The sequence below is a fragment of the Xanthomonas maliensis genome (genome assembly GCF_009192945.1).
GTDB classification, from domain to species: domain Bacteria; phylum Pseudomonadota; class Gammaproteobacteria; order Xanthomonadales; family Xanthomonadaceae; genus Xanthomonas; species Xanthomonas maliensis.
Map to the genome: position 1 here is coordinate 1 of NZ_NSET01000033.1, position 51,535 is coordinate 51,535.

Below are 51,535 nucleotides of genomic sequence, written 5' to 3' on the forward strand. Positions count from 1 at the left end.
GACAGCGGCAGCGGCGCGCCCTGCGCATAGTGGCCGTCCTTGCAGGCGGCCAGCAGCAACCGACTGGGGCCGTCGCGCTGGCCACGCGCCCACACCAGTCCACGGCCGTCGCCCAGCCAGGCCGCGTCCAGTTCGTCGTCGGCGCTGTTGACCCCAGGCAGTGGCTGCGGATCGACGAAGCCGCGGCCATCCCAGCGTGCCACCAGCACATCCAGCCCACCGGCACCGCCATGGCCGTCGCTGGCGAACAGCAGGCGGGTGCCATCCAGCGACAGCGTGGGCGCACGCTCCTCGCCACGGCTGTTGACCGCATCTCCCAACGATTGCGCTACGCCCACCTCACCGCTGGCCGAGACCGGTGCCCGGTACAGATCCAGGCCACCACGTCCGCCCGGCCGATCGGAGGCGAACAGCAGCCAGCGCCCGTCGGCGCTGAAGAACGGCGTCGTCTCGGTGGCGGCCGTATTCAACGCCAAGGGTTGCGCGTGCTGCCAGCGGCCCTGCTCCAGGCGGGCCTGCCACAGGTCCCAGCCGCCGGCGCCACCGGCGCGGTCGCTGGCCCAGACGATTCGTTGCCCATCCGGGCTGAGGCTGGCGCGCAGCTCGTTGGCCACGGTGGAGACCACCCCCATGCCTTCGATACCGAATTCGGCCAGACCCGATGCTGACGGGACGAAGAGTAAACTCGCCGCCAGCGCGAGCAGCGGCCATCGGAATGCCATGGGGTGTTCCTGCTTGGGTCGCCCACAGTCTAGTCAACCAGAGAGCGTTTCATGCCCGTATCCCGTTATGCCGTGTTTGGCCATCCCGTCGCCCATTCGCTGTCGCCAACGATCCATGCCGCATTCGGGAAGCAGACCGGCATCGCGCTGGACTACACCGCCATCGATGCGCCGCCGGAGGCCTTCGCCGCCAGCCTGGAGCGCTTTGCCGCCGAGGGCGGCAAGGGTGCCAACGTCACCCTGCCGTTGAAGGAGGCCGCCTGCGCGCTGGCGGCCGAGTTGAGCGACCGCGCCCGTTTGGCCGGTGCAGTGAATACCTTGATCCGCAACGACGGTCGCTGGCAGGGCGACAACACCGACGGGCTCGGTCTGGTGCGCGATCTCACCGATCGCCACGGGCTGGATCTGCGCGGCCGCCGCATGCTGTTGCTGGGCGCCGGCGGCGCCGCCCGCGGCGTGGCGCCGGCCTTGTTGGATGCTGGCATCACCGAAATGGTGGTGGTCAATCGCACGTCCGAGCGTGCCGATGCGCTCTGCGATGCGCTGGGCGAACCTGGCCGGGTGGTGTCGCGCTATATCGAGGACCTGCGCGAGCTGGGCGACTTCGAACTGATCGTCAACGCCACCGCGGCCGGACGCGATCGCGACGCCGGCGCCTTCGCGCTGCCGCTGGGCCTGGTCAACAGCCTGACCGCCGCGGTGGATCTGAACTACGGTCCCACCGCGATCGCCTTCCTGGCCTGGGCGCGCGCGGCCAGCTGTCGGCATGCGCTGGACGGACTGGGCATGTTGGTGGAACAGGCGGCCGAAAGTTTCGCTCTGTGGCATGGCGTGCGTCCGCAAACCGATGCGGTGTACGCCGAGCTGCGCGCGCGCGAGGCCGTGCTGGTCAGTGCCGATTGAAGGCGCGCCGATGCTGACGCCCGCGCTGCTGTTGAGTCTGGTGGTCGGCCTGCTGTCGCGCGTGCCGATGTTGATCGCGGTGATCCTGGGGCTGGTGCTGGTCTGGCGCGCCCCGCGCGGCAGCCCGCGGCGCAGCAGCCTGATCGCGCTGTGGCTGCTGTTCGGCTGCGTGCTGGGCGAAGTCGTCCTGCAGGTGATCCCGTTGATGCTGATGGAGCACGGCGACCTGCGCCACCTCGCGGCGGTGGTCGGCGTCTTGCGGCTGGTGCTGACCAGCATCCAGGCGATCGGCGTGGGCATGCTCGCCTGGACGCTGGCGCTCTGCCTGCGGCGCCTGCCACCACAAGCGGATGTGCCGACCGCGCCGGATGAGCGGCGATGATCCCGCTCAAGCCGATCTTCATGGCCGTGCTCGGGGTGGTGTGTACGGTGCAGGGGGGCTGGACCCTGTTGCATCCGCAGCAGCTGGCCACGGTCAATCGCGCCGGACTGCTGTATGCGCGCTTCGGCCCTGCCGGTGTCGGCGTGGGCATGCTCGCGGTGGGCCTGGTCATGCTGGTGATCGGCATCGCCTGGGCGCGTTGGGCCTGGCCGCGGGCACGCACGCGCCGCTGATCGCGGTCACCGCCACCGCGTCGGTTCAGTTGCGGCCCTGCGGTCGTCGCAGCGGCTGCGCCGATGCGTGCGAAAATAGGGGGATGAGTGACGTCACCCCTCCGGCCGTGCCCTCGGCGACGGCTTCGCCCCAGCGCCTGCTGACCGAAACGACCAAGGCCGCCATCCGCGACGCCTACGCCAAGTTGCAGGCCAACACGCCGGGCTTCACCACCCGGCGTGCGCAGAGCCAGATGATCGGCGTGGTCTCGCGTGCATTGGCCACCTCCGGTGGCATAGGCGTGGCCGAAGCGCCGACCGGGGTGGGCAAGAGCCTGGGCTATCTCACCGCTGGCGTGCCGATCGCCCTGGCCAGCAAAAAGAAGCTGGTGATCAGCACCGGCACCGTGGCCTTGCAGTCGCAGCTGGTCGAGCGCGATATCCCTGCCTTCCTCAAGGCCACCGGCCTGGAGGCCACGGTCGCCCTGGCCAAGGGCCGCACCCGCTACCTGTGCACGCGCAATGCCGCCGAACTGCAGGGCGAGGCCAGCCAGGACAGCATGTTCGACGACGAGCAGGTACTGTACGACCGCCCGCTGAGCCCGGCCGATGCCGACATCGCCAAGCGCTTGGCCACCGCCTACACCGAGCGCCGCTGGAACGGCGATCTGGACGATGCCCCCGAGCAGGTATCGGTGCCGCTGCGCCTGCGCATCACCACCCCCGCCTCCGGCTGCGCAGGGCGGCGCTGCAGCTACGCCGCCCAGTGTCCGGTGCTGAAGGCGCGCACCGATGTGCGCGAAGCGCAGATCGTGGTGACCAACCATGCTTTGCTGCTGTCCACGCTGTCGCTGGGCGATGCCGAGAACGGCCAGCCCCTGATCGCCCCGCCGGGCGATATGTTGCTGGTGCTCGACGAGGGCCATCACATCGCTGGCGTGGCGATCGACCAGGGCGCGGCCACCCTGCCGTTGGACGAGATGGCCAAGCGCACCGGCCGTCTGCAGATGTTGATCGCCGCCGCCTACCGCGCCGCCGACAAGGACAAGATCGGCATGTTGTTGCCGAACGAAGCGATCGAGTTGGCCGCACGCGTGTCCAAGCTCCTCAAGGCGTTTCATGCCGAGGTCGAACGCATGTGGACGCCGGAGCCGGGCGAGCGCGATCCGCTGTGGCGCGCGCCCAACGGCAAGTTGCCGCCGCAATGGGCGCCGGCGATCGAAGAACTGGGCGAGGAGACGCGCGCGCTGTTCAACTGGGTGCATGCAGCGCACGGCGTGGTCGCCAAGGGCAAGCAGGAAGACCCGGCGCGTGAGCGCCTGCAGCGCAGCCTCGGGCTGGCGCTGGAGATGACCGAACAGCAGCACAATCTGTGGAGCGGCTGGCGCCGCGAAGACAAGGACGGCCAGCCGCCGATGGCGCGCTGGATCACGCTCTCGCGCGATGGCGACCTGATCTGTCACTGCTCGCCGGTATCGGCGGCGCAGGTCCTGCGTACGATGGTATGGAACGAAGTGGATTCGGTGGTGATGACCTCGGCCACCTTGACCGGTGGCGGGGATTTTCAGTCGTTCGCCATCGACAACGGCCTGCCCGATCATGCCGAGATGGTGTCGCTGTCGTCGCCGTTTGACCTGCCCAACCAGGCCGAGCTGATCGTGCCCAATTTCCCGGTGACCCCGGACGATCGCGACGGTCATCCCAAGGAAGTCGCCAGGTATCTGGTGCGCGAACTGGATTGGACGGCCAAGGGCAGCATCGTGCTGTTCACCTCGCGCTGGAAGATGGAGAAGGTGGCCGACCTGCTGCCGCTGGCGCAGCGCAATCGCGTGTTGGTGCAGGGCGAGGGCAACAAGTCGCAACTGATCACCGAGCACCTGCGTCGCATCGCCGCCGGCGAAGGCTCGGTGCTGTTCGGACTCAATTCGTTCGGCGAGGGCCTGGACCTGCCGGGCGAGGCCTGCACGACGGTGGTGATCACCCAGGTGCCATTTGCCGTGCCGACCGATCCGCAGACCTCGACCCTGAGCGAGTGGTTGGAAAGCCGCGGACACAACGCCTTCAACCTGATCGCCATTCCGCACGCCCTGCGGACCTTGACCCAGTTCGCCGGTCGGTTGATCCGTAGTTCCAACGACCACGGCCGGGTGATCATTCTCGACTCGCGCCTGCTCACCCGTCGCTACGGCAAGCGCATCATCGACGCGTTGCCGCCGTTCAAGCGGGTGATCGGGCGCTGATCGCAGCGTGCAGTGTCGGTGCGTCGCATGCGCTGCGCTGCGGGATCGGGCAGCGTCGACGTGCAGGCGGCATCGACGTTGCGACACCGTCGTTCGATGCCTGGTGGACGAGATGCAACGGAAGTGCAGTGCAGCGCATGCTGCTTCGGCGACTCCAATCACGCAACTCGCGATCATCGCGCTTGCCTATCGCTGCGATCGTAATTAACAACTTCCCTGCGTGATAGTCGCTGGTGATGATTCAGCTCCCTCAACACGAGCTGACGCCATGCGCCCCGGATCCTTCATGGTGCTAGCCCTGCTAGCCCCGACCCTGTTCGCTCCCCCAGCCTTCGCCCAGGCCGCGCTGACCCGCGACAACGGTGCCAAGGTCGGCGATAACCAGAACTCGCAGACGGCCGGTGCAACCGGGCCGACCTTGCTGCAGGACGTCCAGTTGATCCAGAAGCTGCAACGCTTCGATCGCGAGCGCATTCCCGAACGCGTGGTACATGCGCGCGGTACCGGGGCCAAAGGCGAGTTCACGGCCACTGCCGACATCTCCAGCCTGAGCAAGGCGGCGGTGTTCCGGCCCGGCGAGAAAACGCCGGTGTTCGTGCGCTTCTCCTCGGTGGTGCACGGCAACCATTCGCCCGAAACGCTGCGCGACCCGCACGGTTTCGCGACCAAGTTCTATACCAGCGAAGGTAATTGGGATCTGGTCGGCAACAACTTCCCGACCTTCTTCATCCGCGATGCGATCAAGTTCCCCGACATGGTCCACGCCTTCAAGCCGGACCCACGGACCAATCTCGACGACGATTCGCGACGCTTCGATTTCTTCTCGCACGTGCCCGAAAGCACCCGCACGCTGACGCTGCTGTATTCCAACGAAGGCACACCGGCTGGCTACCGCTTCATGGACGGCAATGGCGTGCACGCCTACAAGCTGGTCAATGCCCAGGGCGAGGTGCATTACGTCAAGTTCCACTGGAAGAGTCTGCAGGGCATCAAGAACCTCGATCCCAAGCAGGTCGCCATGGTTCAGGGCAAGGACTACAGCCATCTGACCAACGACCTGGTCGGTGCGATCAAGCAGGGCGACTATCCGAAGTGGGATCTGTACATCCAGGTGCTCAAGCCGGAGGAACTGGCCAAGTTCGACTTCGATCCGCTCGACGCCACCAAGATCTGGCCGGACGTACCCGAGCAGAAGATCGGCCAGCTGGTGCTCAACAAGAACGTGGACAACTTCTTCCAGGAAACCGAGCAGGTGGCGATGGCGCCGGCCAATCTGGTGCCGGGCATCGAACCGTCGGAGGACCGACTGCTGCAGGGGCGCATCTTCTCCTACGCCGACACCCAGCTCTATCGCGTCGGCACCAACGGCCTGAGCCTGCCGGTCAACCGTCCGCGCGTGGCCGTCAACAACGGCAATCAGGACGGTGAAGCCAATAGCGGGCACACCACCAGCGGCGTGAACTATGAGCCGAGCCGGTTGGAGCTCCGTCCGCAGGACAGCAGTGCGCGCTACAGCCAGTTACCGCTGTCCGGGACCACCCAGCAGGCCAAGATCACCCGTGAGCAGAACTTCAAACAGGCCGGCGATCTATATCGCTCCTACAGCAAGAAAGACCGCGCCGACCTGGTGCAGAGCTTCGGCGAGTCGCTGGCCAACACCGATACCGAGAGCAAGCACCTGATGCTGTCGTTCCTGTACAAGGCCGATCCGGAGTACGGCACCGGCGTGACCCGGGTCGCCAAGGGCGATCTGGCGCGCGTCAAGCAGCTGGCTTCCACCCTGCAGGACTGATCGCACCACGGCACCGCAGCCACGGGCTGCGGTGCCGTCCGTATCGCGAGGGAGAACATCATGCGCCTTCTTTCCCTGTTGTTACTCGTTCTGCTGTCGGTCTCGGCCTCTGCCGCCACGCCGCCACCGACAGCGCACGCCAGCAATGCGACCGCGCCGGCGACCGCTGACCCGGTGCAGATCAAGCAGCAACTGCAGCAATACTTCTTCGATGCCGCACGTGAGGGCCGCCAGGACATGCTGGCGGAATTCATCCGCGCCCACTACGACCTCAACACGCGCGACGACAAGGGCTATACCGCGCTGATCCTGGCCGCCTATCACGGCCAGGCTCCGGCGGTGGAGCAGTTGCTCGCGGCGGGCGCCGACCCCTGCGCGCAGGACAAGCGCGGCAACACCGCTTTGATGGGCGCGATCTTCAAGGGCGAGCTGGCGATCGCCAAGCGGCTGATGCAGGCCGATTGCGCGCCCGACCAACGTAACAACGCTGGCCAGACCGCGGCGATGTACGCGGCATTGTTCCAGCGCACCGAGGTGCTCAAGGCACTGGCATCCAAGGGCGCCGACCTCAGCCTCAAGGACGCTCAGGGCAATGAAGTGAGCCGGCTGCAACGGGGCGAGTTCGCCAGCGCACCGGCTCAGTAAGTGGGGCAGCCTGACCGCCGGGCCTGTGCGCAACGATCGTACAGGTGGCGATGCCTGGGCCGCCGTGGTGCCGCAGCGCGCCGTCGACACCGTGCCAGCGCATCGCGCCGCCCACCAACCTGCGTTGCCCCTGGCGCCCATCCGAAGGCGAACAGTGCTGTCGATTTTCCGCCGCGTCGCGCGCTGGATTTCCGTCGGCAGACGGTGCTGCAAGGGCTCGGCGCCGGCATTTTTTCGCGCGCGAATCGTCTGCGCGCCAAGGCTTTGACAGATAACTGAGCAGACGCTGACTTGCCAAAAAGGCCGCTAAAAAAAGCCCCATCAAACCATTCAAGAAGTCGCCGGAACCGCCGATGCTGCGTCTATCGCACATTGGAACCCCCGGACCATGAAGCTCGATCCCGCCATCCCGTTCCTGGTCTCGTTGCTGGCGATGGTGCTCTGCACCGCGGCGGCGGGGGTTGCCCTGGTCTTCGGCCAGTTGCATGTCTTGGCCATGTCTTGGAGCTTCTACACGGTGATGGGCACGGCCCTGATCACCCTGGTGGCGTCCTACCATGCGCTCGGCAAGCCGCTGACCGCCGAAGAGCGCGTCGCCAGCCGCAGCCACTGAGCTCGCGAGAGCGCTGAAGCACCAGGCGCCTTGCCATGTTCCACCTGCCGCTCGATCTTCTCGGGCGGCAGACCCGCCTGCCGGATCGGCCGACGCGCCAGTCGCGCAGTCGCGTGCGCGCCGTCGCCAGCCAACCGCCTGTCGCGGTCCAGCCCGAGCGTCCAGCGCCGCAGCCAGCGCCCAAGCCCTCTGCAACAGCCTTCCTGCGGTATGACGCCGCCGCACCGCCAGTCGCATTCAGTGCCTGCCGTGTAAGCTACTGATCCTGCTCTGCATTCCTCAGGCCGCCACTGCGGCCGTCCGAGTCGATGACCGTTTCCGCCGATCGCTACGCTGCCTCCCTGCGCCTGTCCGTCGCCCCGATGATGGATTGGACGGATAGCTATCGAAATCAATGATTTGGCGCCTAACTGGTACAGGGCAGGTGCAAATTAGTTGGTTCGACCGCTTTTTGTCTCGCACCCCATGAGACAGGGTTGTGTAATAGTCTCACCCGCTCAGATCCTCGCCATAGCGACCCTCTTGGTCAGAGCCTAATTTCATGCCATATTCGTCTGCCAGCGTTGCGAACTACTTTTTAGAGCGTGCCTCTCATGAGGGACGGGCTCTCACGCCTATGCAGCTCCTGAAGCTGGTGTACATAGCCCACGGTTGGCATTTGGGCTACACCGGGCAAGCGCTCATAGCTGAGGAAGTTCAGGCGTGGCGGCACGGCCCTGTGATCAAGGAGCTTTACGATCGAATCCGCCATTACGGTAGTAGTGCCGTACGCGGACTTGTTGCTCCCAATGCGTTCGGGGGAATGCCTCAGGCTGTGGGAGGTGAAGTCGTACCGCTGTTGGATGGCGTATGGAAGAGCTATTCCCGCTTTAGTGGAATTGAGCTTTCGGAGATGACTCATCGGCCAGATACGCCTTGGTCTGTGGCTTGGCATCTGCTTGGTGGTAAGGGAACGAAGTTTGCTCCGATCAGTAACGATCTCATTCGCGACCACTACCAAGGTAAGATCCGAGAAGCCCAGCAGAGAGGCTAAGGCTCAATGAGCGGAGCGAAAGGAGGCACCGGAGAGTTTCCAGAGATGGAGGCGTCGGCTCAAGAAGCTGCCGATGATTTTAGGGTAAATCCTCCGGTGACGCCTGAAAGTGCTGGCGGATCCTCCCCTGCTGGGGCGCTAGCGGAAGAGTATGAGAAGCAGATAGATCTGAATCATAAAGCGCATCGACAGATGCGCTGGACTGCTTTTATTTGCTTAGGCGGATTGATCGCTCTTTTCCTCTTTGTTTTGCTTCTTACTCTTGTTGAACTGCTTGATAGAACCTTTCTGCTAAAGCTAGTTGAGCAGGGGAAAGAGCTTAACTGGCATATTCTCGTATTTGGTGGGGTTGTTGTTGCTGTTTTTGCCGTAGTGCCATTATCTCTGGCAATGGCGCTGGTAAAGATGATCAGTCTAAGTCAGCACTCCGATGCTGGCGGCGATTATAAAACCCCCACGACGGAGCTAGGGAAAATAGTCTTGGAGCTCATCAAGTCGGTAGCTAAGGCTGCGAAAAGCAGTTAAGCTAATATCCTGTGGCATGCAATGCTCTCTTAGTTATTTTCTCTGTTGATCCCACCACTGCGCCACGTCTCGCACATCTAGTACCCCATTCACTGGCCGCGGCGCGTCACCGCGCGCGATCCAGTTCTGCAGCGTCTTCATGGTCAGCTTGGGCATGAACTCGGTCCGAAATTGCTCGACGTTCATTGTCGGCCCGTAGTGGCCATACAGCAGCCAGAACGTTGAGTGTTCAGCGGCTCCCATTGCAGGCCTCCATCTTCTTAAAGTCGATGGCCCACAAGTGGGGGCCGTTCCAATCGCCGCCGGTGCAGAATGAATGGTGTACGGTATGAGGTTCGGCAGGCGTGAGGTCACGCATGGGATTGCTCCTTGTCGATCGCCGCGAAGCGCTGCGGCATCTGGGTGAGGTCTGGGCGCTGGCCGTTGCGCCAGGCGGTCTGGTAGTTGCGGCCGAATTGCTCACGCAGCTGGTCGTTCTCGCGCGCTTCCGGTGAGAGCTGTGCGCGGCGCAGTCCGCGGACACACTCGTAGCGTTGCAGGCGCGCGACGTCGGTGATCCGGAGCGGCATGTTGACGAGGTCCTGCTGCAGGATGGTGTCTAGGGCGCGGCCAAGGAAGGCGATTGTCATGACAGAATCGCATCCTGACTCAGGGAAACGACATGGACTGGTGGAACGGCTTCTCTCAGTGCGCGCTGCCCAACGCGAACTGCATCGTCAATTGGTCGGCATGGGCCACCATAGCCAGCGTTGGCATCGGCGTGCTGGCTTGGGTGACATCCCGCAACGCCGTAAAAATCGCGAGGCAGCAATACGTCTCCGCACTCCAGCTGCGTGAGGACACTGCCCGCATTCTGGTTCGCCTCCTCATGAACGAGGTGAGTTCGCTGCCCGCCCGAGTGGCGATGACGACTAGATACTTGAACAGCGCAGTTTGGTGGGCAGCAGAACGGAGGCCTCACCATGTCATCGTGCAGGCGCGAGCCTTCGAGGCGCTGATCGCCGAATGCCAGATGCCGATGCTTCCGACTGCAGAGCAGGTGCAAGAGCGCATCCACAATTTGCCCGACCACTTCGGTGCGGACCTGGCCACCATCGTGGGCATGAGCCGCACGCTGAATGATTCTGCTCGGCGGATATCCGGAAGACTGGCGCCAATTGCGCCGATCCCTGGTAACTTTGCATCCGGAATGGCATACAACGGCAACTCGAAAGATTTCGAGGTTCTTCGCGACCATCTCGCGTTGCTCTTCGATATGAGCAAGCAGTACGCAAATGAATTCCGAGCACTGGTCAACGAAGGGCCGCTCGACTTTTCGACGGAAGTATTTCGTACTGACGCCCAAGCTGTCGGTACGCAACAAACCTAGCTTCCCGGGATGTTTCGAGGTCTGCGGGGTGCTCATGCGGCCGCCTGCAGCGGCAGCGGCTTCGTGTCGAGGTTGGCCCGCGCCAGCGCGAACAGCGGCGGCGGGCTGACGCTGTTGCCGACCATGCGGATCGCCTGGGTGCGTGTGATGCGGCGGCCGTCGGCGGTGCGGTCGATGATGTAGCGGGGTGGGAACCCCTGCGCATTGAACAGTTCGCGCTCGAACAGCATCCGATACAGGATATCGATGCGATAGCCGATCACCACCGGCTCGCCGAGCGCCATATCGCCGCCGCGCGCCGTCGTGATGGTTCGCAGCTGGTCGTCGCTGAGGCGTACGCCGGCGGCACTGCTATTGCACGTGCTCACGACGACCGGTTCGACCAGCCCAAATCGGGCCTTCGTCGTGACGGTCGGCAAAGGGTGGCTACTGGGCTTGCCGGTCAAGCCGCTGCCGCCGCCGTAGTACGGCGCGATGATGGGCTCGAACAGCTGCGGCCGAGCGCAGCCGGGGCGGGCTTGGTTACCGGCTCCGCCAGTGGTGATCGTCGCCATGGGGGCGCACACCGGCTTCGCCTTGGACGAGCCTTGCGTCCCCATCAGCACGGGCTGCAGAGCCGGTTCGATCAGGTTGCCGGCGCCGCCAGTCAAGATCGTCGGCAGCGGCTCGTCGACTGGACGTGCACTGCGGCCTCCCTCGCTTGCGTTGCGGTGCAGGATCATCGGGCGGATGAAGTGGGGCGCCGCGTCGTTACCACCAGTGGTGATCGTCGGGACCTGGGCGGAGAACGGCTTAGCCGCGCCGCCGCTGCCGGTGGCCATCACCAGCCCTGCGCGATGACCCATGCGCTGCGCGATGTCCTCGGCCTCTTCCAGCGTGATGTCTAGGCGCGGCTCGCGGCCTTCGCGTAGGGCCGCCAGCGCGTCCAGATACGGCTGCGGCCAGTGGCCGCGCTTTGCACCGTCCAGAAGCCGCCGAATGGTGTTGGGGCGCAGAGGACGGCGGCGGTTGAAGATGCTGGTCCCTAGGACGTTCCAGTCGATGGCGTCTGCCGCAGCCCGCTTCGCGGTTGCCGCGCCGTTGCGATGGCTCGGCACCGGCCACTGAAGCGGAAGGCCGTCGCGTCGCGCCAGCAGGAATAGCCGCTCACGGTCGGTGCCTGCGCCGAAATCGCTGGCGTCCAGCTTCCGCCAGTCCACGAAGTAGCCATGCCCGCGCAACGCCGCCACGAACTGTCGCCAGGTGCGGCCGGCGTGGCGCTTGTCCGGGACCAGCAACTGCTGCTCTACGGGGACGCGCTCGCCCTTGGCGGCGACGGTGCCGTCCATCTTCAGCACGCGGCCGGTCACCTTGTCGCGCTTTGCGATCAGAGGTCCCCAGGTGAGGATCTGCCAGACGTTCTCCAGCGACAGGATGCGCGGGGCGGTGTGCGTGCCGTTACGCTCGTCTGCGCGGCGCAGCTGGCCGACCCACTTCAGCACCACCCACGAGAGCGCGCGCGTCTTGCGGCTGCGGGGCTGGCCGCCTTTGGCCTGGCTGAAGTGCGTGCAGTCCGGGCTGGCATGGAACCAGCCGATCGGCCGGCCGGCGACGTCCTTGCGCGGATCGGCGTGCCAGATGTCCTCGCGGTGGTGAATCGTCAGCGGATGGTTGGCCGCGTGCATGCCGATCGCCCACTCGTCGTGGTTGTAGGCCAATGCAGGGTCGACGCCCAGCGCCTGCTTGAGCGCTTCACTTGCACCGCCGCCGCCGGCGAACAGATCGACCACGATCTCGCCTGGGCGCAGGCACGATACCTGCGGAGCGGGGAAGTTGAAGGAGTGCGAGCCGTCAGCCATGGGGGCGTGTGTCCTGGGGATGGTGTGAAAAGCGCTTGCGTGCGCGGAGCCACTCAAACCTGAGCAATGCCGCTCATGGATTGGCGGTAACCAGCAGCGCGGCGAACCGGGGTGTTGCCAAGCACCTTGATGCGGCCGCCATTGGCTTCGAATTCGGCAATTTCTTGCGAAATGCGTGCGCTCTCGTTCGCTTTCTTCTGCGCAGGACTCAAGGCAACTACCGCATGCGCAGGCACGGTGTGGGACGCGGTGACCGTGGGCGTAGTGCGGCGCGCCGTGTTTTCGGCCGCGGATGTCATGGTCTTGGCCACCTTGATGCGTGTGGCCGGTGTCAGATGCCAGCGTGTGCCGTTTGTATCCGGCGTACGGCTAACCAGGCCTGTGCCGCGCATAGCATTCAATGCACGGGTGATCTGTGAGCGGCTGCATTCGGGGGCTGCGCTCGCCTGCAGATCGGCACTGGTCGCGCCGCCCTTGGCATCGAATAGCCCAGTGCGCAGCCGTGCGGCCAGCCCTTTCGTTTGCATGCCGCTGCTCATGCCGCACCTGCCTGCGCCAGCGGTGCGATGAGCTGCTGCGCCTGAGCAATGCCGCGCGGATTGAGCGTGATGGTGCTGGGGAAGTCGCGCTGATCGAAGTCCGCTAGATTGCTCTCCTCCAGCCAGTTGATGGCGCGGCGTGTGAAAGCGCGGCCGGCGGCCCCGCGGAATCCTTCGCTGGTGCGGCGAAGGGTGTGGTCTGGTGTTTGGTAAGCGGCGAGCAGCGCTTCGCGCACGATGGGCTTGAGGGGCATACGGAGTCCTAGGCGGCGCGGGCCGCGGTGGTGATGGTGGCCATGGCCTCTTCGCGGGCACGGCCGATGAGCGAGAGCGGCACGCGGTGCAAGCCCGCCGGGTCGGTCCAGCGGTTCTCCACAAGCGAGCGCAGATGGGTGGGGCGGGTGGCCACGCCACAGCGGGCACATTGGATGTGGAACATCACGCGCACCGGCGTGCCTAGCCGCGTGTGCAGGCGCAGGGGCGCGCCATGCGTTTCCACCCACTGGGGGTGGTGACCGACTTGGCAGCCGGGGATGCTTGGATGCAGCGGGGTGGAAATCTGGCGCATGGTCAGGCCTCCTGCGGGTGCAAGTCGGTGTTGCCGGTGAGCAAGCCGGGGATGGGGTGCGGCGCGTCTTCCACGCCGGAGTGAAGCGCGGTAAGGCAGTCGTCAGCCTCGGCATTGCAGGCATGGGCGATGCCGGACCAGAACGCTGCGAGCTGTGCCTCGCCGCGCAGCCGGGCCTGCGCTGCCTGGGTATAGGCGTGGCGATGCGCAGCGAATGCGACGCTGATCCGGAGGGCCAGGGGCACGTCAGCGTCCATCTGCAATGACTTCCGCGTACTCGGTGTGTGCTTGCGCAAGCTCAAGAATGCGGTGGGGCACTGCGTAGCAGAAAAGCAGCGCCACGAGCCACCACGCAATGCGCATACGGCGGCTCATGGCTGCACCTGACGCACGCGGCGGCCGGCTAGATCCAGCCACCGAACGGCGGCGCGCAGCGCGGTGGCGGACATGCGGTAGCGGCCCGCGCCAATCTGCAGCTCCGTAGGGCGTGCCACCAGCTGGCTGGAGAACCCCACAGAGACCTCCTGCGCGGTGCGGCTGTACTCGCTGGCGTACAGGCCGGCCCATACGTGGCCACGGCCGAACTGAGCGCTTTCAGGACTCACCTGCAGGCACAGCAGCTGCCCCCGGTGACCGGTGGCGAAGTCGGCGCACTGCAGCGCCGTTGCACGTGGTGAGTTAGTGCCCATCTCAGCACACCTCGCGCACGGCGGTGTCGTGCGCCAGCAGCCACGCGGTGATGGCCGGGCGCGTGTCATCCCCCACGGGGATGGCGGTGTTGCCGAACACCATGCAGTTCGCCGGCACGTTGCTGACCTGGTCGCGATCGCATCGCTTGAGACTGTAGTGCCCGTTGTCGTTGTTGGCGATCGCGGGGCAGAGCACCGCAAGCACGGTTTCGCCCACGACGGGGATTTGCAGGCGAACACCACGGCCGACACGAAACCGGGCTGTCGAGTGTTTGGAGTCGGTGGCCAAGCTCATGCGGATCGCTCTGCCACAAGGCTATGGCTGGCAGGCTCTTGGTCCGCGCCGGTTGCCCATGTTTTCAGTCGATTCCACGACGTAGGCGGCAGCTCAATGCAGCTATGCATCAACCACAAGATGTGGCGCACCTCATCAAGGCTCGATGTGACCTCGAAGCGAGGCGGCGCATCGTCACTACCGACGATCACAACCAGCTGGATTGGCGCGTTGCGCGGCGCTTGGCAGTAGATTTCTGCCATCCAGTACCGCGACCCTGTCGCCGAGTTGCGCCGAGTGGACAGGACAGCTGTGGTTTTTCCGTAACAGGGCACTTCCAGGCGCAGATCGCTCATGCCCGCAGCTCCTGCGCGAGGTCACGGCTGGCTGCCTCTTCGTGCTTCCCGGCCACGGCAATTCGATCATGCCGCGCCAGGTGATAGCGGCGGGGGCGCGAGTGGCCCCGCCGGCGCAGGTCTTCGGCGTGCGCGTGGTCTGCGGCACTGCAGGCCGTCAGGCAGCGGCGCGCTGCCGGCGCACTGCACAGCGTCTCGCCATGCGGCTCGGTGGTGAGGTGGTCTGCGGTGTGAGACATGGCGCTCTCTCCGGGAAGGGAGGGCGCCAGCGGGTCAGTCAGGCCAGGGGAGGGGCCTGCTACCGGGCAGAGGGGAAGACTGGCCGGCAGGAACGACCCGCCGGTCGCCCGTCAGCTGTTGAGCTGACGAGGACATTTATGCACAAACGAATAGGAAGATCAATACCAAAACGAATTGGTTAGCGCATCGGTTACGTCATTGCGCGCACGACTCCCGCCACCTCGTCGCGAATTCTCGTCGGGCTTCCTCTCTGCTGGAGCCGTCGAATGTAGCGCTACCTGTGGTCCCGCGTGTACGAAACGTGACAATCACCCGCTCGTTAACAACAGAGCGGGATCCGTCATGTTGAAGTGCACCCAAGGTTGCGTTGCCGCAGACGTGTGTAAATTCACCAGCGACGCGTGACTGTATTGAAGAGGGATCAAGTGCCAAGTCAGCTTCGGCAGGCACCTGTCTGTTAAGTATGTCCAAAGCGATCTTTGTGGGATTGTCGCGTGTGTTATCGGGCGAACCACTTGCCGCTAGGACTGCAAGAATCACGCCCATGATGAGCATGGCGATAATGATTGCCCATTGCCCTCGTGTATCAATCTTCTGTGGTGCAGGCGTTGTAACTGTAGGGGGCAGTGACGTCGCAGGCTGGGGTGCAAGTGCTGGGTCGCAGCAGTGAGGGCATGAGATAGCTTTATCGCTGACAAATTTTCCGCAGTCCATGCACGAGTGCAGACTCATATCGATCTCCTGTCGCCGTAAAGGATCAGAGTCCGCCCCGTCCGCTTCTGTCGATCACCCTCCCAACTAAGTAGACGTTGGACACGTCGTCAGCGCTCAAAATCTCATCGGGGTATAACGCTTTGTCGGGGTTGTCACTGACCACGCGAAGACGGCCATCGGAGGTTTTGAAAAGGCGCTTTATCTTCACGTCTGGCTCTACTCCACCCGTCGTGAAGACGTAAACCTTGCCATCAACAATGGCCCTGTTATCCGCGAGGTTGACCGCAATTCGATCGCCATCAAAAAGCGTTCTTTCCATGCTATCTCCTGTTACGCGCATCACTCTCACGTTTTCTGGTTTTGCTCCAACGTGTTGGAACCAGGAGAGCTGATACGACATTCGATAGCGGGTTTCTACGAATTCTGGGGCGCGTAGCCCGGTGCCAGCAGATACGAGAACATCAACCTCGGCGACTAGCACTTCGCGGTCAGGGTCCAGGCCGTCTTCGCCGTCTACAGCTTTGACTCGGTAAGCGGCCATTGGCTCGCGGGCACTATTGTTCTGAGCGGGGGTGCCGGTGCGCAGTTCTTCTACGGAGGTGCCGAAATAGTCGGCCAACGGCCGCAACGTGCCGTCGCGCGGATCCGCGACCCGCCCGCTGAGGACGCGATGGATGGTGGGCTGGGGCACGCCTGTGTTCCGCGAGAGCTGATTCTCGCTGAGCTTCTCGACGTCCATCAGCCGGCGGATGTTTTCTGCCAGTCGATTCATATCCGAATTGTCCGGGGAGATAAGTCGGCGGCATAGATCGGTTCCGTATTGCATGACCTATTCGTTTGTGTATAGGATGGCGCCATGAACGAATCCAACCCCACTCAGGCAGTTCTCCAACTCGTCCGGGCAGGCTGGTCCGAATCGCGGATCGCCAAGGAGGTCGGCACCTCTCAACCGACCATCCACCGGGTAAAGCACGGTCAAAAATCGGTCGCATTCGATATTGGCGTGGCACTCATTCGCTTAGCTGAGTCACACGGTGGCCCCGCTGTCGGCACGCAGGAGGTGGCCTGATGTCCCGCCATGTCACGCCGTTGGATGACGCCCTGGGCGCGGGCGAGCTCGCCACGTTGGTAGGCCTGCCGCTTTACAACAACGGCGACATCGCCGACCTGTGCCTGACCTCCGACGAATGGGCAGCGCTCACGGAGCGCCGCCGACGGGTGGGCTGGCCGCTCAATTTTCCTGAGCCGGCTGAGGGTGCCATTTCGAATGCAGGGGCTTGCAGCCATGCGTAAGCCAAGCCAGGAACTGGTGCTAGATCTTGTGCGGCGGCGTTGGGATCGTGGCGTCCGGTCGTCTTTGTCTTCAGCCATTCCGGGATTGATCCGCGCCGCCGCAGCCACGGTCTTGACATTGGTTGGCTTGGTCGCATTTTGCGCTGGGTTGCTCGGCAAGAAAGAACACAGCGACAACATCACCGATGCCCGTATGGACGTCGTAGCGCCGCAAGGCAGTAAAGCGCAGGAGTGGGGTGGTGGTGTACATGACGCACATGGTGCGTCTGCCGGCCAGGCCGCCACCACGATGAAATGCTCAGCGTTTCAGGGTGGCGCGCAATGACGTGCCAACGGTCAGACATCTACTGGCGCGACGCTCTGTACAACGCGGTATCGCAGATGCCGGGGAACGTGCGCGCAGCCGCCGCATATCTGACAGGGCGGCGTGGCAAGACCATCACTGCGGAATCGCTGCGCAAGAAGTTGCGAGGCTTAGAGGGCGAATCACTGTCGATGGAGATGGCAGAGATGCTCACCGAGTGGATGCAGGAGCTAAGCGCCGGGCGGGCTCAGGCCACATGCTGGATTCAATCGTTGGGTGCTCAATTCGAACTGGCGATGGACTTCGTGCCACCTGCACCGGACAACGGCTGGCCGGATGAGGTGGCCGCAATGCAAGCCAAACTGCTGCATGTTGCCAAGCACGCGGGGCGGTTGTCTGGCGTTGCGCTTGAAGCGCTGGACGATGCGCACCTGTCGCTGCAGGAAGCCGACCTGATGGTCGATGAGCTGCAGGCGATCCGCACGATGTGCCACCGCCTGGAGCGCAACGTGCGCCGGGCTGCAGCCAAGGGCTGCAAGGGTGCATGACATGACGACCGACGGTGCATCACGCATCCGCCGCACCTTGAGCCCAGCCGCGCAGCAGCACGTGGCCGAAGCGTTGCGCCTGCTCTACAGCGATGCACCTGGCTTGGCCGGCGATGACGTACTTGCCGAGCGCGAGCGGTTGCGCGCGCAAGACGAGGGGCATAGCAATCCGCAGGCGACCTTGCCGCTGGAAGCCCGGTCATGAGCGTGAGCCGTTGCATCACCAAAGCACTGGACATTGCCAAGGCACCGCGTCAGCAGTGGAAAGCGTCGGTCGATGCGCTGCCCGAGCAGTGCCAGCACACGAGCATTTGCACAGGCGGCATCGGCTGCCGTGCGCGCATTGCTGATTACCTGCGCGTGCAGTACCGAGCGCAGGCCCGGCGCGAGCAGTTGAAAGGGAGAGGGGCACGATGACGCAGACCAAGATCGATGTGGAGCAGTTGAAGGCCACAGTGGACCTGGTGGCCGTGGTGGAGCGCTATGTGCAATTGCGCCGCACCGGCAAGGAGTTTACCGGCCTGTGCCCGTTCCATAACGAGTCTTCCCCATCGTTCACCGTGATCCCCGCCAAGGGCTTCGTGCACTGCTTCGGCTGCGGCGCGCACCATGACGTGATCGGCTTTTTGATGGCGATTACCGGTTGCGACTTTCATGAGGCGTGCGTGCAGCTGGGCGCGCAAGACTTTCGCCAGGCATGCGACGACGTGCGAGTGGAGATCGAGTCGCCGCTGGATGTGGCATGGGTGCCGTTGATGCCGGTACCGGACGATGCGCCGGACCTGATGGCGAGCAGTGGGTGGACAGTGCCGATCTGGAATCCCAAGCGCGGACGGTTGCGGCGTATGCGCGTAGTGCGCGCCGATGCATACCGCGACAGCGAAGGCAGGCTGCTGGGGTATGTGTTGCGCGCCGAATTCGCAGACCGCCAGACGCGCAAGGTGAAGAAGTGGACGCCGCAGGTGACGTGGTGCGTTGGACCGGACGGCAAGCGGCAGTGGTGCATCCAGCACTTCCCGACACCGCGCCCGATCTGCGGACTGGACGCGCTGGCGGCCAAGCCGCACGCCGATGTTTTGTTGGTCGAGGGCGAAAAATGCCGCGCGGCTGGCGCTGGCGCGTGGGAGCGGTATGCGGTCGCATCGTGGCCGGGCGGCAGCAATGCTGTGCCCAAGACCGACTGGCGCCCGTTGGCAGGACGCAATGTGGTGCTATGGCCAGATGCCGACGCCGCTGGCCGCAAGGCGATGCTGGGCTGGCGTAACGATGCCGGGCACTACATTCCTGGCCTTGCGCAGCTGGCCATACGCGCGGGCGCACACAGCGTGCGGCTGATCGATACCGATGGCATGCCCGATGGTTGGGACATCGCCGATGCATTGGAGCGCGATGGCTGGACGCCACGGCAGCTGTCGGCCTGGGCGGCAGGGCGAGTGATCGAAGTCAACGTGGTGCCGGGCCGTGCGCAATGACACCAAGCAGTGCGACTTGTGGCGCGATCGGCAGCCCACCGCCGCCGATTGGCGCGCGTCGGCTGAGGCAGCGCTGCGCAACCCATACGAAACGCCGGCGCGCTGCCAACGCCGGCACGACTACTGCCTGCAGCAGGCACAACGCTGCGAAGAGGGCGAGCGGGGATGACATTGACCAAGCGTAAGGCGCTCACCGTCGTGGACGGTGGGCTGGGCACTGCGCCACCGGGCGGCGGGGATCACAACCCGGATGCGTGGAAGGCGCAGCTAACGTACAACCGCGACCGCAACGTTGAAGGCACGCTGCACAACCTGATCTTGATCATGGAGCACGACGAGCGCCTGGCTGGGCTCTGGTGGCTGAATGATTCGAGCAACCAAGTAAAGCTGGAGCGCGACCCGCCGTGGCGTGGTGGTAGCCGCGAGGAATTCATCGACTCCGATGCGTATGAGCTTGCGGCGTGGCTGCAGCACCCGGACCGGTATGCAATGAAGTGCAGCGACGAGCTGGTGCTCAAGTCGGTGATTGCGGTCGCTCGGCGTTACCGGCGCCATCCCATCCGCGAGTTCTTGACCGGCCTGCAATGGGACGGCGAAGAGCGCGTGGAAAGCATGCTGGTGAACCTGTTCGGCGCGGCCGATTCGGCCTACAGCCGGCGCGCAGCGCAATGTTTCATGGTGAGCGCCGTGGCGCGTGTGCTGTGGTTCGACACCAAGCAGCCCTCAGTCGGCGCGCAGGTGGACTTCATGCTGGTGCTGGAGGGCGAGCAAGGCAAGCGTAAATCGAGCGCACTGCGCGCAATCTTCGGTAGCCAGTGGTTTGTGGAGACCAGCGAATCGCCCAGCGGTAAGGATTTCTACCAGGTCATCCAGGGCGCGTGGGGCGTGGAGATCGGCGAGATGGACAGCTTCTCCAAAGCCGATGTCACCAGCGTCAAGACCGCGATCACCCGGCGCGTGGACAAGTTCAGAGCGCCCTACGAGCGCGTACCACGCTCCTATCGGCGTGAGTGCGTGTTTGCCGGCACAACCAACGAGCACCAGTACCTGCGCGACCCCACCGGTGGCCGGCGCTTCTTGCCGGTGCGCACCGATGGCGAGGTGCGCATCGATGCGATCAGCGCGCAGCGCGAGCAGCTGTGGGCCGAGGCTGTGCACATGTTCGACGCCGGGTTCGAGTGGTGGCAGCTGCCGGCCGAGGCAGCTGAGGAGCAGGCGGCGCGCTACGTGGGCGACAGCTGGGAGGGACGGGTGGAGAAGTGGCTGGATGGCCGCATGGCCGAGGACCGCTACCCGGCGCGCTTGAAGTTCTCGGCCGCCAAGGTGGATTGGGCCACCACCGACGAGATCCTGGTCCACGCCATTGGGCTAGACCCTGGCAAGCACGGCAAACCTGAGCAAATGCGCGTGGCCGCGATTCTCAAGACGTTGGGCTGGGAGAACCATCGACGGCGATGGCCAGACGGCGGACGTGAGCCACGATGGTTTCGTGCTGGCCTGACGGTGGACGAGTGGCTGGCCGGCGCCAGCCGAGAGCAGGCGAGCCAGGAGGCGGCAGATGCACCGGACTTCTGACCAGACCTCGCCACCAACGTCCACACCTGTCCACAGCTGTGTCCAGACCTCCCGCCTACTGCGGCAAGGCCGTCCACACCGTCCACACCTTTCGCGCGCGCCTACGTACATGACCTATTTTCACCATCAATCAAAAACTCTCAACAGGTATGGACAGTGTGGACAGTCTGGACACCTCAATGATTCCAAGGGCTGCGGCCGTCCAAACCTTGCGACCGAGGTGCGGACGGTGTGGACGTGCCCGCGTGGCTCCGTGTTCCACGGGAATCGCCGGGCAGACTGGCAGGAGCAGCTATCAGCAACCGCGACCGTAGCGGCCGACGTGGCGGGCGCGACCGTGGCGCGGGTCCTCCCGGGCCTTGGCCGTCTGCGGGTAATTCGGACCCCACATTTCGCGCATCTTCCGTTCCGGACTTTGGTTCCGTTCGGAACACAGGTGGTCGTATGAGTTCCGAAACCATGACTGCCACCGAGTACGCCAGCCACCGCGGCTGCAGCGATTCGTACATTCGTCGCATGCGCCGGTCCGGCAAGCTGGTGATGCATGCCGATGGCAAGCGGATCGTGGTGGCGGCAAGCGATGCGCTGCTGGATGACATTACCGACCCGCTGCGTGGCGGCGATCGCACCGCTGGCGCCAACAGCCGGCTGGACGTGCCCACCGCCCGTGCGCTGCCGAGCGATGTGCCCAGCGTGCAGGAAGCGGTGCGCCGCGAAAGGCTGGCGCGGGCACGGTTGGCAGAACTGGAGCTTGGCGAAGAGGCGCGCGAGCTGACGCGCACGAAGGGGGTGGAGCGTGCGGTGTTCACCTTGGTGCGCCAAGCGCTCAACAGCATGATGAATCTGCCGGGCCGCCTGCGCGCCAAGTTGGCGGCCGAGAGCGATCCGCGTGCGATCGAGGCGATGCTTGACGCAGAGGTGCGCCGGATCGCCCAGACGATGCAGAAGGAAGCACGGCAGCTGCTGGCACCGCCTGCGCCATCCAATGACGCCGCCGAGGACGACGCATGACGCTGGATCTCAATGCGTTTGATGTGGAGCTGGCGGACCCTGCAGAGATCGTCTGCGACGCCTGGGAGCGCGCCTGGGAGTTGCCGCCGATCCAGACGGTGAGCGAGTGGGCCGATGCCAACCGCATCATCGCCAAGGGTTCCGGTGCCGAGCCCGGCCCATGGCGCACCAGCCGCAACCCGATCCTGCGCGAGATCATGGATTGCCTGAGCGACCACTCGCCGGTGCGGCTGGTGGACTTCATGAAGTCCGCACAGATCGGCGCTACCGAGATCGGCATCAACTGGACCGGTTATGTGATCGACCGCGGTGCCGATTCGATGATCGTGGCGCAACCCGTGAAGGACCTGGCGCGCAGCTGGGCCGCGTCGAAGTTCGACCCGGCGGTGATGGAAATGCCCGAGCTGCTATCCAAGCTCAACACCGACAACATGCTGGAGAAGCATTTCCCCGGCGGTACCTTGTGGGTGATCTGGAGCAACTCGGCCAAGCAGCTGCGCCAGCGCACCGCGCGCTACATCTTCATGGACGAGGTGGACGAATACCCAAAAGACATCGGCGGACAGGGACCGGCCGACCAGCAGCTGGAAGCGCGCGCCATGTCGTATGGCGACCGTGCGAAGATCTACCGTGCCTGCACCCCGACGATTGCCGGCGCCAGCGCAATCGAGGCCGGCCACCTGGCCGGCGACCAGCGCGTCTACATGGTGCAGTGCCCGCATTGCGGCAGCGAGCAGACGCTGGACGTTGAACGGCTGCAGCCGGATGGCACCTTCGCCTGCGTGGCGAGCGGTTGCGTGATCGAGGAGCACCACAAGGACCTGATGTTCGCCGAGCGCGGGCATGGCGGCACGGCGTACTGGAATCCAACCAATCCCGATGCCGACCCTTACCACCGCAGCTACCACGCGTGGGCAGCGTACGCGCCGCTGGGCCTTGGGCCGTCTTGGAAGGACCTGGCCGATGCTAAGGCTGAGGCCGACCGCGACCCGAACAAGGCGGCGGGCTTCCACAACTTAAAGCTCGGTTTGCCTTACGCCGGGGAGCGGCAGGAGCAGGATGCCGACGAGGTAGCCAAGCTGGGCGAGCCTGGCGTGCACCGTGGCATCGTGCCGTTGGGCGGCTTGATACTGACGGCGGGCGTGGACTTCCAGCATGACCGCGCCGAGATCCAGGTAATCGCCACTGGCCGCGGCCAGCGCCGCTGGGTGGTGGATTACGCGGTCATCGAACTCGATCCCACCATCCTCGACACCTACACCCAACTCGACGAGTACCTGGTCGGCACCTGGAAGACCGCGCGTGGAATGGATATGCCGATCACAGCCGTTGCGCTGGATGGCGGCAACTGGACTGAGAGCGTCGCGCAGTTCGTGAAGTCGCTGGTCAACCAGTCCGGCCAGGCGCGCATCATCCAGACGCCGCGTGGCTACATCAAACAGACGGTCTACCTGATCCGTGGCCGAAATGAGCGCAAAAACGAACGCGCCGTCTACCGTCCGCTGAAGACAGAGGTCAACGCGAGGGACAAGACCATCGCGCGCACTGTGGGTGTGTGGGGTGTAGGCACGTCGGTGCTCAAGCACATGGTGTATGGGTGGCTGAGCGCGGAAGTGACCGCCAAGGAGAAGGCAGAGGCGGAAGGCCAGGCCGAAGACATCGCCGCCCGCATGCTGCGCTTTCCTGGCGGACGCGGTGACGAGATTTCGGACCCGATCAATCCAGATCCCGGTGCGCTGCTACCCGCCTACTACAAGGGCCTCACCGTCGAGTTCTACGACAAGGAATCCGGTTACTGGATCAAGCCCAAGGGTGCCCGCAATGAGCCGCTCGACACGCTGGTGTACGCCGTCTGGTCGTCGCTCGCGCCGGCGGTGAAGGCCGACGTGGTGCGCGACTCGCAGTGGGAGGCGCTGGAGCAGCAGTATCAGCCAGCAGCGCCGGGGCTATTCAACATGCCTACGGATGATTCTCGTGAAACATCTGCAATGGTGGCGCCTGCGCCTACTCCGGCGGATTCCCGTGAAACATTCCCTGTCCAAGTTCCGCGCTTCCGTCGTGGTCTGCGCAGCTCGGGGGTGCGCTGAGTGCGGGCAGATACCCCCCTCAACCAGCAGCTGCGTAGCTGGGCCATCGCCGTGGCGGGCGACCAGGTGCTACGCACCACAGCCACGGGCACCGAGCGCGTTGATGTATTTAGCGACATCGCCCAGCTCGCGGCAGACGCAATGCGTGTTGAGTCCATCGTGCAGTGCATGGAACAAACCGGCCGCTGGAAGGAAGCCCGTGTGTTGCGCACCGAATACTGCATGGCGAGCCTGAGCGAGGCTGACCGGCTCGCGCGCATGGCCCGCCTCGGGCTCAAGATCAGCCGTGCGAGCTACTACGCCTATCTGGCGTCGGCGCATGCGTTCGTGGCTGGGGCGCTTTCGTTTGCAGCGTCGAGCGAGGTTGCCTGATGACTCCGCTCACCGCCCGCGTGCATGCCCCGGTTTCGTGCACAGTCGCGCCGGCACCTACGGCCTGGAGGGCGCCAAGCCGGCCGAGCCGCCGGTGCCCACAATGCCGCCGGCCCCGCAGCACCGCGCCGACGTGCTGGTATGCAGTAGCTTCGCGGCGCTGGTGCGTTGCGGCCACGCCCTGCGCATGAGTCGCGCCCGCGCAGTCACTGCGGCCAACGCCGCCACGCTGCGGGCCACCGACGTGAACCTGGTGCACGAGCTGGCTGCGGAGGATCTCGCGGTTGAGGTCGGGATGCCGGCGCTGTTGGGCGGCGAGGCAAAGGAATTTCGCGGATACAGCGACATGATCGCCTGGTTGCAAGGCCGCGAGAAAGTCAACACTGTGCCAAGCGCTTGCCGAGCTCGGCGTCCACGCCACCGATCGTGGCATCCGAGTCCGCGTCGACCTTCTCCTGCCCCGCCGCGGCTGGCAACTCGTTGAGCGGCGGCGCAACGGCGTCAAGCAACGCTTCTACCAGTGCGCCGGCTGGCTGCCAGACTACATGACGGGCCAGCGCTGCGGTGTGTGCAGTTGACGCGCGCGCATGGCAATATCGCCAGCATGCGCGGGCGATATTGCCCGCCGGTGACGCCGGGGGATCGGAAAATGGCGGGTACGCCGAGATGGACCTACATGCTGCGCATTCCGGGCGCCAGCCCGGCCACGCTGCCAATGGACAAGCTGGCCGACTACCTCAAAGAGTTCGCTGAGCTGCTGGGCTTGGAGAACAAGCCGGTGTTCGTGGGCATCAAGAATGCCAGCATCGGCTTGAAGGGCAAGGTTTCGGCGCGCCGGAGGGAAAGCGTGTGGAGACGCGTTCAGGAAGCAAAGTACAGGCCCACCAGCCGGCCAGCGCGGCACCTGAAAGCTCTCCAAACTTACATGGGTCGGGACGGCTTCCGTGAGGCCGAACTTAAGGATAATGAGGGCAAGGTGCTCTGCCTGTTCCGCTCGGAGGAGCAGATTCCCATGCAAGCCATGACCGTCAAAAAGCACGGCGCCGTTGACGGCATCGTGACCGGCCTCAAGGGGGCTGATGACACCATGCACCTCTACGTGCGCGACCAGATGAGCCGTGATCACAACCTTGTGGTGCGCGATGAAGCGCTCGCGCGTGAACTGTTGCGGCATTTCCGTAGTGGCATGGTGCGGCTGCGCGTCCATGGCAGCTGGCAACGCACTGAAGATGGCTGGGTGCCGGAGAGCGGCAAGTGCGTGGTGGATAGCTATGACCAGCTCGATGAAACGCCGCTGGTCGAAGTGATGGCAGGCCTTGCCGCCATTCCTGGCAATGGGTGGGCTGAGGCGGATGACCCAATGGCGGTGTGGCGCGAGCTCCGGGGGATCCATTGAGCATGGATGAGCTGCCCGCGTTCGTCGCCTTTGATTGCAATGCGTTGATCTGTCTGACCGGACCTGATTGCGATGACAAGATCAGGCTGGTTCACCTGTTTTCTTCCATCGACAAGCGCAAGGGCCAGGCGATCATCCCCACGCCTGCGTTGGCGGAGTATCTGATTCTGGCTGACCAGGCAGGTCTTGAGTTCGTCCAGGCGTTCGACAAGCGTGCGGCCGTCAAGGTGGCGGAGTTCGACATCGCAGCGGCCTTTGAGGCGGCACAGATGCACGCTGCTGCGATCGGACGCGGCGACAAGAGAGACGGCTCTTCCGAGGCCTGGCAGAAGGTGAAATACGACACGCAGATCGTGGCGATCGCCAAGGCCAACGGCGCACGGCTCATGGTCTCCAATGATGCTGGCGTGCGTGCCTGCGCCGCGCGCATCAATCTCAAGGTGATGAGGTCTGACGAGTTGCCGTTTCCCGATGCTGCCCGGCAGCACGCGCTGCAGATGGAGGGCGGCGAGGTGGCCGAGTAGGATGCGGCTCTTGGGAATATCTTCGGTTATATTTCGAGGCCGTTTTAGCGGCGCCAGTCCGGCGCGCGCTCGCGCTGAAAATTCTGCACAAACCAGTTGCGTCTAGACATTGCATGCCAAGAATAGGTCAGCGGCGAGGTGCCGCGACCAGCGAAGCCCCGCCATCGTGCGGGGCTTCGTCGTTTCGGGCCCCGGTGACCAAGCCGATGGATGCCCATGCCCACACCACCGCAGCAACATCTCGATGAGGCGCTCGCCGTCCGCCACCAGCTGCTGCTGGGTAAGGCGACGGCGTCGCTGTCGTTCGGTGAGCGCCGGGTGGAGTACACCAAAGCCGAGCTGCCCGCGCTGGAGGCATACATCGCCGAGCTGCGCCGCACCATCACCGGCAGGGCGCCGCGCCGCGGCCGCATCGCCTACGTGGTGCCGCGCTGATGGGCACGGCCATGCTTGCCGCCGACCGCCTGCGTGGCACCGTCGCTCTGGATCGCGCCGTGCGTGCCGCCCTGGGAGCGCAGACGCCGCGGGCGGCTGCGAGCGCTGATGAGGTGCAAGGAACCCGCTGGCGGGGTGCCTCACGCACGCTGCGCAGCCTGCAGAGCTGGATCGCTCCCAGCGGAAGCGCCACCGCAGACCTGCAGCACTACGAACTGACCACGCTGCGTGCACGCAGCCGCGATGCCATGCGTAACGCGCCCATCGCGCGCAGCGCGTTACTGCGTTGCCGGACCAGCATCGTCGGCACCGGCCTGGTGTGTCGCCCGGCGGTGGACCATGAGGCGCTGGGCATCACCGGCGATGAGGCCGAGCGCATCAGCACCACACTGCGCGCCAGCTGGGAGCGCTGGGCCGAAGAGCCTGCCGAATGCGATGCTGAGGCCGCGCTCGACTTCTACGGGCTGCAAGCCCTGGCGCTGCTGTCAGCCATGGCCAGCGGTGACGTGTTCGTGCTCACTCCACATGAGCAGCGCCTCGGCGGCGTGTCCGAATTGAAGGTACAGCTGGTGGAGGCCGACCGCGTCAGCAACCCCAACGAGGCCGGCGACACGCCCAATTGTATCGACGGCATCGTCATCTCCGGCGCCACGCCGGTGGGCTGCTGGATTCGCAACACCCATCCAGGCGACCGCGTGGATATGCGGATGGCGGCCTGGCAGTACTACCCGTACTTCGGCGGCGACACCGGGCGCCGCCGCGTGCTGCACATCTGGAACGACAAAGAGCGCCCCGGTCAGGTGCGCGGCGCGCCGTATCTGGCGCCGGTGCTGGAGCCGCTCAAGCAGCTGGAGCGGTACGGCGATGCCGAGCTGATGGCCGCGGTGATCAGCGCAATGTTTACCGTCTTCATCGAGCGCGACAAGGAACTGGCCGACAGCGAGGGCAACGCGCTTGGGCTGTTCGGCACAACCGACGACCAGCCTTCCATCGCACTGGGCAACGGCGCGGTGGTCGATCTGGCGCCGGGCGAAAAAGCCAGTAGCCAGGCGCTCAACCGTCCTAACGTCAATTTCGATCCGTTCTTCACCGCAGTGGTGAAGCAGATCGGCGCCTGCCTGGAGCTGCCGCTCGACGTGCTGATGCTGCAGTTCGACCGCAGCTATTCCGCTGCTCGCGCCGCCATGCTCGAAGCCTGGCGCTTCTTCAACCTGCGGCGTTGGTATCTGGTGCAGCAGTTCTGCCAGCCGCTGTACGCGCTGCACATCGACGAGGAGGTTGCTGCCGGGCGCCTGGTGCTGCCTGGCTATGGCGATCCGATTCGCCGCCGTGCCTGGACGCGCGCTCTGTGGATCGGCCCGGCCCGCGGCTCGATGGACGAGCAGAAGGAAGCCGGCGCCGCCAAGACCCGTATCGAGATCGGCGTCAGCAACGAGGCCATGGAAACCGCGGCCATGAACGGTGAGGACTGGAACGCCGTGTACGCCCAGCGCGTGCGCGAGGTGAACCGTCGCCGCGCCGACGGCCTGTATGCGCCCGTTCCGCCCACGCAGCCTGCAGCGGCGATCGCCGACGTCCAGCCGCCGGCAGACGAGGCGGTGCCTACCCCGGAGGAGGCGGCATGACCGACGCCTATCATCTGGCTGCCAGCCGCCCTTGGCTGATTCAGCGCGAATCGCTGGAAACTATTCTCAGCGTTGCCGAGCGCGCTGGCGACCCGCAGGCGCTGCAGACGCGTCTTGGCCGCCCGCTCGACAATGCACGCAGCGTCACCATGCGCGATGGCGTGGCGGTGATTCCGGTCACCGGCCCGGTGTTCCGCTACGCCAACCTGTTCACCGCCATCTCCGGCGCTACCAGCACGCAGGTGCTGGCCACCGACCTGCAGGCCGCGCTCGACAACCCCTACGTCAAGGCTGTGGTGCTGGAGTTCAACACGCCTGGTGGCGAAGCCAGCGGCATCGGCGAGTTGTCCGACGCCATCCATGCCGCGCGTGGTCGCAAGCCCATCATTGCCTACGTCGGCGACTTGGCCGCCTCGGCCGGTTACTGGCTAGCCAGCGCCTGCGATGAGGTGGTGATCGCCGAGACCGGCATGGTCGGCTCCGTTGGCGTGGTGATGTCCTACCTGGACACCAGCGAGCGCGACGCCAAGGCTGGCGTGCGTACGTTGGAGATCGTCTCCAGCCAATCGCCGGACAAGCGGCTGGATCCCAAGACCGACGAGGGCCGCGCGAAGGTGCAGTCCATCGTCGATGCGCTGGCCGAGGTCTTCGTGACCGCGGTAGCGCGCAACCGTGATGTGCCCACGGACACCGTGCTGAGCGACTTCGGCCGCGGCGGTGTGCTGCTGGGTGCTGACGCGGTCAAGGCCGGTATGGCCGATCGCATCGGATCACTCGAAGCCGTGATCACCGAGCTGGCCGGTTCCGCCAGCACTCCCAAGAGGAAGACGCCCATGAGCAACACCAACGGGCAGGTCACGGTTTCCACCACCGCAGATCTGCGCAACGCGCTGGCGGCCGGCTACACGGCCGAGCAACTCACCATCGCCGGCAACGAGACCGTCATCGCTGCAGCACGCGCTGAGGGCGAAGCCGCTGGCCGCGCTGCCGCCACCGATGCGGCCGTGACCGCAGAGCGTGGTCGCATCGCTGGCATCCAGGCGCTGGCTCGCGCCGGTTTCGACGCGGAGCTGCAGGCGGCCGTCGATTCCGGCGCCACGCCGGAGGCCTTCGCGCTGACCTTGCTGCAGGCCGCGCAGGAGCGGGGCATCACGCTGGATGCCGTGCGACGCGACGCGCCACCGGCCGCTGCACACGCCCGTCCGGGTCAGGAGGGCGGCGACGCCAAGGTGACCAGCCTGTCCACCTCTGCCATCTACGCCCGCCGCCAGGCCGGCGCCGTCTCGGCCAAGTAAGGAGCCGCCGCCATGAGCACCATCACCGAACTTAACCGCACCGGGGACTTCCTGCTGTCCGAGGCCCCCGGCACCTACTCGCGCGAGAACGAGATTCTCGCATCGGGCCAGTCCTGCATCGCCGGCGAAGTACTGGGCGCTGCCACCGCATCCGGCAAGTACGGCGCGCTGGACCCGTCGCTCACCACAGGTGTCGAAGAAGCCGCCGGCATCCTCTGGGCCACTACCGACGCCACCGATGCCGACGTGGCCATCGTCGTCATCAAGCGCAACGCCGAAGTCAAGGCCGACGCGCTGATCTGGCCGGACGGCATTACCACCGAACAGAAGTCCACCGCGATCGCGCAGCTCGCCGAGCTGGGCATCGTCCTGCGCTGATCACGAGGAAACATTCCCATGCCCGCACCCCTGATGTCCGATGTTTTCGCTGGTGACGCCTTCAGCGTCATCTCCCTCACCGACGCCATCAACAACGTCCCGTTCGTCCCCGGCCGCGCTGGCCAAGTAGCCGGCTGGGAGGAGGAGGGTGTCCCCACGACGACGATCCTCGTCGAGGAAGACGGCGGAGAACTGCGCCTGGTCGATCCCACCCCACGCGGCGGACCCGGGCAGGCGTTTGCGACCGACAAGCGCAAGGCGCGCGGCCTCGTGGTGCCGCACTACCAGGTGGACGACTTCGTCGCTGCCGACAGCGTGCAGAACATCCGTGCCTTCGGCCAGACCAGCCAGCTGGAAAGTGTGCAGGAACGCGTCAATGCGCGCCTGCGCCAGCACGTGCATTGGAAGCTGGATCCCACGCTGGAGTTCCAGCGCGTGGGCGCCATCAAGGGCCTGATCCTCAATGCTGACGGTAGCGTCATGTACAACCTGTTCAACGAGTTCGGCGTTACGCAGGAACCTGAGGTTGACTTCGACCTGGATAGCGCCAACCCGGCTGGCGGTGCACTGCGCCGCAAAGTGGCCGGCGTGGTGCGCAAGATCGCCGATGGCCTGGGCGGCGTGCCAGTGGGCGCAATCCATGCATTCTGCGGTGATACGTTCTTCGATGACTTGCTGGCCCATCCGGAGGTGCGCGAAAGCTATACCGGTACTCCGATGGCGCAGGTGCTGCGCGAGGGCTACGTCACCCCAGGCGGGACGGTCTACGGCGTGTTCGAGTTCGGCGGGATCATCTGGGAGAACTACCGCGGCAAGGTCGGCGGCACCGCCTTCATCGATCCGGACAAGTGCCACATTTTTCCGGTTGGTACGCCGGGCTTGTGGCGCACGGTGTACGCCCCAGCGGATTACGAAGAGACCGTCAACACCATCGGCTTGCCGCGCTATGCCAAGCAATACCCGACGCCAAACGGCAAGGGTCGCGCCCTGGAGGCGCAGATGAATGCCCTGAGCTACTGCACCCGCCCCAAGACGTTGGTCAAGGGCAAGCGCACGTAACACCCGCTGCATGTCACCGCTCGCCTTCCGTGTGCGGTGACAGCACCTCTTTTTCCACGAGTACTGCTCATGTCCCCAGCCACCACCACGCCACCGGACGCAGACTTCAACGTGCTCATCGAGCGCGTGCTGTCGCATGAGGGTGGTTACGTCAACGATCCGCAGGACCCGGGTGGCGAAACCCAGTGGGGCATCAGCAAGCGCAGCTACCCGCAGCTCAACATCCGCGCGCTCACCCGCGCCGACGCCATCGCCATCTACCGCCGGGATTTCTGGGCGCGCGTGCAGGGCGACAAGCTCCCCGACGAGTTCGCCTTCCAGGCACTGGATGCGGCCGTCAACCACGGCATCGGCAATGCCGTGCGGTGGATGCAGCGTGCCGCCGGCGTGGCCGATGATGGCGTGATCGGCCCGGTGACCTTGGCCGCTATCGCCATCGCACAGCCGGCAGACCTGGTGCTGGTCTTCAACGCCATCCGCCTGGAGTTCTACGCCAAGCTGGAGACGTTCTCGCGCTTTGGCCGCGGCTGGACCACCCGCGTGGCCGGCAACCTGCGTTACGCCGCTAGGGACAACGGCTGATGGACGGCGGCGCGACCATCTTTCTCAAGCTCGGCGCATTCGTTGCCGCTACCACTGCCGGTGGCGCGGTGGTGGCCGAGGTCATTACCGGCACCGAGCGACTATTCCTGGGCATCCCGCAGTCGTGGTTCCTGGCCGCGGTGGTGGGCGCGCTGATCGGGCTGCTGTTGCTAAGTGAGATCGACGCGGGCAAAGTGTCGCCGCCGCGCGATGGCACGTTCACCTCGCGCTGGCTGACCCTGCTTCTGCGCGTTGGCCTGCTGGGCCTGTTCGTGCTGGGCTTCGCGCTGGCCGCAGGCTGGATCGTGGTGGCGCTGTCCACGTACTTCCCGTCGATGCGCGCCGCAGGCATGGCGTTCTCCGGGCTCAGCGGGTTTGTCATCAAGCCCATGCTGCCGCACTACTTGGCCGCGCTGCAGAAGGCGACCGGCGGTATCGCCGGTCGTGCCGGGGGGGCTTCTTGATGGACGGCTACCTGTTAAATCTCTCCAGCGCGATTGCGGTCTTCTGCGCCACAGCGTGGCAACTTGCACTGACGTTTCAGACCGGTCAGCGCACCCGCGATCGCGCAGCCTATTTGATGCGCGGTAGCTGCCTGATCGGCATTGCGGTGGGCATGTTGGGCTACTTCCTGCGCGAGCTCGCGCGACACGACTTCGCGGCTCCCTGGTACGTGCTGGTGATGCGGCTCAGCCTCACTGTGCTGCTCGTCTATCCGTGGCGCCGCCGAGGAATCAACCGATGAATATCTTTGCCTTCTTCAAGGCGCTGATGTCGCTGGTGTTCGGCTGGGGGGCGGATATCGCCACTTGGCTGCGCAAGCCTGGCAGCCCCCTTAAGGTCTGCTGCGCCGTCCTGGCGGTGTTGTGCACCGTGGCCGCGTTGTCATCGTACCGCAAGGGGCAGCAGGTGATCGTGGTGACGCGGCAGGTGGAGCAGTGCCAGAGCGATCGCACCGCAGCCCTGGAGGCGGCGCAACTCAAGCGCGCCGAGCTGGAACGTAACAATGCAGACAAGGATGCGGCGTTGGCGACCATCGCCGCCAAGCTCCGGGCCGAGGCGGAAAAACTGCGCTTGCTGCAGGACCGCAATGCCGGCCTGCGTGACAAGACCGAAGCAGCCAAGGCGGCGGCAGACCGCAGCTCCAAGGCGTTCAAGCAGGAATACGACCAGCGCCCGGCCGAATGCAATGCGGCCCTGCAGGCGCTGGCCGCCGCGTGCCCCAGCCTCGGAGGTTACTGATGTGCCGCTACCCTCTCACCGTTGTTCTGGGCGTCACACTGCTGACTGCATGCGGCAAGAGCAACCCCGTCCGGCTAGATCCGGCCCTCCCGGTTGTGATCAGTCCTGCGCCGGCCATCGTGACGATGCCGGTACGCACCTACGTGCAGATCGAACCGCGCTTGACCCAGAGATGCGCTTGGGTGAAGAACGGCGCGCTGGAACAGGTGCTGGAAGTCTCGCGCGGGCGCAAGCGCTGCCTGGAGTTCTACGAGGCCAACCTGGACGAGATCGGCCAGGTGCAGGGCACCCCGGTAAACGAGGAAACCCCGTGAGCCAGATCCGCATCGCTGTGGATGCCGACAACCTGCTGGGCCGGCAGTTCACTGCGCTGGAGCGCGAGCAATTGCCGTTCGCCATTGTGCAGGGGTGCAATGCCACTGCCTACGCGATCCGTGACGCCTGGAAACGTGCCGCCCCTCGTGTGTTTGACCGCCCGACTCCGCTGACCGTCAACGCGGCGATGTACCGGAAGGCGACTAAGGACCGGCTCTTTGCCGAGATATTCCTGCGTGATGAGGCGTTCAAAGGCGCGCCGCCGTCAAAGTATTTGCAAGCGGAGGTGGAAGGTGGTCAGCGGCGCAAGAAAGGGTTCGAAGTGCTGCTGCAGGCACAGGGCTGGATGCCGGCAGGTCAGTTTGCCGTGACCGGGCGCGGCGCTCACACTGACCAGTATGGCAACGTGCCAGGCGGGCAGGTGACCGCAATCCTGTCGCAGCTGGGCGCGCTGCGTGACCCCTACCAGAATGCCAACACCGACGGGCCCAAGCGGCGCAGCAATGAGCGTAGTCGCGTCGAGTACCTGGGCCGCACACGTCGCAATACTGTGGCGGTGATGCAGCGCACAGTACGTCGCGGTGGGCGGTACTTCGCACTGCAGCGCCCCCGCGGAAAATTGGCGCCGGGCATCTATGAGCGCATCGGCACCGGCTTTGGTAGCGCGGTACGCAGCGTGTTCGTGTTCACCTCGCGCGCTAACTACACGCCACGTTATGACATCTTCGGTCTGGCCCAGCGCACCTGGGACAAGCTGATGCCGTTCTACTTCAACCGGGAGTTGGACAAGGCCATCCGCAGCGCGATCGTGCAGGTGCGCACATGAGCCAGCGCGAATTCTTGCAGGCATTTGACGCGGACGCTTTCTCGGCCTTCGCCGCTGTCGGCCTTGCCGACGGTGACGCGCGCTACCAAGGGCCCGGCGATACCTATGCCTTGCCATGCACCGTGCAGATCGACCGCGACGTACGCGACTTCGGTGGCGACCCTGCGCCGGTGAGTACCGGATACACGCTTGTGACCCTCCTGCGTGCCGAGGTACAGCCGGTAAAGCGCGGCCTGGTCTTGCTGGTCGGCGAAACGCTGGTGCTGGTTGAGCGCGTGCGCGAGGACGAATCGATCAGCCAGTGGGTGGCCGACCATGCTTAGCCCGCGCGAGTCCCTGCGCGCAGCGGTGGGGAGCTGCTTGCGCCGCATCGGCATGGGCAACGGCTACCAAACCAATGCCGGCGCAAGCCTGACGCTCGAGCCGGGGCAGGTCGACGAAGACGCCACCGCCGTGCTGACCGTGCTGGTGGCCAAGCAGCAGCGCGCCAGCGAGAGCGCGCTGACCCGCACGCATCGGCTGACCACGCTAGTAATCGTGGCTAAGGTGCCTGCGCCGCTCGACACCGCCCAGGCCCGGCTCGACGCGCTCGTTTCTGACATCGAGCTGGCAATGGCGGACCAGCAGTTTCGCTACCCGCCCGGCATCCAGGTCCCGCAGTACGTGTCCATGGAGCCGGTGAAGCCGGAAGCGGGCATGAGCTGGATCGGCGCGCTGGTGACCTACCAGACCCACATCCCCATCAACTGACGCCGCATCCGGCACCTACGAGGAGCATCCATGCCCATCACTTCCCCTGACTACAGCTACCTGGGTAGCGGCGAGTTGCACCTGCGCAAGCGTGGCGCAGCCAAGCCGTTCCGCGGTGTCGGCAACTGTTCGGCCTTCAGTTTTTCTCCGCAGACCAACCGCATCAACCTACTGGACAGCACCCAGCCCGGTGGCGGCAACCGCAACTCGGTTGACCGCATCACCGAGGTGCAGGTGAGCTTCACCATGCACGACTTCAGCGCAGAAAACTTCGCCGACGTGCTGCGCGGCTCCGCTACGTCCATCGTTGCCGGCAACGTGGCGGATGAGGCCGTGGTGGCCTACAAGGATGGCGTGACGCCGCTGACCAACCTGGCTGCCGAGATCACCGGGGTGAAGCCCGCGACCGGCGACGCCGTGTATGAGAAAGGCAGGGACTGGGATATCAAGAACGGCGCACTGTATGTCCCGGCCGACTCGACCATCGCCGCTCCGGAGGATGGTACGGCAAACATCAAGGTGACCTATAGCTTCGGCGCGGCCGAGCGTCTGCAAGCGCTGGTCAACCCCAACGAGGAATATGAGTTGCTGTTTCTGGGCTTCAACGAAGCGCGCAGCGGCAAGAAAGTGCGCGCCCAGGCCTACCGCGTGTCCGGCGGCGTCATCGGTGAGCTGGCATTGATCGGCGAGCAGTATGGCGCGGGGACGGTCACCGGCACGCTCAGCAAGGACACCAGCAAGCCGGCGGGCGTATCTCAGTACTTCACCTGGGATGCGGAGAAGTGATGGCCGATCTCGACGTACTGAGCCCGCCAACGCGTGCAATCAGCTTCCGTGGTGAGCAGCTGGAATTGGTGCCGCTGACGCTGGCCCAGATCGGTCCCTTCATCACCGCCACGCGGCCGATCATTGGCCGCGTCCTGATCGCAGCCAGCATGGTCAACGCAGGCGCCTCGATTGAAGTGGCTGCACTGCTGATGGACGTGCTGGAGCAAGACGGGGAAGCGTTCGCCAAGGCCGGGGCGATCGTCACTGGCAAGCCGGAAGCCTGGGTTGCCGGTGGCAGCCTTGCCGATGCGGCCACGCTGGTGGAGGCAGTGGTGGAGCTCAATCAGGATTTTTTCGGCCAACGCCTGCCGAGCCTGATGCAGGCGGCAGGCAGGGCCATCCCCGCGCTGGTGGCGACGCAGACCCTCCCGGGTGGGCAGACGTCGTCCACTTCCTCATCGCCCGCGGCCACCAGCAACGAGACGTCCTGACCTACACCCTGGCGCAAGCCAAGGCATATGCCGCTGCCGCGGCGCGAGATGACCACTCGCGGCGGCGCGAGCAGGAAGCCGCAACGGCCAACGCCGTGCGCATGGCGATGGGCGCCGAGCCTGCCGCCTTCTCCAAGTACCTCAATGATCTGACCAGGTAAATGGCCGAACCCTCCGCAAATCTGCGTGTCCGCATCAGTGCGGATCTCGATGACATCAAGCAAGGCATGGCGGTGCTGCGCGGCCAGCTGGCCGATGTGCGCAAGCAGGCCGCCCAGCCGTTGCCCGCCAACAATCCGGTCAAGCAGCTGGGCATCTCGGCTGGCCAAACCAGTATGGCCATGCGTCAGCTGCCGGCGCAGTTCACGGACATCTTCACCAGCCTCCAGGGCGGCATGCCCTGGTTCACGGTACTTGTGCAGCAAGGTGGGCAGATCAAGGACAGCTTTGGCGGGATCAGGCCAGCGCTGTCGGGCGTGTCGACCGCGTTGCTGGAGATGGTCAATCCACTCACTGTCACCGCAACCGCGGTTGCCGCAGTCGCGCTGGCCTGGAAGCTCGGCAGCGATGAGGCCACCGCCTACCAGCGGGCACTGATCCTGACCGGTAATCAGTCCGGGCAGACGGCTGAGCGCCTGGCAGAGGTGGCTGCGCAGATGGACAGCTTGGACGGGGTGACTACCTCCAGCGCCGCGGCGGCGCTAACCCAGGTGGCCGCCACCGGCAAGTTCACTGCCGAGCAGCTGGAGACGGTGGCGATTGCTGCAGAGACCATGCGTGCCGGGACCGGCAAGGCGGTGGATGAAACCATCGCCGAGTTCGCCAAGATCAAAGCGGATCCGGTGGCTGCCTTGCTTGAGCTCAACGAGACGATGCACTTCCTGGACCAGACGCAGCTGGCCAACATCAAGACGCTGATCGAACAAGGCAACCAGGTCCAGGCAGTCGCGTCGGCTTTCAAGATCTACGCCGATACGCTCAAGGATCGGGCGGTCCATGTGCAGGAGAACCTGGGCTATGTCGAGCGTGCCTGGCGTGCAGTAAAGGGGGCCGCGCAGGAGGCATGGGACACCATGCTGGGCATTGGTCGGTCGGAAACTGCCACCGAAAAAATCAAGCAACTGCAGTCCAACATCGACGGTATCAATCGCGGCAATGGGGTTTATCAGGGCCTCAGTGATGCCAATCGCGCCAAATTGGTCAAGCAGTTCCAGCAACAGATCGAAGATCTGCAAAAGGAGGCCAACAAGAAGCCGGTCAAGGTCATCATGGCCGGCATCTACTCCGAGGTTGACAGCAAACAGGAGCAGGCACGCACCAAGTTTCAAGAGCAGGGCGTGCAGTACCTGAGCAAGCAAGCTCAGCTCGAAGAGCGCATCAAGGAGATGCGGACTCTGGCAGCCCAGGCCGGCATTACCGACACCAAGGTGCTGCAGCAACGCGAGCGCGTCATGCGCGACACTGCAGCGGCGGCCGGGGCGAGGGGCGCGGCCAGTATCGCGGCGTCCGGCCGGTCGGCTGGTCTGCAGACGATCAAGGATGCGTTGACGATTGAGCAGGCGCAGATCGCAACCAGCACCAAGTTGCTGCAGGCGCAGTACCAGGCGCGCGAGCTATCGGCCGAAACGTACTATCAGCGCATGCGCGAGCTGACCGAGCGCGGGAGCGTGGCCGAGGCACAGTCGCTGCAAAAGCAGATCGATTACCTCAAGGGCCGCAACGTCGCTGGCAAGGACGCTGTCGATGTGGGCAAGCAGGTGGGCGAAATGGAGGCGCAGCTGGCCAAGGTGCGCACCGAAGGCGCCGCCAAACTGGACGTGCTGGCAGCCGACGAGCGCAAGCTGCTCAAACAGCGCGAGGACGCACTGTCGTCCTACAAGGCGGCATTGGATGCGAGCACTGGCGCCCTGCGCGAAGAAATGGACGCCATGGTCGCACGCGTGGGTTCCGGCGATCGCGAATTCGAGATCCAGCAGCGCCTCAACGAGGTATACCGAGAGCAGGCGCAGCGGCTGACGGAACTGGCCCTACTCAAGCGCGTGGGTACGATCGATGCGCAGACCGCGGCCGCCGAGGAGCAAGCGGTGCGTGCGGCGACCGAACAGCGTGTTCAGGTGATCCGCGAGGGCTACGTGCGCATGGCCGACGCCCAGGCTGACTGGGGCAGGGGGGCATCGGCCGCGTGGGCCAACTATCGCGACCAAGCCAGCAATGCAGCAGGCGCGGTAGAAAGCGCCACCACCTCGGCGCTGAGTTCCTTCGAGGACATGGTGGTCAAGGCCACCACGAACGGCAAACTGAGCTTCAGCGACATGGCGAACTCCATCATCGCCGACTTTGCTCGGATCGCGGCGCGCAAGGGCATCGTCAGTCTGTTGGGTGCTGTGTTCGGCGGTGGAGCTGGAGCTGGCACTGTGCAGCGCGAAGCCATTCCGCTGCAGGGCTGGGACACCGGTGGATACACCGGACCAGGTGGCAAGTTCGAGCCTGCGGGCATTGTTCACAAAGGCGAGGGCGTACTGAGCCAGCGCGACATTGCCTCCATCGGCGGGCCGGGCGCATTCCTTTCGCTACTCAATACCATCCGCAGTGGTCGTGGCTATGCCGGCGGCGGCCTCGTGGGGAGTACAGCGATGCCCTCAACCCAGCGCGCCGGCAACGTCACCGTGGAGGTTCAAAATTTCAGTGGCCAACAGGTGACTCAGGAACGGCAGACGCAGCGCACGCCGGATGGTGATGAACTGGAGAGGGTCATTGTCAGAATCGGAGCACGCAATATCGCTCAAGGTGGGGAAATGGCTGGGGCAATGAAAAGCCGATTCGGCTTGCGCGAGCAACTGTGATGGCGAGCTTCCCTCCCTATGTAGGTGTCCTCTACGACACCGTGCGAAGCTCTTTCGATCCCTCTGTTCTCCGAACGGACATGGAGCGCGGCGTCCCCAAGCAGCGCATGCTCAACAGTCAGGTCTTGGTCAAGATCGCGATGACGCTCGACTTTGCAACGCCAACTGACGCGATACGCTTTGAGAATTGGTACTTCGACGAGATTCATCGAATTGATTGGTTCGAATTCACTCATCCCTTGACTGGGATGAAGGTGCACGCGCGCTTCGACGGCGGTGTGCTCGGGGAGCTGCGGCCGGTTGAAGGTGCCGATAGGCCATGGCAGCGAGATGTAACCGTGGAGTATCTGCGATGAGCTTCGCCGAGAACCGGCAGCGGGTGACAGAGCCTAGTGGCGTGCTGTTGTTCCTGGAAGTGCGTGCCGACAGCTTTACGGACGTTTTGCGATTGGTCAACGATACCCAGAACTGGACCAGCAACGGCGTGGAGTACGTCGGTATGCCGTTCGGGTTCAAGCTACCAGACGACACCGCGGGCCAGGTGCCGCGCGCGGTGCTGACAATCGACAATGTAGGCCGCGGAATCACCGAAGACCTTGAGTCTCTGCAGCCCAACGAAGTGGTCAGCGCAAAGCTGATGATCGCGGATATGGCGGCCCCCAGTGTGATCGTGCAGACCCTGAATCTGCCAATGACAAGCGTGAGCGTGAACGCAAATTCCGCCACGGCGCAATGCGGCGTTGACTTCCTCATGAGACAGCAGGCTGTGCTTTTGCGCTACACGCCGTTTCTCACTCCAGGGATCTTCTGATGCGACTGGTTGATGTTGAGCGCTTTGTCGGGATCGCCTACGACGAAGAGCGCTGCGATTGTGCTGACTTGGTGATCCTCGTACAGCGGGAGCTGTTTGGACGGGAGGTGGTGCTTCCCAACGGTCGCCCGCGCGGCCCGCGCGGGCAGGCAGCGCTGGGCCAATTGTCTAAGGGCTACGGCGTGCGGACGCAGGTTCCCCGCGACGGCGACTTGGTGTTGATGTATGAGCGCGGGAGGCCGGCGCACGTTGGCGTCTACTTCTGGCTGGCCCATGAGGGCCACTGCCTCCACAGCAACGAAAAGAACGGATGCTCCGTGATCCACAAGATTCGTCAACTTGCCGAGTTCGGTGCGCCTGTGGAGGGTATCTACGCATGGGCGTAATGGAGGCGCTGCCAGGGCACAGCCGACTGATCTGTACCCCCCATCCGGTGAGTTTGGATGGGCAGACCAACATCGCTGCACAAATGAAGGATGGGGAGACGCTAGGGTCCTTCCTGCGTCGCAACGTTCCCGACTGGACTGGTGATGCATGGGAGGTACGGATCAACGGCGTGCTGGTACCGGTGCAGGTCATGGAGCGTGTGCGGCCCAAAGACGGAACGCTGATCGAAGTTCGTGGCGTCGTGCGCAAGCAGGCGCTCTACATCGTTGCCATGATCGCGCTGACCTATTTCACCTTCGGTATCGGCTCGGCAGCAGGCTGGGGCGCGGGCGCGGCAGCGGGTGCTTTCGGTGGCGGTATAGCCGGCGCGATCTTTGCTTCTGCGGTGTTTGTGGCTGGCTCCATGTTGGTCAACAAGGTGCTGGGCCCCAAGGCGGACTCAACAACCTCTAAGGAGGCAGACTCGGTCTACAGCATCGGTGCAGCCAGGAACCAGTCGCGGCAATACCAGCCGCTACCACTCACCTTCGGCAGGGTCCGTGTGACCCCGGACGTGCTCACCAACCCCTACACCTATTACGAGGGCAACGATCAGTATGTGGCCCTTTTCTTGACGCCGGGGATCAATGTGGCCAGCGTGGAGGCGCTTTACCTTGGGGATGCGCTGCTGTCTTCGTACGAAGGCGTCACGACGTGGTTCAGCGGTTTCTCCGGCATGCCGGAGCAGACCATCCCGCTCTACAGCAACGTCGATACCGTAGACGGCGGCGAGCTGGCGAACACCACGGCATGGGTGACGCGCACCACCAGCGCCGATACGGTGCGCATCCAGGTCAACCTTGAGTACATCCTCGGCGGCGTTGGTACATCCGGCAAACCGTATCAAGTTGGCGAGACCGTCGAGGTGCAGTATTGCCCGACAGGCACGTCGCAGTGGACTTCGCTGATCACGCGCACGTTCCAGAGCAAAGACCTTGCCACGACCCGCCGAGCGACGCTGGCAAGAGACGTTGCACGTGGGCAATACGACGTGCGCGCCCGAATCCTGGGGCAGGGCAACTACTCCGGTTCCAACACGCAACGCAATGAATTCCAATGGAGCACGCTGAGCAGCGTCCAGGCCGACGATACGCAATACCGAGGCATCCCGCGCATTGGCATCCGCATGAAAGCTACCGGTCAGCTCAACGGCGCGCCGGACGAGATTCGATGCGTCGTCCATACCAAGCCGACCGAGGTGTGGAACGGATCGACGTGGGTGCAGCAGGAAACATCCAACCCCGGCGCGCAGATCCTGCGTTACGCCCGAGGCCTGACCGACCCAACCGGCAAGCGTATCGCCGGCATCGGCCTGAGCGATGACCTGATTGACGTGCCTGCGCTCCAAGCGTTTAGCCTGCACTGCGCTGCCAACGGCTACACATACGACTACTGCATCAAGGATCCACGCAGTCACGATGAGATGGTCAACGCCCTGGCGCTTGTTGGCATGGGGCAAGTGACATGGGCCGGTGGCAAGTTGAGCGTAGTTTGGGCTGCGGACGAGCAGCCGCTTGGCGGCGTCGTCAACATGGCGACGATCCGGAAAGGGCAGTTTCAGGTCGATTACACGCTGGCCAATGCAGCTGATGGCATCGAGTACACGTACTACGATAGCGAGACGTGGGAGCCATTGCCTGTAAGAGTGCAGGCACCCGGCGTGACCACAATGCTTAACCCCGCGCGTCTGACAGGCGAAGGCGTAACGCGAAAGGATCACGCAGCTGAGCTTGCACGCTATCACCTTGCCCAATCGCTTTACCAATACAAGGACATCAGCTACAGCACAGATCTGGAGCATCTGAGCTATCGAAGGCTCACGCCGCTAGCTCTTCAGCACGATATGACGCAATGGGGTTACGGTGGGCGTGTGCAGGCCGTCGTGCAGGTTGGCGGCACGGTAACGCTGACCCTAGATGAGAGCGTGCCAGCACCGCCAGCCGACAACGCATTCATCGGCCTTCGGATACCGGGCGAGCAGGTCTACCGCGTGTTTGGTATCCAGCCATTCGGAGGTGAGACGAGGACGATCACTCTGAAGGAAGCCTGGCCCAATGATGCGGCGTTACCAGGCGATAGTGCGCTCAATCCGGCGCACGACACGATCTGGATCTACGACTTCAAGCAGACACCGGGTTATCGGGTTCGTGTGGTTGGGATCCAGCCAGAGAGTGATCTAAAGGGGGCAAGCGTATCTGTGGTGGCTGAGCCACCAGAGTTTTGGGCCTACGTAAAGACAGGGCAATACGCGCCGCCGCCTAATCAATCCCTGCTGCGTACGCGGCCAGTTGCCAGCAATCTCAAGGTGAGCGAGTCGCAGGTGGTACAGGGCGATACGGTGTACACCGAGCTGGTGGCCACGTTCGATATAACCGGGCCAGTAGGCCGGACCATCGTCATGTCCGATCTGGATGGGAACTCCGAGCTGGAGATGGTGGCCGAGACGATCACGCGTACCGCACGATGGCGTATTCCTGGCGCGGGAACTTACGCAATAGTCGTGCGGCCGTTTAACCCGGAGGGATTCCCGGGTGTATCGGTTAGCGGCACGTACACGACCACCGGTGCCGGTTCTGCCCCCGTCAACGTAGATACGTTCACGATCGATGAGCTCGGCGGTGGCATCCGCAGGTATTCCTGGGGGTTCGATGCGAACACGATTCGCTCGCCGGATTATACGGGCGTGCAGATCCGTTACATCGCAGGCAGCGTCGCCAACCCGAATTGGTCCGCAATGACCCCGCTGGGTGACACCGATGGAGCCCACGCGTCAGCGTTCGAATCGACCTTGCCAGAGGCGGGCAGCTGGACGTTTGCCATTCGCGCAATGAACACCAGCGGCAACCTCTCGAACACAATGCTGACGGTGCAGAAGGCATTGACCAACAATCTCGGGCAAGAACTGGTCCAGGTCATCCAGAAGCTGACGATCAATGAACAGCGCTTGATTGAAACAATCGAGCAGGTGGACGGGCAGGCTGAGTCGATCATCCAGCAGGAGATCAACATCTCGAAGATCAACGGGCGTGAAGTGCAAAACCGCGCCTACATCTCTCAGTTGCAGGAGACCTCCGTTACTGAAGAGGGCGCGAATGCGCTGGTGCAGCAGCAAGTCGCTGCGGCGACAGGGGATCTGCAGGCCACGGTGCAGCAAACCTCAGAGGCGATTACAAACATCAACGGTACGCTCTCGGCCTACCACAACGTGAAGGTCCAGACGACGATCAACGGCAGGGCATACTTGGCTGGCATCGGTGTTGGTGTGGACGGCAGTGGCGGGGTGGCACAGAGCGAAATCGTCATGCTGGCCGACCGGCTGGTGCTGCTGAATCAGACGGTTAACGGGCAGTACTTCTACCCGTTTGAGCTCGTCGGCGGTGTGGCCTACTTCAACGCCGCAATGATTCGCGACGGCACAATCACCAATGCGAAGATCGGCGAGGAGATCAAGTCCCTCAACTACCTTTGGGATGGTGCCAATGGCATTTACCGTGGCTGGCGCATTGGCAAGGACGGCACGGCGCAGTTCGGCGGCGATGTGGAAGTGCGCGGCGATGTCTCGGCTCGCAGCATCACCGGCTCGTTTGAGGCGGGCATCGCGGTCAACTGGTCGGGATCGATCAGCAATGGCGGCATCACCCCAGTCTTCACGCTGCCGGCTCCACTCAACGCCACGCAGTCGCATCGGCCTGAGTTAGTGCTGGCCCTGCAGTTGAAGACCGGCGACGGTCAGGACGCTACCAGCTGCACTGTAACGCTGCAGCGTCAGAACCCGAACAACGCGAGCGAGTGGTGGAACATCACGACCCGCGAGTTCGCCATCTTCAAATTCACCAACGCGTCGATGGCCTTTATGTTCCTGGACGACTGGACGAATGTTCCGAACAGCTTTCGTTTCGTCATCACGCAGATCAATGGTCAGGCGATCAGCCTCACCAACATCAACGGGCGCATTCGCGGCGCACGCTAAGGACACGCAATGGCAACTCCCGGCTATCTCAGCAATGCCGAACTGGCAAACCAGGTCGTCGCGTTGGTCCAGAAATACAACGTCTTCACCGATGAGCAGGTCGCATTTTTCACAAGCGATCAGTCGACGGTCACAATGACTGTGCCAGATGGCGACACAATCGCCGTGCCGTCGCTTGCCAGCTTGGTGGCCGGTGGCGGCAGTGCCGGTGTGGCCATTTACGAGAGCGTGGCTGCAGGCGTGGCTGCCGTGGAGGGTGGTCAGTATTTCTTCGTGACCCTTGATGTCGGCACGTATCTCGGACTCTATCGTAAGGCCGGAACTGTCGGCATCGAAGTAGCGCGCTACCCGAGCCGCGAATTGATCGACGGTACTGGCGTGACGGCGGATATTGGATCTGCCGTGGCGCATGCCGACGCAATCATGTTGACGCCCTTCAACGAGTTTGACTTGGACACGACCGTGCAGGTCTCAAGCTCGGGCCGAGGCTTCAACACAGTGCTTGATGAAGTGGTCAACAGCGTGACGCTGGCAAACGCACAGGCGAACTTCAAGCACATGGTGCGCGATGATCTGTCGCGGCTGGTCGGCGTGCGCACCGTGTGCGTGTGGACCCAGTGGTTTTCGGTGTGCGGCAATATCAGTGGCGCAGATCCCGGCGTCGTGCAGCCGGCCATTAATTCCGACATCGCTAGCAAGCTCTCAAGCGCGGGACAATGGAGCGTCAATGGCGTCACGGCTTCCACTGCGCTACAGCTGCAAGGACATGCCGGTGGCACGCAGGACGACGGCGCGCAAGTGCGCGGCATGAAGTACCTGCTGGACCGCGGCTACGAAGTAGGCTTCGTGCCGATCGTCCTCGGGCGCGTCAACCGGGGCGGGCTATCTGAGTCGCAGGCGTTGGTCTGGCGTGGATTCTTTCATTGGTCCACCACCGCGTTGTTCTCTGCATGGCTGGACAGCTACAAGGCCATGCATGCCCGTTACATCGCGCTGTTCCGCGCCAACGGCATTGCGCCGGCATGGTGGTATCTAGCGTCGGAGCTCAGTGAGTTGGAAAAGTCATCCACGGATGCGCAGTGGGCGTTGTGGGTCGCGTCCTGCGCGCAGATCGCGGCGGATGTCAAAGCGGCCTTCCCGAGCTGCCGCATCGCGTATGCAGCCAACTACACAGAGTACGGGGTGGGCACGGCATTTCGACTGGATGCGATCTGGACCCAGCCCAATGTGGACGAGGTGGGAATCGAGTGGTACTTCCGGCTGACCTCTGGCGTCACGGGAAGCGCGGAGAGCGTCGTCGCTGGCCTCGCGGCTGGGGAGGACATGGACTACACGTACAGCACGTCCGATGGCAACCAGCGCATGCTGAGTGGCTCCAGCGGCGTGGGCAAGGTCAACGAGACCCGGACGCCGATCGATGCCAGCGCTGGCATCAAGAACACGGTGGGCTTCTGGCAGGGTGCACACTACGTGCCCAAGCAGGCCGGATTCATCGCTCAGGCAAGCCCGCAGCCAGGTTACGGCCGCGGCTACGATCCCTACGGGTTGCCGGGCATGACAGGTAATGCGGTGGTGGCCGTGGCGCCTGGTGTGATCTACCCAGGCACGTCAGGGGCGCACTATCCACCGGCGGGAGCCTCGACCTATCTGCTATGCGATGGGACCGCCACTGCAGGCTATGGCCAGTTCAAGACACCTACGTTCAGCGGCGGCACCCAGGCCGAGTGGCGGCTGGAGGTCGATTTCCAGCTCACTGCCACGCCCGCGGGCAACTATGCGCGCGTGGTGCGCCTCGGTGGTGTGATCGAGATCATGGCCGATGGCTCCACGCTGAAGCTCGGCGTCGGTCCAGATGGCAACCAGTACTTCGCCGACCTGGGTGCGCTCGACACCCGTGCCCACACGCTGGTGGCGTCACTCAACATCGAAGCTGGCGTGCTGACCATCGTCTATGACGGCGTGTCCGCCCAGCACGCGATTGCCGCCGCGCAGCGGCCCGCAATCCCCTCCAATGCAGATTTCGTCATCGGCGGGTACAACCCCAACAGCAACCTCATGCCGCTCAGAGCGCACCGGTTGCAGCTGACCTTCGTGCGCGATGGTGTGCGTTGGGGCGGGACGTTTCATTTCGACGACACCTACGCCGGAGTGCGGACGGCGTGGGTGCCCAAGATGAAGAAGATTTCCGCCACCGAACTTGGGTATGCGTCGATCGGCGGCACCTGCGTGGAGCCTAGCCAGTTCGTCTATGCGGACTTGGGCAGCTCGGCGATGCCGCTGCCGACGATCCTCAATAGCACGACGCGGGCGATCTACCAGTCCTTTATTGCGAAGGGCTGGAAGCCAGCAGAGGTGTATGCGGCCTACGGGAGCAACTTCAACTATGCCCCGTTTGAGCAGTTCTATGCGCTGCGCGAGACACTTCGCTACATGCATTCCCTGCAGCAGCGAGGCATGCTCAAGTCGATCTGTCTTTACAACCTGGATGCGCGGCCAGCCGCTGCGATGGCTGCAACGCTTGGGGGAGTGCTGTATTACCTGGATGCACCGATGTCCGTCTTCGGCCATTCGCTCAACGGCAAGCTGGCTGGCGGCAGCTCGTTGTATCACGACCGGATTCTTCAAAGGGGTTCGATCCTGTAGGCTGCGGCGTGTGTCTCAGCCTGGGAGATTGCAAAGGTTGAACATGCTGGCACACCGGCGAGGAGACTTTACGCCCGGAAGCGTCCGCATTGCGCTCCATTCTCTGGCAAACGCGCCAGCAGCATCCTGAGCGGGCTGTGCCCTCTGGCGCCACGACATCCTCTCCCGGTTACCCGACCCACCGCGATCACGCATCGCTTTCCAGACTGCTGGCAATCGGTGCCGATACCGCAATAGCTGAGTTTCCATGACACGTCCAATCATTCCTTGGCCGGGCGGCAAACGCCGCCTGATCAAACACCTGTACCCGCATTTTCCCGCCCATGAGACCTACGTCGAAGCCTTTGCTGGCGGCGCGGCCGCACTGCTCATGCGCTCTCGGCCCGCGCCGCTGGAAGTGCTCAACGATATCAACAGCGATCTTGTCTGCCTGTATCGCTGTGTGCGGCATCACCTCGATGAGTTCGTCCGCATGTTCCGCTGGTCGCTCGTGTCGCGGCAGATGTTTGAGTGGGCGCACATGGAGCGTCCGGAAACCTTGACCGACATCCAGCGCGCTGCGCGCTTCTACTATCTGCAGAAGCTTGCCTTCGGCGGAAAGGTCGACGGCCAGACCTTTGGGGTCGTGGCCAGCGGCACCGGGCCGCGTCTGAACCTGCTGCGCATTGAGGAAGAACTGAGCGCGGTGCACCTGCGCCTTGCCAACGTGGTCATCGAACACCTGCCGTGGGATGCGTGCATCACGCGCTACGATCGTCCAGGGACGTTGTTCTACCTCGATCCGCCGTATTGGCAAACGGAAGGGTACGGCGTCGAGTTTGCTTGGGACCAGTACGAGCGCCTCGCCAGCATGGTGCGCACGCTGCGGGGCAAAGCGGTGATCTCCATCAACGATCACCCGGATATCCGGCGCGTCTTCGCCGGCTTGGATCTGGTGCCTCTGCAGCTTGGCTACACCATCGGCAGCCCTGGAGACCGGGATCGCCTGTTTGGCGAGCTGATCATCAAGAGTTGGGACGACCGCCAGGCGGCATTGTTGTGAGCTGTCCGGCGTCTGTCTGGCGCGTGCGCGATCGCTTGCTGTGCCTGCCCATCAGAGCGTCACTGTGGCTTCTTCCAACGCATGAGAAAAACGCATGAGCCAGTACCCCAGCCAAGGCATCGACATGGATCTCATCGAGCAGTTCCAAGCGCTCGATACCCGCTTCCTGCTGGCCCTGCACCATGGCGATGTAGATGCGGTCGCAGTGGCGCGTCGGGAGCTGGCCATGCGCGGTGTGGACGGGACTGGCCGCTGGGTCGGCTTCGCACAAGCCTGCGAACGGCTGGGGATTTGATCGCTCAGCCGACAACGGCAAGGAGTTCGCCGATCATCGGCACATTGCCGCCTGCTTGCAAAGCGATTTCTATTTCGCAGATCTGTACTGCCCATGGCAGCGCGGAAGCAACGAGAATGCCAACGGCTTGACACGCCAATACTTGCCACGACAGACCGATTTCAGCACCATCACCGGTGCGCACCTGCGATGGATCGAGCAGCGGCTCTAAAATCGTCCGCGCAAGATACTTGGATTCAAAACGCCCCTCGAAGTCTTCTCCGTGGAGGTCCTCAACAGCGTTGCGAACCGGAGTTGAATTCGCCTCTCGAATCCCTACCTTCCGCGCTGAAACGGTCTTGGCGCGGCCGTACAGCCAACTACAGCTATAGGAAATCTCTCGATGAGCAACACCGAAATTATGAAGATACAAGCTAACGCCCTGACGCCTGAACTCGTCGCCGAGCTGGTCGCACTTCAACAAGAAGCGCAGCGGTTCTTGTCAACGCAGCAAAGCTACACTAAGGTGATTTTCGACGTGTTCGACGGTGCCGAGTTGCTGACACCGGATTCGCTCGCCAAGGTGAACAATGCCGTGATGATTGCCCACCAGATGACAGCTAACGTGCAAAAGCGCATGAACGCTTTGCGCGGCAAGCTGCCGGAGGGCTACCAAGACGAGAACGGCCATTTCTGGAACGCCCGTACTTTCGACTTGCTGCGTGACACGCACAATGACTTCGACAAGGCGGTGAAGACCGCCAAGAAGATTTCCGATTGGGCCTCGGTGAAAATCGACGGCACAAGCTACCGGGAACAATAGCGGCCGACCTGCTTTATGGCCCAGGCGGTGACGGCACGCGCGCCTGGTCAGCTCGATCGTCGGGCTTTGGGAGCCGGTCATAGCGCACGATGCCGTCGTGCGTAATGGTGAAACGCAGATCGGAAGCGACAAATGTCTCAGCAGCAAGGCCGCCATAGACGGAATCGCAGACCCATACCGCCATGGCCAAGCTCATCATGGAGCGTTCCATCTCACGGTCGCGATCCGGCTTGTTCGACTGGTACGCTTCGAGGATCTCCCTGCCGAAGAACGGCACGGCGCCGGCTGCCCAGTCCGCGCCGCGCTCCCGTGCCATGTCCTGCCGGGCCTCGGCGGCGACGGTGAGCATCAATGCATTCATCGAGATTGCCATGCGGTGGGCGACGTCGCCGGCGGTGTCGAGTAGGATGGTTGTGACTTTCATGAGGTCGCCTTGCTGGATGGATTGTTGCATCACGCCGACGGTTTGCGCTTTCCGGTCGCCCACTTTCCGCCAGCGGTCAGCGCAGGTAATCGGGGCTTGAATGGAGTTTTCGGAAACTACGCCTTCATATCTTTGGCGCTGGACAGCTGCACAGTGCCCCCCTTGGCCTGTTGCGCGCCGATCTACTGCTTGGGCGTGATCGGCTGCATGCTCTCGGCGCCGAGGGATTAACCTTAATAGCGGAAGTAGCTGTCGCCCATTGCAGGAGGGTCGGTGGGCTTTCTCTTAAGCTTAGTGATTTCTCGAAGATTGATGTTCTTGACGTCAGTCCATCCTAAAGAGATAAATATTGGTTCAGCCATCTCAATAAATGAGGAAAATCGACGACCTATTCGGTAACCAAGCCACGAAAAAAGAATCAAGCCGGAGAAAATGCAGCCTAGCAATAAATCTATTTTTATAAAAGAACCTTTATTAAGAGCATAATCTGCGATAGATGCTATAACGTAGAATATTGAGGTTACAATCCCACCAAATATTGCCGTTTTCTTAATAACTCCTTTCCAGTGCGCCGTGGAACCAGCTGAAACATGAGGGTAGAGCACGATCACGCGCTCTTTGGGGTCCAGTACAGCAAACCCTAAATATTCTCCATTTAACCCGCGCTCTACAACGGCCTTCACTTCGTCACCCTCTTTAAAGGGCCAATTCCACAGCAGAGCATTAACACGAATACCCTCAAGCTCAAAACTCACTTGGGAAACTGGCTCACTCATTTCTTCCATAGACATAGCGACTATACCGGCCGCTGCACCACTTAGCCCTAAAGCGGCGGCTGCAGCGCCAGTCGCAGCCATGCCTTCACGATCTCCAGCACGAAAGAAGACTTCAGCCGTGGTGTTAGTGACATTCACATTCTTAAGGGCGCCACTTAAAACTTTTACCTCGCCATCAGGATCAGAGTTCATTCAAAAGTGCCTCAGTTGCTCGTCAGTGCGGGCGCACAGTCACCTGCCCGATTGCCTTCTTAAATTCCTCATCTTGTTGCTTGATGTCTTTATAGCGCGGCTGGCTTGCGCCGAAGCCCAACCACCCGCCCTCTTCGATCTTTCCAAACCTATTGCTTTCACACCATTTTTCGAGGGCATCAGCGTCGAGCGCATATATAAGAACATCGATTGCCAGCAGAGCTATTGTCACTTCCCAACCACCAAGCCTTATTATCCAGCCCCCCAATTTCCTCATTGACATCTTTGCCAGCACTTCCCCGCCTTCCTTAGCTGCTGCCGCTTGCAATCCTGCTTTCAGTCCATCAAGCCATATCACCAAACCTTTTCGCCCTATTGCCCGTTCAAGCACGGGCGCCGAATAGGTTAGTGCGGTAAGAAATTGTGCTCCGCCAACCAAAACGCCGGAGAGCGATTTCAATATGTACATCACCATCATTGGATAATCCCCCTTTGCTCTGTTAGAGGCAAGATCACCCAGATCATAATAAACCCCAATATACGTACCAAACCCACCCAACCACCCACCGATGGCCTTCATCCTAGACACGCTGCGGCTGGCGTCGCCGAAGAATTCCTTGCTCACCTTCTCGGCCATGCTGGTGTACACCGACACCAGCGAGGCCCCCGAGGCCACCAGGCTGCCGTAGTCGCGTGCTTGCTTGTCCGACTTGGCCAGCAGGTTGATGAAGTTCACCAGCTCCAGCACGCCGGTCAGCGAGGCCAATCGCACCGCATTGCGACTGCTCTGGCTGGCTTGCGCCCAGCGTTGGCGCATCAGTTCGGTGCCCTTGTGCCGCTCCACATCGCGCAGGGCATACATCATCGGCGTGCCGCTGGTCAGCTGCTGGCTGCGGTAGTGCTGCACGCGCTCCAGGAAGTAGTTGCGGATGCTCGCGCCCGTGCTCGCCTCGACGCTGATCAGGTTCGAGGCCTCGTTTTGGTCCATCAACCCGCGCGTCATCAGCACGAAACGCACCAGCGCGTTGCCCACCTTGTCCTGCACGCCGTTGAGCGGGAAGCGATTGAGCAGGAACGCGCCGGCCGTGGTCACAAAGCGATCCGCCCCGCTCTGGCGCAACAGACGATCGCTGGCGCTCAGCGGCGCGGCCTGCGTCTGCACTGCCTCGAACTTCTCGTACACGCCCAGGTATTGCTTGAGCGTCTTGCTCGCGCTCTCGAACACGCTCCAGCCGGCGCCGCCGGCCGACAGCAAGGTGTCCTTGTGCTTGTCCGCTTCGCTCAGCGTGGTCTTCAGCTCCTGCCGCGG

The 51,535-nt window shown here is 63.6% G+C and carries 65 protein-coding genes and 1 pseudogene; 49 read left to right on the forward strand and 17 right to left on the reverse strand.

Features of this window, described 5'->3' with window-relative positions; genetic code table 11:
• Nucleotides 1-722: TolB family protein (locus CKY51_RS10985; protein ID WP_152249215.1), on the reverse strand; the 722-nt coding region annotated here is incomplete at its 3' end.
• Between the two features lie 51 nt (nt 723-773).
• Between CKY51_RS10985 and aroE the strand changes: the two genes are divergently transcribed.
• The 9 genes from aroE (at nt 774) to CKY51_RS11030 (ending at nt 9,067) form a co-directional block, all read left to right on the forward strand.
• Nucleotides 774-1,625, forward strand: a complete 852-nt coding sequence (aroE, locus tag CKY51_RS10990) for a shikimate dehydrogenase (RefSeq protein WP_022972318.1) — start codon at nt 774-776, stop codon at nt 1,623-1,625.
• Nucleotides 1,615-2,007, forward strand: coding sequence for a hypothetical protein (locus CKY51_RS10995; protein ID WP_425479874.1), 393 nt, complete (start codon nt 1,615-1,617; stop codon nt 2,005-2,007). Before aroE ends, CKY51_RS10995 begins: the two co-directional genes overlap by 11 nt.
• Nucleotides 2,004-2,240 (forward strand): hypothetical protein, encoded by a 237-nt coding sequence (locus CKY51_RS11000; protein ID WP_022972320.1) that lies wholly within the window; start codon nt 2,004-2,006, stop codon nt 2,238-2,240. The genes CKY51_RS10995 and CKY51_RS11000 overlap by 4 nt, the downstream gene beginning before the upstream one ends.
• A gap of 83 nt (nt 2,241-2,323) precedes the next feature.
• On the forward strand, nt 2,324-4,459 hold the full coding sequence (dinG, locus tag CKY51_RS11005) for an ATP-dependent DNA helicase DinG (RefSeq protein WP_031339764.1): 2,136 nt from the start codon (nt 2,324-2,326) through the stop codon (nt 4,457-4,459).
• A gap of 286 nt (nt 4,460-4,745) precedes the next feature.
• Nucleotides 4,746-6,251 carry a catalase KatB gene (gene katB, locus CKY51_RS11010; RefSeq protein WP_211904888.1) on the forward strand — a complete coding sequence of 502 codons (1,506 nt, stop codon included), beginning with the start codon at nt 4,746-4,748 and terminating at the stop codon, nt 6,249-6,251.
• Nucleotides 6,252-6,311: 60 nt separating this feature from the next.
• The gene (locus CKY51_RS11015) at nt 6,312-6,896 is read left to right on the forward strand and encodes an ankyrin repeat domain-containing protein (protein WP_022972324.1); all 585 of its coding nucleotides are present in this window, start codon (nt 6,312-6,314) and stop codon (nt 6,894-6,896) included.
• A 388-nt stretch (nt 6,897-7,284) separates the two neighbouring features.
• Entirely contained in the window at nt 7,285-7,509 is a 225-nt protein-coding gene (locus CKY51_RS11020; protein WP_022972325.1) for a hypothetical protein, read from the forward strand.
• Nucleotides 7,510-8,125: 616 nt separating this feature from the next.
• A complete protein-coding gene (locus tag CKY51_RS22965; RefSeq protein ID WP_170292315.1) occupies nt 8,126-8,542 on the forward strand; it encodes a Panacea domain-containing protein in 417 nt (138 codons plus the stop codon).
• Between the two features lie 6 nt (nt 8,543-8,548).
• Complete coding sequence (locus CKY51_RS11030; RefSeq protein ID WP_152249218.1) at nt 8,549-9,067, forward strand: hypothetical protein; 519 nt, start codon at nt 8,549-8,551, stop codon at nt 9,065-9,067.
• A gap of 33 nt (nt 9,068-9,100) precedes the next feature.
• On the opposite strand, the gene CKY51_RS11035 is transcribed toward CKY51_RS11030, so the two are convergent.
• Both CKY51_RS11035 and CKY51_RS11040 read right to left on the reverse strand, forming a co-directional pair.
• Nucleotides 9,101-9,310 (reverse strand): hypothetical protein, encoded by a 210-nt coding sequence (locus tag CKY51_RS11035; protein WP_022970837.1) that lies wholly within the window; start codon nt 9,308-9,310, stop codon nt 9,101-9,103.
• Between the two features lie 107 nt (nt 9,311-9,417).
• Nucleotides 9,418-9,696: a hypothetical protein gene (locus CKY51_RS11040; RefSeq protein WP_022970838.1), complete on the reverse strand. Its 279-nt coding sequence runs from the start codon at nt 9,694-9,696 to the stop codon at nt 9,418-9,420.
• Between the two features lie 32 nt (nt 9,697-9,728).
• Between CKY51_RS11040 and CKY51_RS11045 the strand changes: the two genes are divergently transcribed.
• Nucleotides 9,729-10,436: a hypothetical protein gene (locus tag CKY51_RS11045; RefSeq protein ID WP_022970839.1), complete on the forward strand. Its 708-nt coding sequence runs from the start codon at nt 9,729-9,731 to the stop codon at nt 10,434-10,436.
• A 32-nt stretch (nt 10,437-10,468) separates the two neighbouring features.
• On the opposite strand, the gene CKY51_RS11050 is transcribed toward CKY51_RS11045, so the two are convergent.
• From CKY51_RS11050 to CKY51_RS11095, 11 genes are all read right to left on the reverse strand, one after another.
• A complete protein-coding gene (locus tag CKY51_RS11050) occupies nt 10,469-12,274 on the reverse strand; it encodes a DNA cytosine methyltransferase (protein WP_022970840.1) in 1,806 nt (601 codons plus the stop codon).
• Nucleotides 12,275-12,327: 53 nt separating this feature from the next.
• A complete protein-coding gene (locus CKY51_RS11055; protein WP_022970841.1) occupies nt 12,328-12,813 on the reverse strand; it encodes a hypothetical protein in 486 nt (161 codons plus the stop codon).
• Nucleotides 12,810-13,067: a hypothetical protein gene (locus tag CKY51_RS11060; RefSeq protein WP_031338437.1), complete on the reverse strand. Its 258-nt coding sequence runs from the start codon at nt 13,065-13,067 to the stop codon at nt 12,810-12,812. Before CKY51_RS11060 ends, CKY51_RS11055 begins: the two co-directional genes overlap by 4 nt.
• An 8-nt stretch (nt 13,068-13,075) precedes the next feature.
• The gene (locus CKY51_RS11065; RefSeq protein ID WP_238319409.1) at nt 13,076-13,381 is read right to left on the reverse strand and encodes a hypothetical protein; all 306 of its coding nucleotides are present in this window, start codon (nt 13,379-13,381) and stop codon (nt 13,076-13,078) included.
• A 2-nt stretch (nt 13,382-13,383) separates the two neighbouring features.
• Nucleotides 13,384-13,626: a hypothetical protein gene (locus tag CKY51_RS11070; RefSeq protein ID WP_238319411.1), complete on the reverse strand. Its 243-nt coding sequence runs from the start codon at nt 13,624-13,626 to the stop codon at nt 13,384-13,386.
• 1 nt (nt 13,627) lies between these two features.
• Entirely contained in the window at nt 13,628-13,756 is a 129-nt protein-coding gene (locus CKY51_RS22825; protein WP_280524698.1) for a hypothetical protein, read from the reverse strand.
• Complete coding sequence (locus CKY51_RS11075; RefSeq protein ID WP_022970844.1) at nt 13,753-14,070, reverse strand: hypothetical protein; 318 nt, start codon at nt 14,068-14,070, stop codon at nt 13,753-13,755. Before CKY51_RS11075 ends, CKY51_RS22825 begins: the two co-directional genes overlap by 4 nt.
• A gap of 1 nt (nt 14,071) precedes the next feature.
• Nucleotides 14,072-14,365: a hypothetical protein gene (locus CKY51_RS11080; protein WP_022970845.1), complete on the reverse strand. Its 294-nt coding sequence runs from the start codon at nt 14,363-14,365 to the stop codon at nt 14,072-14,074.
• A complete protein-coding gene (locus CKY51_RS11085; RefSeq protein ID WP_081641312.1) occupies nt 14,362-14,700 on the reverse strand; it encodes a hypothetical protein in 339 nt (112 codons plus the stop codon). Before CKY51_RS11085 ends, CKY51_RS11080 begins: the two co-directional genes overlap by 4 nt.
• A complete protein-coding gene (locus tag CKY51_RS11090; protein ID WP_022970846.1) occupies nt 14,697-14,939 on the reverse strand; it encodes a hypothetical protein in 243 nt (80 codons plus the stop codon). Before CKY51_RS11090 ends, CKY51_RS11085 begins: the two co-directional genes overlap by 4 nt.
• A gap of 758 nt (nt 14,940-15,697) precedes the next feature.
• Nucleotides 15,698-16,426, reverse strand: coding sequence for a LexA family transcriptional regulator (locus tag CKY51_RS11095; protein WP_170292316.1), 729 nt, complete (start codon nt 16,424-16,426; stop codon nt 15,698-15,700).
• Between the two features lie 84 nt (nt 16,427-16,510).
• Between CKY51_RS11095 and CKY51_RS11100 the strand changes: the two genes are divergently transcribed.
• The 39 genes and pseudogenes from CKY51_RS11100 to CKY51_RS11290 all read left to right on the forward strand — a co-directional run bounded on the left by CKY51_RS11100 (nt 16,511) and on the right by CKY51_RS11290 (nt 48,834).
• Nucleotides 16,511-16,723, forward strand: coding sequence for a helix-turn-helix domain-containing protein (locus CKY51_RS11100; protein WP_038221114.1), 213 nt, complete (start codon nt 16,511-16,513; stop codon nt 16,721-16,723).
• Nucleotides 16,723-16,947 carry a hypothetical protein gene (locus CKY51_RS11105; protein ID WP_022972521.1) on the forward strand — a complete coding sequence of 75 codons (225 nt, stop codon included), beginning with the start codon at nt 16,723-16,725 and terminating at the stop codon, nt 16,945-16,947. Before CKY51_RS11100 ends, CKY51_RS11105 begins: the two co-directional genes overlap by 1 nt.
• A complete protein-coding gene (locus CKY51_RS11110) occupies nt 16,940-17,272 on the forward strand; it encodes a hypothetical protein (RefSeq protein WP_238319528.1) in 333 nt (110 codons plus the stop codon). Before CKY51_RS11105 ends, CKY51_RS11110 begins: the two co-directional genes overlap by 8 nt.
• The gene (locus tag CKY51_RS11115) at nt 17,269-17,799 is read left to right on the forward strand and encodes a hypothetical protein (RefSeq protein WP_152249220.1); all 531 of its coding nucleotides are present in this window, start codon (nt 17,269-17,271) and stop codon (nt 17,797-17,799) included. The genes CKY51_RS11110 and CKY51_RS11115 overlap by 4 nt, the downstream gene beginning before the upstream one ends.
• A gap of 1 nt (nt 17,800) precedes the next feature.
• Nucleotides 17,801-18,004: a hypothetical protein gene (locus CKY51_RS11120; RefSeq protein ID WP_022972519.1), complete on the forward strand. Its 204-nt coding sequence runs from the start codon at nt 17,801-17,803 to the stop codon at nt 18,002-18,004.
• The gene (locus CKY51_RS11125) at nt 18,001-18,216 is read left to right on the forward strand and encodes a hypothetical protein (RefSeq protein WP_081641389.1); all 216 of its coding nucleotides are present in this window, start codon (nt 18,001-18,003) and stop codon (nt 18,214-18,216) included. The genes CKY51_RS11120 and CKY51_RS11125 overlap by 4 nt, the downstream gene beginning before the upstream one ends.
• Nucleotides 18,213-19,271 (forward strand): DNA primase, encoded by a 1,059-nt coding sequence (locus CKY51_RS11130; RefSeq protein ID WP_022972518.1) that lies wholly within the window; start codon nt 18,213-18,215, stop codon nt 19,269-19,271. Before CKY51_RS11125 ends, CKY51_RS11130 begins: the two co-directional genes overlap by 4 nt.
• A gap of 165 nt (nt 19,272-19,436) precedes the next feature.
• Entirely contained in the window at nt 19,437-20,846 is a 1,410-nt protein-coding gene (locus CKY51_RS11140) for a virulence-associated E family protein (protein ID WP_152249221.1), read from the forward strand.
• A 444-nt stretch (nt 20,847-21,290) separates the two neighbouring features.
• Complete coding sequence (locus CKY51_RS11145; protein WP_022972515.1) at nt 21,291-21,857, forward strand: hypothetical protein; 567 nt, start codon at nt 21,291-21,293, stop codon at nt 21,855-21,857.
• Complete coding sequence (locus tag CKY51_RS11150; RefSeq protein WP_244952531.1) at nt 21,854-23,944, forward strand: terminase gpA endonuclease subunit; 2,091 nt, start codon at nt 21,854-21,856, stop codon at nt 23,942-23,944. Before CKY51_RS11145 ends, CKY51_RS11150 begins: the two co-directional genes overlap by 4 nt.
• Nucleotides 23,945-24,316, forward strand: coding sequence for a hypothetical protein (locus CKY51_RS11155; RefSeq protein WP_022972513.1), 372 nt, complete (start codon nt 23,945-23,947; stop codon nt 24,314-24,316).
• Between the two features lie 37 nt (nt 24,317-24,353).
• On the forward strand, nt 24,354-24,800 hold the full coding sequence (locus CKY51_RS22580) for a hypothetical protein (RefSeq protein ID WP_022972512.1): 447 nt from the start codon (nt 24,354-24,356) through the stop codon (nt 24,798-24,800).
• Between the two features lie 192 nt (nt 24,801-24,992).
• Nucleotides 24,993-25,712: a hypothetical protein gene (locus CKY51_RS11160; RefSeq protein WP_152249222.1), complete on the forward strand. Its 720-nt coding sequence runs from the start codon at nt 24,993-24,995 to the stop codon at nt 25,710-25,712.
• Nucleotides 25,713-25,714: 2 nt separating this feature from the next.
• Complete coding sequence (locus CKY51_RS11165; protein WP_152249223.1) at nt 25,715-26,236, forward strand: PIN domain nuclease; 522 nt, start codon at nt 25,715-25,717, stop codon at nt 26,234-26,236.
• A 216-nt stretch (nt 26,237-26,452) separates the two neighbouring features.
• Entirely contained in the window at nt 26,453-26,671 is a 219-nt protein-coding gene (gene gpW / locus CKY51_RS11170; protein WP_022972509.1) for a gpW family head-tail joining protein, read from the forward strand.
• A gap of 11 nt (nt 26,672-26,682) precedes the next feature.
• On the forward strand, nt 26,683-28,296 hold the full coding sequence (locus CKY51_RS11175; protein WP_238319526.1) for a phage portal protein: 1,614 nt from the start codon (nt 26,683-26,685) through the stop codon (nt 28,294-28,296).
• On the forward strand, nt 28,293-29,591 hold the full coding sequence (locus tag CKY51_RS11180) for a S49 family peptidase (RefSeq protein WP_022972507.1): 1,299 nt from the start codon (nt 28,293-28,295) through the stop codon (nt 29,589-29,591). Before CKY51_RS11175 ends, CKY51_RS11180 begins: the two co-directional genes overlap by 4 nt.
• Before the next feature lie 12 nt (nt 29,592-29,603).
• Entirely contained in the window at nt 29,604-29,969 is a 366-nt protein-coding gene (locus CKY51_RS11185) for a head decoration protein (RefSeq protein WP_022972506.1), read from the forward strand.
• A gap of 18 nt (nt 29,970-29,987) precedes the next feature.
• The gene (locus CKY51_RS11190; protein WP_238319525.1) at nt 29,988-31,028 is read left to right on the forward strand and encodes a major capsid protein; all 1,041 of its coding nucleotides are present in this window, start codon (nt 29,988-29,990) and stop codon (nt 31,026-31,028) included.
• 69 nt (nt 31,029-31,097) lie between these two features.
• Nucleotides 31,098-31,610 (forward strand): glycoside hydrolase family 108 protein, encoded by a 513-nt coding sequence (locus CKY51_RS11195; RefSeq protein WP_022972504.1) that lies wholly within the window; start codon nt 31,098-31,100, stop codon nt 31,608-31,610.
• A complete protein-coding gene (locus CKY51_RS11200; protein ID WP_022972503.1) occupies nt 31,610-32,074 on the forward strand; it encodes a hypothetical protein in 465 nt (154 codons plus the stop codon). The genes CKY51_RS11195 and CKY51_RS11200 overlap by 1 nt, the downstream gene beginning before the upstream one ends.
• Nucleotides 32,074-32,355 (forward strand): hypothetical protein, encoded by a 282-nt coding sequence (locus CKY51_RS11205; RefSeq protein ID WP_022972502.1) that lies wholly within the window; start codon nt 32,074-32,076, stop codon nt 32,353-32,355. The genes CKY51_RS11200 and CKY51_RS11205 overlap by 1 nt, the downstream gene beginning before the upstream one ends.
• Complete coding sequence (locus tag CKY51_RS11210) at nt 32,352-32,852, forward strand: hypothetical protein (protein ID WP_022972501.1); 501 nt, start codon at nt 32,352-32,354, stop codon at nt 32,850-32,852. The genes CKY51_RS11205 and CKY51_RS11210 overlap by 4 nt, the downstream gene beginning before the upstream one ends.
• Nucleotides 32,853-32,977: 125 nt before the next feature.
• The gene (locus tag CKY51_RS11215) at nt 32,978-33,166 is read left to right on the forward strand and encodes a hypothetical protein (RefSeq protein WP_238319524.1); all 189 of its coding nucleotides are present in this window, start codon (nt 32,978-32,980) and stop codon (nt 33,164-33,166) included.
• Nucleotides 33,163-33,993: a hypothetical protein gene (locus tag CKY51_RS11220; RefSeq protein WP_022972499.1), complete on the forward strand. Its 831-nt coding sequence runs from the start codon at nt 33,163-33,165 to the stop codon at nt 33,991-33,993. The genes CKY51_RS11215 and CKY51_RS11220 overlap by 4 nt, the downstream gene beginning before the upstream one ends.
• Nucleotides 33,990-34,316 (forward strand): hypothetical protein, encoded by a 327-nt coding sequence (locus CKY51_RS11225; RefSeq protein WP_022972498.1) that lies wholly within the window; start codon nt 33,990-33,992, stop codon nt 34,314-34,316. Before CKY51_RS11220 ends, CKY51_RS11225 begins: the two co-directional genes overlap by 4 nt.
• Nucleotides 34,309-34,743 (forward strand): hypothetical protein, encoded by a 435-nt coding sequence (locus CKY51_RS11230; RefSeq protein ID WP_022972497.1) that lies wholly within the window; start codon nt 34,309-34,311, stop codon nt 34,741-34,743. Before CKY51_RS11225 ends, CKY51_RS11230 begins: the two co-directional genes overlap by 8 nt.
• 30 nt (nt 34,744-34,773) lie before the next feature.
• Nucleotides 34,774-35,529, forward strand: a complete 756-nt coding sequence (locus CKY51_RS11235; RefSeq protein WP_152249224.1) for a phage tail tube protein — start codon at nt 34,774-34,776, stop codon at nt 35,527-35,529.
• Nucleotides 35,529-36,002 carry a hypothetical protein gene (locus CKY51_RS11240; RefSeq protein WP_022972495.1) on the forward strand — a complete coding sequence of 158 codons (474 nt, stop codon included), beginning with the start codon at nt 35,529-35,531 and terminating at the stop codon, nt 36,000-36,002. Before CKY51_RS11235 ends, CKY51_RS11240 begins: the two co-directional genes overlap by 1 nt.
• 257 nt (nt 36,003-36,259) lie before the next feature.
• The gene (locus CKY51_RS11245; RefSeq protein ID WP_244952532.1) at nt 36,260-38,845 is read left to right on the forward strand and encodes a phage tail tape measure protein; all 2,586 of its coding nucleotides are present in this window, start codon (nt 36,260-36,262) and stop codon (nt 38,843-38,845) included.
• The gene (locus tag CKY51_RS11250) at nt 38,845-39,201 is read left to right on the forward strand and encodes a hypothetical protein (RefSeq protein ID WP_152249226.1); all 357 of its coding nucleotides are present in this window, start codon (nt 38,845-38,847) and stop codon (nt 39,199-39,201) included. Before CKY51_RS11245 ends, CKY51_RS11250 begins: the two co-directional genes overlap by 1 nt.
• Nucleotides 39,198-39,656: a DUF1833 family protein gene (locus CKY51_RS11255; protein WP_152249227.1), complete on the forward strand. Its 459-nt coding sequence runs from the start codon at nt 39,198-39,200 to the stop codon at nt 39,654-39,656. Before CKY51_RS11250 ends, CKY51_RS11255 begins: the two co-directional genes overlap by 4 nt.
• Entirely contained in the window at nt 39,656-40,042 is a 387-nt protein-coding gene (locus tag CKY51_RS11260; protein ID WP_022972491.1) for an NlpC/P60 family protein, read from the forward strand. The genes CKY51_RS11255 and CKY51_RS11260 overlap by 1 nt, the downstream gene beginning before the upstream one ends.
• Nucleotides 40,042-44,052 carry a host specificity factor TipJ family phage tail protein gene (locus CKY51_RS11265; RefSeq protein ID WP_152249234.1) on the forward strand — a complete coding sequence of 1,337 codons (4,011 nt, stop codon included), beginning with the start codon at nt 40,042-40,044 and terminating at the stop codon, nt 44,050-44,052. Before CKY51_RS11260 ends, CKY51_RS11265 begins: the two co-directional genes overlap by 1 nt.
• A 9-nt stretch (nt 44,053-44,061) precedes the next feature.
• Nucleotides 44,062-46,695 carry a baseplate megatron protein TIM-barrel domain-containing protein gene (locus tag CKY51_RS11270; protein ID WP_152249228.1) on the forward strand — a complete coding sequence of 878 codons (2,634 nt, stop codon included), beginning with the start codon at nt 44,062-44,064 and terminating at the stop codon, nt 46,693-46,695.
• Nucleotides 46,696-46,942: 247 nt separating this feature from the next.
• Nucleotides 46,943-47,737: a DNA adenine methylase gene (locus CKY51_RS11275; protein ID WP_152249229.1), complete on the forward strand. Its 795-nt coding sequence runs from the start codon at nt 46,943-46,945 to the stop codon at nt 47,735-47,737.
• Between the two features lie 94 nt (nt 47,738-47,831).
• Nucleotides 47,832-48,032 carry a hypothetical protein gene (locus CKY51_RS11280; RefSeq protein ID WP_022972641.1) on the forward strand — a complete coding sequence of 67 codons (201 nt, stop codon included), beginning with the start codon at nt 47,832-47,834 and terminating at the stop codon, nt 48,030-48,032.
• A 4-nt stretch (nt 48,033-48,036) separates the two neighbouring features.
• Nucleotides 48,037-48,330 (forward strand): annotated as a pseudogene (locus CKY51_RS11285) (IS30 family transposase); the annotation flags it as partial.
• Between the two features lie 84 nt (nt 48,331-48,414).
• Nucleotides 48,415-48,834 carry a hypothetical protein gene (locus CKY51_RS11290; RefSeq protein ID WP_152249230.1) on the forward strand — a complete coding sequence of 140 codons (420 nt, stop codon included), beginning with the start codon at nt 48,415-48,417 and terminating at the stop codon, nt 48,832-48,834.
• Nucleotides 48,835-48,847: 13 nt separating this feature from the next.
• Here the strand turns inward: CKY51_RS11290 and CKY51_RS11295 are convergent, their stop codons facing one another.
• The 3 genes from CKY51_RS11295 to CKY51_RS11305 all read right to left on the reverse strand — a co-directional run.
• On the reverse strand, nt 48,848-49,288 hold the full coding sequence (locus tag CKY51_RS11295; RefSeq protein WP_031339704.1) for a hypothetical protein: 441 nt from the start codon (nt 49,286-49,288) through the stop codon (nt 48,848-48,850).
• Between the two features lie 203 nt (nt 49,289-49,491).
• Nucleotides 49,492-50,226: a putative type VI secretion system effector gene (locus tag CKY51_RS11300; protein WP_152249231.1), complete on the reverse strand. Its 735-nt coding sequence runs from the start codon at nt 50,224-50,226 to the stop codon at nt 49,492-49,494.
• A 22-nt stretch (nt 50,227-50,248) separates the two neighbouring features.
• Nucleotides 50,249-51,535 (reverse strand): T6SS effector BTH_I2691 family protein (locus CKY51_RS11305; protein WP_280524699.1); only part of this gene is annotated, 1,287 nt, incomplete at its 5' end.

Bases quoted from the DNA above. Each gene is read 5' to 3' on its own strand.
- CKY51_RS11095 (WP_170292316.1), bottom strand. From the start codon at position 16,426: ATGAATCGACTGGCAGAAAACATCCGCCGGCTGATGGACGTCGAGAAG.
- aroE (WP_022972318.1), top strand. From the start codon at position 774: ATGCCCGTATCCCGTTATGCCGTGTTTGGCCATCCCGTCGCCCATTCG.
- CKY51_RS11200 (WP_022972503.1), top strand. From the start codon at position 31,610: ATGGACGGCGGCGCGACCATCTTTCTCAAGCTCGGCGCATTCGTTGCC.
- CKY51_RS11210 (WP_022972501.1), top strand. From the start codon at position 32,352: ATGAATATCTTTGCCTTCTTCAAGGCGCTGATGTCGCTGGTGTTCGGC.
- CKY51_RS11065 (WP_238319409.1), bottom strand. From the start codon at position 13,381: ATGCGCCAGATTTCCACCCCGCTGCATCCAAGCATCCCCGGCTGCCAA.
- CKY51_RS11190 (WP_238319525.1), top strand. From the start codon at position 29,988: ATGCCCGCACCCCTGATGTCCGATGTTTTCGCTGGTGACGCCTTCAGC.
- CKY51_RS11185 (WP_022972506.1), top strand. From the start codon at position 29,604: ATGAGCACCATCACCGAACTTAACCGCACCGGGGACTTCCTGCTGTCC.
- CKY51_RS11160 (WP_152249222.1), top strand. From the start codon at position 24,993: ATGCTGCGCATTCCGGGCGCCAGCCCGGCCACGCTGCCAATGGACAAG.
- CKY51_RS11165 (WP_152249223.1), top strand. From the start codon at position 25,715: ATGGATGAGCTGCCCGCGTTCGTCGCCTTTGATTGCAATGCGTTGATC.
- CKY51_RS11125 (WP_081641389.1), top strand. From the start codon at position 18,001: ATGAGCGTGAGCCGTTGCATCACCAAAGCACTGGACATTGCCAAGGCA.
- CKY51_RS22825 (WP_280524698.1), bottom strand. From the start codon at position 13,756: ATGAGCCGCCGTATGCGCATTGCGTGGTGGCTCGTGGCGCTGCTTTTC.
- CKY51_RS11145 (WP_022972515.1), top strand. From the start codon at position 21,291: ATGAGTTCCGAAACCATGACTGCCACCGAGTACGCCAGCCACCGCGGC.
- CKY51_RS11130 (WP_022972518.1), top strand. From the start codon at position 18,213: ATGACGCAGACCAAGATCGATGTGGAGCAGTTGAAGGCCACAGTGGAC.
- CKY51_RS11270 (WP_152249228.1), top strand. From the start codon at position 44,062: ATGGCAACTCCCGGCTATCTCAGCAATGCCGAACTGGCAAACCAGGTC.
- dinG (WP_031339764.1), top strand. From the start codon at position 2,324: ATGAGTGACGTCACCCCTCCGGCCGTGCCCTCGGCGACGGCTTCGCCC.
- CKY51_RS11275 (WP_152249229.1), top strand. From the start codon at position 46,943: ATGACACGTCCAATCATTCCTTGGCCGGGCGGCAAACGCCGCCTGATC.
- CKY51_RS11075 (WP_022970844.1), bottom strand. From the start codon at position 14,070: ATGGGCACTAACTCACCACGTGCAACGGCGCTGCAGTGCGCCGACTTC.
- CKY51_RS11060 (WP_031338437.1), bottom strand. From the start codon at position 13,067: ATGCCCCTCAAGCCCATCGTGCGCGAAGCGCTGCTCGCCGCTTACCAA.
- CKY51_RS11040 (WP_022970838.1), bottom strand. From the start codon at position 9,696: ATGACAATCGCCTTCCTTGGCCGCGCCCTAGACACCATCCTGCAGCAG.
- CKY51_RS11015 (WP_022972324.1), top strand. From the start codon at position 6,312: ATGCGCCTTCTTTCCCTGTTGTTACTCGTTCTGCTGTCGGTCTCGGCC.
- CKY51_RS11255 (WP_152249227.1), top strand. From the start codon at position 39,198: ATGAGCTTCGCCGAGAACCGGCAGCGGGTGACAGAGCCTAGTGGCGTG.
- CKY51_RS11055 (WP_022970841.1), bottom strand. From the start codon at position 12,813: ATGAGCAGCGGCATGCAAACGAAAGGGCTGGCCGCACGGCTGCGCACT.
- CKY51_RS11050 (WP_022970840.1), bottom strand. From the start codon at position 12,274: ATGGCTGACGGCTCGCACTCCTTCAACTTCCCCGCTCCGCAGGTATCG.
- CKY51_RS11080 (WP_022970845.1), bottom strand. From the start codon at position 14,365: ATGAGCTTGGCCACCGACTCCAAACACTCGACAGCCCGGTTTCGTGTC.
- CKY51_RS11120 (WP_022972519.1), top strand. From the start codon at position 17,801: ATGACGACCGACGGTGCATCACGCATCCGCCGCACCTTGAGCCCAGCC.
- CKY51_RS22965 (WP_170292315.1), top strand. From the start codon at position 8,126: ATGCAGCTCCTGAAGCTGGTGTACATAGCCCACGGTTGGCATTTGGGC.
- CKY51_RS11115 (WP_152249220.1), top strand. From the start codon at position 17,269: ATGACGTGCCAACGGTCAGACATCTACTGGCGCGACGCTCTGTACAAC.
- CKY51_RS11225 (WP_022972498.1), top strand. From the start codon at position 33,990: ATGAGCCAGCGCGAATTCTTGCAGGCATTTGACGCGGACGCTTTCTCG.
- CKY51_RS11045 (WP_022970839.1), top strand. From the start codon at position 9,729: ATGGACTGGTGGAACGGCTTCTCTCAGTGCGCGCTGCCCAACGCGAAC.
- CKY51_RS11000 (WP_022972320.1), top strand. From the start codon at position 2,004: ATGATCCCGCTCAAGCCGATCTTCATGGCCGTGCTCGGGGTGGTGTGT.
- CKY51_RS11140 (WP_152249221.1), top strand. From the start codon at position 19,437: ATGACATTGACCAAGCGTAAGGCGCTCACCGTCGTGGACGGTGGGCTG.
- CKY51_RS11260 (WP_022972491.1), top strand. From the start codon at position 39,656: ATGCGACTGGTTGATGTTGAGCGCTTTGTCGGGATCGCCTACGACGAA.
- CKY51_RS11205 (WP_022972502.1), top strand. From the start codon at position 32,074: ATGGACGGCTACCTGTTAAATCTCTCCAGCGCGATTGCGGTCTTCTGC.
- CKY51_RS11090 (WP_022970846.1), bottom strand. From the start codon at position 14,939: ATGTCTCACACCGCAGACCACCTCACCACCGAGCCGCATGGCGAGACG.
- CKY51_RS11280 (WP_022972641.1), top strand. From the start codon at position 47,832: ATGAGCCAGTACCCCAGCCAAGGCATCGACATGGATCTCATCGAGCAG.
- CKY51_RS11295 (WP_031339704.1), bottom strand. From the start codon at position 49,288: ATGCAACAATCCATCCAGCAAGGCGACCTCATGAAAGTCACAACCATC.
- katB (WP_211904888.1), top strand. From the start codon at position 4,746: ATGGTGCTAGCCCTGCTAGCCCCGACCCTGTTCGCTCCCCCAGCCTTC.
- CKY51_RS11150 (WP_244952531.1), top strand. From the start codon at position 21,854: ATGACGCTGGATCTCAATGCGTTTGATGTGGAGCTGGCGGACCCTGCA.
- CKY51_RS11035 (WP_022970837.1), bottom strand. From the start codon at position 9,310: ATGGGAGCCGCTGAACACTCAACGTTCTGGCTGCTGTATGGCCACTAC.
- CKY51_RS11230 (WP_022972497.1), top strand. From the start codon at position 34,309: ATGCTTAGCCCGCGCGAGTCCCTGCGCGCAGCGGTGGGGAGCTGCTTG.
- CKY51_RS11085 (WP_081641312.1), bottom strand. From the start codon at position 14,700: ATGAGCGATCTGCGCCTGGAAGTGCCCTGTTACGGAAAAACCACAGCT.
- CKY51_RS11235 (WP_152249224.1), top strand. From the start codon at position 34,774: ATGCCCATCACTTCCCCTGACTACAGCTACCTGGGTAGCGGCGAGTTG.
- CKY51_RS11195 (WP_022972504.1), top strand. From the start codon at position 31,098: ATGTCCCCAGCCACCACCACGCCACCGGACGCAGACTTCAACGTGCTC.
- CKY51_RS11105 (WP_022972521.1), top strand. From the start codon at position 16,723: ATGTCCCGCCATGTCACGCCGTTGGATGACGCCCTGGGCGCGGGCGAG.
- CKY51_RS11215 (WP_238319524.1), top strand. From the start codon at position 32,978: ATGCCGGTACGCACCTACGTGCAGATCGAACCGCGCTTGACCCAGAGA.
- CKY51_RS11250 (WP_152249226.1), top strand. From the start codon at position 38,845: ATGGCGAGCTTCCCTCCCTATGTAGGTGTCCTCTACGACACCGTGCGA.
- CKY51_RS11180 (WP_022972507.1), top strand. From the start codon at position 28,293: ATGACCGACGCCTATCATCTGGCTGCCAGCCGCCCTTGGCTGATTCAG.
- CKY51_RS11240 (WP_022972495.1), top strand. From the start codon at position 35,529: ATGGCCGATCTCGACGTACTGAGCCCGCCAACGCGTGCAATCAGCTTC.
- gpW (WP_022972509.1), top strand. From the start codon at position 26,453: ATGCCCACACCACCGCAGCAACATCTCGATGAGGCGCTCGCCGTCCGC.
- CKY51_RS11175 (WP_238319526.1), top strand. From the start codon at position 26,683: ATGCTTGCCGCCGACCGCCTGCGTGGCACCGTCGCTCTGGATCGCGCC.
- CKY51_RS11030 (WP_152249218.1), top strand. From the start codon at position 8,549: ATGAGCGGAGCGAAAGGAGGCACCGGAGAGTTTCCAGAGATGGAGGCG.
- CKY51_RS11020 (WP_022972325.1), top strand. From the start codon at position 7,285: ATGAAGCTCGATCCCGCCATCCCGTTCCTGGTCTCGTTGCTGGCGATG.
- CKY51_RS11100 (WP_038221114.1), top strand. From the start codon at position 16,511: ATGAACGAATCCAACCCCACTCAGGCAGTTCTCCAACTCGTCCGGGCA.
- CKY51_RS11290 (WP_152249230.1), top strand. From the start codon at position 48,415: ATGAGCAACACCGAAATTATGAAGATACAAGCTAACGCCCTGACGCCT.
- CKY51_RS11265 (WP_152249234.1), top strand. From the start codon at position 40,042: ATGGAGGCGCTGCCAGGGCACAGCCGACTGATCTGTACCCCCCATCCG.
- CKY51_RS11110 (WP_238319528.1), top strand. From the start codon at position 16,940: ATGCGTAAGCCAAGCCAGGAACTGGTGCTAGATCTTGTGCGGCGGCGT.
- CKY51_RS11300 (WP_152249231.1), bottom strand. From the start codon at position 50,226: ATGAACTCTGATCCTGATGGCGAGGTAAAAGTTTTAAGTGGCGCCCTT.